54 protein-coding genes (2 of these 54 cut by a window edge) are annotated in these 57,377 nt (G+C 57.1%); 10 read left to right on the top strand and 44 right to left on the bottom strand.

The features are described 5' to 3' along the window. Positions 1 to 769 carry the 3' portion of a 4'-phosphopantetheinyl transferase family protein gene (locus tag HMPREF2609_RS05225; RefSeq protein WP_070535389.1) on the top strand. The gene continues 290 nt to the left of window position 1, outside the view, so only the last 769 of its 1,059 coding nucleotides appear in the window; its start codon lies off the left edge, out of view; it ends in the stop codon at positions 767 to 769. Here the strand turns inward: HMPREF2609_RS05225 and HMPREF2609_RS05220 are convergent. The 5 genes from HMPREF2609_RS05220 to HMPREF2609_RS05200 all read right to left on the bottom strand — a co-directional run bounded on the left by HMPREF2609_RS05220 (position 732) and on the right by HMPREF2609_RS05200 (position 5,838). Continuing rightward, positions 732 to 1,862, bottom strand: coding sequence for an isochorismate synthase (locus tag HMPREF2609_RS05220; protein ID WP_070535387.1), 1,131 nt, complete (start codon positions 1,860 to 1,862; stop codon positions 732 to 734). The genes HMPREF2609_RS05225 and HMPREF2609_RS05220 overlap by 38 nt on opposite strands. Positions 1,863 to 1,883: 21 nt before the next feature. Then, on the bottom strand, positions 1,884 to 2,651 hold the full coding sequence (locus tag HMPREF2609_RS05215; protein ID WP_070535385.1) for an SDR family oxidoreductase: 768 nt from the start codon (positions 2,649 to 2,651) through the stop codon (positions 1,884 to 1,886). Next, the gene (locus tag HMPREF2609_RS05210) at positions 2,648 to 3,346 is read right to left on the bottom strand and encodes an isochorismatase family protein (protein ID WP_070535383.1); all 699 of its coding nucleotides are present in this window, start codon (positions 3,344 to 3,346) and stop codon (positions 2,648 to 2,650) included. The genes HMPREF2609_RS05215 and HMPREF2609_RS05210 overlap by 4 nt, the downstream gene beginning before the upstream one ends. Before the next feature lie 210 nt (positions 3,347 to 3,556). Next, positions 3,557 to 4,963, bottom strand: a complete 1,407-nt coding sequence (locus HMPREF2609_RS05205) for an FAD-dependent oxidoreductase (RefSeq protein ID WP_070535381.1) — start codon at positions 4,961 to 4,963, stop codon at positions 3,557 to 3,559. Between the two features lie 245 nt (positions 4,964 to 5,208). Beyond that, positions 5,209 to 5,838, bottom strand: coding sequence for an NAD(P)-dependent oxidoreductase (locus HMPREF2609_RS05200; protein ID WP_070535379.1), 630 nt, complete (start codon positions 5,836 to 5,838; stop codon positions 5,209 to 5,211). A 112-nt stretch (positions 5,839 to 5,950) separates the two neighbouring features. Here HMPREF2609_RS05200 and HMPREF2609_RS05195 point away from each other — a divergent pair, with 112 nt between their 5' ends. The 3 genes from HMPREF2609_RS05195 to HMPREF2609_RS10915 all read left to right on the top strand — a co-directional run bounded on the left by HMPREF2609_RS05195 (position 5,951) and on the right by HMPREF2609_RS10915 (position 7,268). Then, a complete protein-coding gene (locus tag HMPREF2609_RS05195; protein WP_070535377.1) occupies positions 5,951 to 6,298 on the top strand; it encodes a winged helix-turn-helix transcriptional regulator in 348 nt (115 codons plus the stop codon). A 202-nt stretch (positions 6,299 to 6,500) separates the two neighbouring features. Continuing rightward, complete coding sequence (locus tag HMPREF2609_RS05190) at positions 6,501 to 7,031, top strand: mycothiol transferase (protein WP_070535376.1); 531 nt, start codon at positions 6,501 to 6,503, stop codon at positions 7,029 to 7,031. A 90-nt stretch (positions 7,032 to 7,121) separates the two neighbouring features. Beyond that, positions 7,122 to 7,268, top strand: a complete 147-nt coding sequence (locus tag HMPREF2609_RS10915; RefSeq protein WP_168162153.1) for a hypothetical protein — start codon at positions 7,122 to 7,124, stop codon at positions 7,266 to 7,268. On the opposite strand, the gene HMPREF2609_RS05185 is transcribed toward HMPREF2609_RS10915, so the two are convergent. Continuing rightward, complete coding sequence (locus HMPREF2609_RS05185; protein ID WP_070535374.1) at positions 7,259 to 9,367, bottom strand: lipase family protein; 2,109 nt, start codon at positions 9,365 to 9,367, stop codon at positions 7,259 to 7,261. The two genes, HMPREF2609_RS10915 and HMPREF2609_RS05185, sit on opposite strands and share 10 nt — an antisense overlap. A 9-nt stretch (positions 9,368 to 9,376) precedes the next feature. Further along, positions 9,377 to 9,790 (bottom strand): cupin domain-containing protein, encoded by a 414-nt coding sequence (locus tag HMPREF2609_RS05180; RefSeq protein WP_070535372.1) that lies wholly within the window; start codon positions 9,788 to 9,790, stop codon positions 9,377 to 9,379. 318 nt (positions 9,791 to 10,108) lie between these two features. Here HMPREF2609_RS05180 and HMPREF2609_RS05175 point away from each other — a divergent pair, with 318 nt between their 5' ends. Continuing rightward, a complete protein-coding gene (locus HMPREF2609_RS05175; protein WP_246825580.1) occupies positions 10,109 to 11,470 on the top strand; it encodes an MFS transporter in 1,362 nt (453 codons plus the stop codon). 175 nt (positions 11,471 to 11,645) lie between these two features. Here HMPREF2609_RS05175 and rlmC read toward each other — a convergent pair whose 3' ends face one another. The 5 genes from rlmC to HMPREF2609_RS05150 form a co-directional block, all read right to left on the bottom strand. After that, a complete protein-coding gene (gene rlmC / locus HMPREF2609_RS05170) occupies positions 11,646 to 12,776 on the bottom strand; it encodes a 23S rRNA (uracil(747)-C(5))-methyltransferase RlmC (protein ID WP_070535368.1) in 1,131 nt (376 codons plus the stop codon). Between the two features lie 194 nt (positions 12,777 to 12,970). Beyond that, positions 12,971 to 13,309, bottom strand: a complete 339-nt coding sequence (locus tag HMPREF2609_RS10910) for a hypothetical protein (protein ID WP_210391451.1) — start codon at positions 13,307 to 13,309, stop codon at positions 12,971 to 12,973. Positions 13,310 to 13,543: 234 nt separating this feature from the next. After that, positions 13,544 to 15,166, bottom strand: coding sequence for a chaperonin GroEL (gene groL, locus HMPREF2609_RS05160; RefSeq protein ID WP_048751751.1), 1,623 nt, complete (start codon positions 15,164 to 15,166; stop codon positions 13,544 to 13,546). 373 nt (positions 15,167 to 15,539) lie between these two features. Then, positions 15,540 to 16,091, bottom strand: a complete 552-nt coding sequence (locus tag HMPREF2609_RS05155) for a LytR C-terminal domain-containing protein (RefSeq protein WP_070535366.1) — start codon at positions 16,089 to 16,091, stop codon at positions 15,540 to 15,542. Between the two features lie 141 nt (positions 16,092 to 16,232). Next, a complete protein-coding gene (locus tag HMPREF2609_RS05150) occupies positions 16,233 to 16,625 on the bottom strand; it encodes a DUF3263 domain-containing protein (protein WP_070535365.1) in 393 nt (130 codons plus the stop codon). 101 nt (positions 16,626 to 16,726) lie between these two features. On the opposite strand from HMPREF2609_RS05150, the gene HMPREF2609_RS05145 reads away from it, so the two are divergent. Next, positions 16,727 to 17,401 (top strand): uracil-DNA glycosylase, encoded by a 675-nt coding sequence (locus HMPREF2609_RS05145; RefSeq protein ID WP_004005592.1) that lies wholly within the window; start codon positions 16,727 to 16,729, stop codon positions 17,399 to 17,401. 107 nt (positions 17,402 to 17,508) lie between these two features. Here the strand turns inward: HMPREF2609_RS05145 and HMPREF2609_RS05140 are convergent, their stop codons facing one another. The 9 genes from HMPREF2609_RS05140 to HMPREF2609_RS05100 form a co-directional block, all read right to left on the bottom strand. Next, positions 17,509 to 19,593, bottom strand: coding sequence for a threonine/serine exporter family protein (locus HMPREF2609_RS05140; protein WP_070535363.1), 2,085 nt, complete (start codon positions 19,591 to 19,593; stop codon positions 17,509 to 17,511). A gap of 71 nt (positions 19,594 to 19,664) precedes the next feature. After that, entirely contained in the window at positions 19,665 to 20,765 is a 1,101-nt protein-coding gene (locus HMPREF2609_RS05135; protein ID WP_048754154.1) for a lipid II:glycine glycyltransferase FemX, read from the bottom strand. A gap of 352 nt (positions 20,766 to 21,117) precedes the next feature. Continuing rightward, on the bottom strand, positions 21,118 to 21,396 hold the full coding sequence (locus tag HMPREF2609_RS05130; protein WP_013397859.1) for an HPr family phosphocarrier protein: 279 nt from the start codon (positions 21,394 to 21,396) through the stop codon (positions 21,118 to 21,120). A gap of 190 nt (positions 21,397 to 21,586) precedes the next feature. Then, the gene (gene ptsP, locus HMPREF2609_RS05125) at positions 21,587 to 23,281 is read right to left on the bottom strand and encodes a phosphoenolpyruvate--protein phosphotransferase (protein WP_070448843.1); all 1,695 of its coding nucleotides are present in this window, start codon (positions 23,279 to 23,281) and stop codon (positions 21,587 to 21,589) included. A gap of 41 nt (positions 23,282 to 23,322) precedes the next feature. Next, complete coding sequence (locus HMPREF2609_RS05120; protein ID WP_070535361.1) at positions 23,323 to 25,401, bottom strand: PTS fructose transporter subunit IIABC; 2,079 nt, start codon at positions 25,399 to 25,401, stop codon at positions 23,323 to 23,325. 139 nt (positions 25,402 to 25,540) lie between these two features. Next, positions 25,541 to 26,491: a 1-phosphofructokinase family hexose kinase gene (locus tag HMPREF2609_RS05115; protein WP_070535359.1), complete on the bottom strand. Its 951-nt coding sequence runs from the start codon at positions 26,489 to 26,491 to the stop codon at positions 25,541 to 25,543. Beyond that, complete coding sequence (locus tag HMPREF2609_RS05110) at positions 26,488 to 27,279, bottom strand: DeoR/GlpR family DNA-binding transcription regulator (RefSeq protein ID WP_013397862.1); 792 nt, start codon at positions 27,277 to 27,279, stop codon at positions 26,488 to 26,490. Before HMPREF2609_RS05110 ends, HMPREF2609_RS05115 begins: the two co-directional genes overlap by 4 nt. Before the next feature lie 393 nt (positions 27,280 to 27,672). Further along, positions 27,673 to 28,131, bottom strand: coding sequence for a VanZ family protein (locus HMPREF2609_RS05105; protein ID WP_246825579.1), 459 nt, complete (start codon positions 28,129 to 28,131; stop codon positions 27,673 to 27,675). After that, on the bottom strand, positions 28,121 to 29,386 hold the full coding sequence (locus HMPREF2609_RS05100) for a histidine phosphatase family protein (protein ID WP_070535568.1): 1,266 nt from the start codon (positions 29,384 to 29,386) through the stop codon (positions 28,121 to 28,123). The genes HMPREF2609_RS05105 and HMPREF2609_RS05100 overlap by 11 nt, the downstream gene beginning before the upstream one ends. Before the next feature lie 163 nt (positions 29,387 to 29,549). Here HMPREF2609_RS05100 and HMPREF2609_RS05095 point away from each other — a divergent pair, with 163 nt between their 5' ends. Next, complete coding sequence (locus HMPREF2609_RS05095) at positions 29,550 to 30,596, top strand: ABC transporter ATP-binding protein (protein ID WP_246825578.1); 1,047 nt, start codon at positions 29,550 to 29,552, stop codon at positions 30,594 to 30,596. A 2-nt stretch (positions 30,597 to 30,598) separates the two neighbouring features. Further along, positions 30,599 to 32,029 (top strand): FtsX-like permease family protein, encoded by a 1,431-nt coding sequence (locus HMPREF2609_RS05090; RefSeq protein WP_070535353.1) that lies wholly within the window; start codon positions 30,599 to 30,601, stop codon positions 32,027 to 32,029. A gap of 66 nt (positions 32,030 to 32,095) precedes the next feature. Here HMPREF2609_RS05090 and HMPREF2609_RS05085 read toward each other — a convergent pair whose 3' ends face one another. Continuing rightward, positions 32,096 to 32,515 (bottom strand): type II toxin-antitoxin system VapC family toxin, encoded by a 420-nt coding sequence (locus tag HMPREF2609_RS05085; protein ID WP_070535351.1) that lies wholly within the window; start codon positions 32,513 to 32,515, stop codon positions 32,096 to 32,098. Between the two features lie 3 nt (positions 32,516 to 32,518). Beyond that, a complete protein-coding gene (locus tag HMPREF2609_RS05080) occupies positions 32,519 to 32,824 on the bottom strand; it encodes a type II toxin-antitoxin system Phd/YefM family antitoxin (protein WP_037231293.1) in 306 nt (101 codons plus the stop codon). Between the two features lie 166 nt (positions 32,825 to 32,990). On the opposite strand from HMPREF2609_RS05080, the gene HMPREF2609_RS05075 reads away from it, so the two are divergent. Both HMPREF2609_RS05075 and HMPREF2609_RS05070 read left to right on the top strand, forming a co-directional pair. After that, the gene (locus HMPREF2609_RS05075; RefSeq protein ID WP_070535349.1) at positions 32,991 to 33,749 is read left to right on the top strand and encodes an HAD family hydrolase; all 759 of its coding nucleotides are present in this window, start codon (positions 32,991 to 32,993) and stop codon (positions 33,747 to 33,749) included. Position 33,750: 1 nt separating this feature from the next. Next, positions 33,751 to 34,590, top strand: a complete 840-nt coding sequence (locus HMPREF2609_RS05070; RefSeq protein WP_070535347.1) for a CopD family protein — start codon at positions 33,751 to 33,753, stop codon at positions 34,588 to 34,590. Between the two features lie 396 nt (positions 34,591 to 34,986). On the opposite strand, the gene HMPREF2609_RS05065 is transcribed toward HMPREF2609_RS05070, so the two are convergent. The 21 genes from HMPREF2609_RS05065 to HMPREF2609_RS04965 form a co-directional block, all read right to left on the bottom strand. After that, the gene (locus HMPREF2609_RS05065) at positions 34,987 to 35,694 is read right to left on the bottom strand and encodes a methionine ABC transporter permease (RefSeq protein ID WP_013397874.1); all 708 of its coding nucleotides are present in this window, start codon (positions 35,692 to 35,694) and stop codon (positions 34,987 to 34,989) included. Next, a complete protein-coding gene (locus HMPREF2609_RS05060; RefSeq protein WP_013397875.1) occupies positions 35,694 to 36,818 on the bottom strand; it encodes a methionine ABC transporter ATP-binding protein in 1,125 nt (374 codons plus the stop codon). Before HMPREF2609_RS05060 ends, HMPREF2609_RS05065 begins: the two co-directional genes overlap by 1 nt. Positions 36,819 to 37,007: 189 nt before the next feature. Beyond that, positions 37,008 to 37,871, bottom strand: a complete 864-nt coding sequence (locus HMPREF2609_RS05055) for a MetQ/NlpA family ABC transporter substrate-binding protein (protein WP_004005611.1) — start codon at positions 37,869 to 37,871, stop codon at positions 37,008 to 37,010. A gap of 255 nt (positions 37,872 to 38,126) precedes the next feature. Beyond that, positions 38,127 to 41,456, bottom strand: a complete 3,330-nt coding sequence (locus tag HMPREF2609_RS05050) for an Eco57I restriction-modification methylase domain-containing protein (protein WP_070535345.1) — start codon at positions 41,454 to 41,456, stop codon at positions 38,127 to 38,129. Positions 41,457 to 41,527: 71 nt separating this feature from the next. Next, complete coding sequence (locus HMPREF2609_RS05045; protein ID WP_141745261.1) at positions 41,528 to 42,259, bottom strand: 4'-phosphopantetheinyl transferase family protein; 732 nt, start codon at positions 42,257 to 42,259, stop codon at positions 41,528 to 41,530. A 119-nt stretch (positions 42,260 to 42,378) separates the two neighbouring features. Then, positions 42,379 to 43,188, bottom strand: a complete 810-nt coding sequence (locus HMPREF2609_RS05040; protein WP_004005614.1) for an enoyl-CoA hydratase/isomerase family protein — start codon at positions 43,186 to 43,188, stop codon at positions 42,379 to 42,381. Beyond that, positions 43,181 to 43,630 (bottom strand): MaoC/PaaZ C-terminal domain-containing protein, encoded by a 450-nt coding sequence (locus HMPREF2609_RS05035; RefSeq protein ID WP_070521891.1) that lies wholly within the window; start codon positions 43,628 to 43,630, stop codon positions 43,181 to 43,183. The genes HMPREF2609_RS05040 and HMPREF2609_RS05035 overlap by 8 nt, the downstream gene beginning before the upstream one ends. Further along, positions 43,627 to 44,280 (bottom strand): biotin/lipoyl-containing protein, encoded by a 654-nt coding sequence (locus HMPREF2609_RS05030; RefSeq protein ID WP_070535343.1) that lies wholly within the window; start codon positions 44,278 to 44,280, stop codon positions 43,627 to 43,629. Before HMPREF2609_RS05030 ends, HMPREF2609_RS05035 begins: the two co-directional genes overlap by 4 nt. 12 nt (positions 44,281 to 44,292) lie before the next feature. Then, entirely contained in the window at positions 44,293 to 45,372 is a 1,080-nt protein-coding gene (locus HMPREF2609_RS05025) for an alpha-ketoacid dehydrogenase subunit beta (RefSeq protein ID WP_210391450.1), read from the bottom strand. Then, entirely contained in the window at positions 45,369 to 46,418 is a 1,050-nt protein-coding gene (locus tag HMPREF2609_RS05020; protein ID WP_070535341.1) for a thiamine pyrophosphate-dependent enzyme, read from the bottom strand. The genes HMPREF2609_RS05025 and HMPREF2609_RS05020 overlap by 4 nt, the downstream gene beginning before the upstream one ends. A 125-nt stretch (positions 46,419 to 46,543) precedes the next feature. After that, the gene (locus HMPREF2609_RS05015) at positions 46,544 to 47,497 is read right to left on the bottom strand and encodes a 3-oxoacyl-ACP synthase III family protein (protein ID WP_004005617.1); all 954 of its coding nucleotides are present in this window, start codon (positions 47,495 to 47,497) and stop codon (positions 46,544 to 46,546) included. 18 nt (positions 47,498 to 47,515) lie between these two features. Continuing rightward, positions 47,516 to 48,697 carry an AfsA-related hotdog domain-containing protein gene (locus HMPREF2609_RS05010; protein ID WP_070535339.1) on the bottom strand — a complete coding sequence of 394 codons (1,182 nt, stop codon included), beginning with the start codon at positions 48,695 to 48,697 and terminating at the stop codon, positions 47,516 to 47,518. Beyond that, positions 48,694 to 49,935: a beta-ketoacyl-[acyl-carrier-protein] synthase family protein gene (locus HMPREF2609_RS05005; RefSeq protein WP_070535337.1), complete on the bottom strand. Its 1,242-nt coding sequence runs from the start codon at positions 49,933 to 49,935 to the stop codon at positions 48,694 to 48,696. The genes HMPREF2609_RS05010 and HMPREF2609_RS05005 overlap by 4 nt, the downstream gene beginning before the upstream one ends. After that, positions 49,932 to 50,189, bottom strand: coding sequence for an acyl carrier protein (locus HMPREF2609_RS05000; protein WP_004005620.1), 258 nt, complete (start codon positions 50,187 to 50,189; stop codon positions 49,932 to 49,934). Before HMPREF2609_RS05000 ends, HMPREF2609_RS05005 begins: the two co-directional genes overlap by 4 nt. Before the next feature lie 115 nt (positions 50,190 to 50,304). Further along, positions 50,305 to 51,069, bottom strand: a complete 765-nt coding sequence (locus HMPREF2609_RS04995) for an SDR family oxidoreductase (protein ID WP_070535335.1) — start codon at positions 51,067 to 51,069, stop codon at positions 50,305 to 50,307. A 127-nt stretch (positions 51,070 to 51,196) separates the two neighbouring features. Then, positions 51,197 to 51,697: an ester cyclase gene (locus tag HMPREF2609_RS04990; protein WP_070535333.1), complete on the bottom strand. Its 501-nt coding sequence runs from the start codon at positions 51,695 to 51,697 to the stop codon at positions 51,197 to 51,199. Between the two features lie 39 nt (positions 51,698 to 51,736). After that, the gene (locus HMPREF2609_RS04985) at positions 51,737 to 52,390 is read right to left on the bottom strand and encodes an HAD family hydrolase (protein ID WP_246825577.1); all 654 of its coding nucleotides are present in this window, start codon (positions 52,388 to 52,390) and stop codon (positions 51,737 to 51,739) included. Between the two features lie 15 nt (positions 52,391 to 52,405). After that, positions 52,406 to 53,380 (bottom strand): AfsA-related hotdog domain-containing protein, encoded by a 975-nt coding sequence (locus tag HMPREF2609_RS04980; RefSeq protein ID WP_070535329.1) that lies wholly within the window; start codon positions 53,378 to 53,380, stop codon positions 52,406 to 52,408. A gap of 542 nt (positions 53,381 to 53,922) precedes the next feature. Beyond that, the gene (locus HMPREF2609_RS04975) at positions 53,923 to 55,332 is read right to left on the bottom strand and encodes an MFS transporter (protein ID WP_070535326.1); all 1,410 of its coding nucleotides are present in this window, start codon (positions 55,330 to 55,332) and stop codon (positions 53,923 to 53,925) included. Positions 55,333 to 56,030: 698 nt separating this feature from the next. Beyond that, positions 56,031 to 56,498: a lysozyme gene (locus HMPREF2609_RS04970; protein WP_070535323.1), complete on the bottom strand. Its 468-nt coding sequence runs from the start codon at positions 56,496 to 56,498 to the stop codon at positions 56,031 to 56,033. Positions 56,499 to 56,644: 146 nt separating this feature from the next. Beyond that, positions 56,645 to 57,377, bottom strand: partial view of a long-chain-fatty-acid--CoA ligase gene (locus tag HMPREF2609_RS04965; RefSeq protein ID WP_246825576.1) — the 3' portion only. The gene runs 1,064 nt beyond the window's last position; only the last 733 of its 1,797 coding nucleotides appear in the window; its start codon lies beyond the right edge, outside the window; the stop codon is at positions 56,645 to 56,647.

The raw sequence follows: 57,377 nt of genomic DNA, 5'->3' as shown, positions 1-57,377 counted from the left end.
TAAACCGCACGGTAAGCCGCGCATTGCGGGCGTGAATTTCAATATGTCGCAGGTTCCCTCGCTGGCGGCGGGCGGTTTTTGTGCGCAGCAGCAGGTGGTTCTCGGCATTGATCTTGAGGCGGTTCAGGCCTCACTTTTTCCGGGTTTCGCACGGGTTGCGCTCACCATCGACGAACGTACCGCCTATGAGTCTCTGCCGCCAGGCCAGCAGCAGGCGGCGGGAGTTGCCATCTGGACCGCGAAGGAGGCGGTGCTCAAGGCAACCGGGCACGGGCTAAGCGTTTCACCGCAGACGGTGCAGATTGAGTGTGACGATGCGACTTTGGCGATGGTCAGCGCCCTGTGCGAACCGGCAAACCCGCTGGATGCGCCGGGCAGGCAGGATCGCCCCTGCGAGCATGAGCTTTCGGTGAGTCCGCGAGTGAGTGTGCGTGCCACGCTCACTCTGCCCAAAGATTCAGATACGTCGGCAGAAGAGACGTCGGCGGGCGGTGAGGAAGCCGGTAAGCATCAGACCCCGAAAACCCGCGACATATCGGACGAAAACGCCCGCGAGGGCGACGAGCGCTCGTTCTTTATCACCTGGTCGGTGCTGACGCTCAGCCCGGTAGCGCATCCAACGGCGGATACGGCGGGGCGGGCGGCGCATCCCGAACGGTTCCTGCTGGCGGTGGCAACCGAAGACACCGTTCCCGTGGTGGATGTGCACTCGGTCGCCACACCGCTGGATGTTAAGCGTCTGCTGGAACCGCCTGCGGCAGCGTATTAATGCCCAGTGCGCGCCCGAAACTGCCCAGTTTCGTGCCGGTTTCGGTGTGTTCCAGCACCGGGTCTGACTCAGCCACAATGCCCGCGCCCGCGTAGAGGATGGCGGTTTGCGCATCAACCTCAGCACAGCGCAGCACGAGCGCCCACTGGCCGCTTCCGTCCGCGTTCATATAGCCGATGAGCCCGCCGAAATAGTCGCGGCTAAACGGCTCAAGTTCGGCGATCATACGCCGCGCGGCCTCGGTGGGGGCACCGCAAATCGCGGGGGTCGGGTGAATGGCGCGTGCACCATCCAGGCAGGTCATACCCTGCTTGAGCACGCCCGAGATGGGGGTGCCCAAATGCCACAGCTGCGGGGTCTGCAGAAGCGAAGGCACCTCCGGAATAGTGAGCTGGCGGGTCATAGGTTCCAGCTGCGCCCGAATATCGGCGATAACGGTCGCATGCTCGCCACGGTCCTTACGCGAAGCCATAAGCCGCTGCCCAAGAGCCTCATCCTCGGCGCTTCCATGCTCGGCGATGCGCGGCGCACTGCCCGCCAACGGGTGCGTTTTGAAGGCGCTGCCCTCCCCGGTATCGGGTTCCGTGCTGAAAATCAGCTCCGGCGAGGCACCCATCAGATATGGATGCTCCAACCCGCGGTGACCCTGCGGCAGCTTAACGCTAAAAACAAACGTGTTGGGCTGCTGGGCGCGCAGGTTGTTATACACCCCGGCAAGGTCGAGGGCGCCCGGCGCATAATCGGCGCGCAGCAGGCGGGAAAGCACGACCTTATCCAGCTGATGCGCCTTCATACGCTCAACGGCGGTCGCCACCGCCTGCCGATACCCGGGGTTTTCGCGGCCCTCAATCTGCGTTGGTTCGGCGAGTGTAACCTCATGCTCGGGCACCGGAATGTCGTCGATCTGCAGGCGTGCGGGCACAAAGAGATGCGCGGGTGCGTTCGGATCGAAAGGAATCAGACCGACCACAGCGGTACCGGCGGATTCGGCGGCGGCGCGCGCATCCTCAAGGGTGACCTGGCGCAGGGAACCGGCGGTACGCATCACGCGGGTTCCGGTGGCAAACATAAAATCAGGAAGATTATTGCTCACTGATAACGCCTTTCGGGTCTGTTAGAAGGTTGCGCCGCCATCGGCAACAATATTTTGCATGGTGATATGCCGTGAGGCATCGCTGATGAGGAAGGCATTCACCGCCGCAATATCGGCGGGTTCGGCGATGCGCCCGAGCGGAATTCCCAAGCGGAAGGTCTCAGGGCTGCCCGCCACGGATAGGGCGCTGAGGTCTTCGCCATTCCAGGCGTCGGTCACCATCGGGGTGCGGGTGGTGCCGGGGCAGACCGTGTTCACGCGAATGCCGTGGCGCGCCAGCTGCAGCCCAAAGCTTGACGATACGCGCACCGCTGAGGCTTTCGAGGCACCGTAAGCACCAAACTCGGCGCGGGGCACGCGGGCGGCGTTGGAGGCGACCGTCACCAGCGAACGCGTATTCTCGGGCGATGTCTGCACCTGCTCAATCATAACGCGCGCGAACTCACGCAGGCACAGGAAAACGCCGTCAGCATTGACCGCATGCAGCCGTTTCCAATCTTCAAAAGAGGTGTCTAAGAGCGGTTTGCTGTGCACGATTCCCGCCGCCAAGACGGCGCCTTGGATAGGTTCATCCACTTCAGCGGCGGCACGTGCGAGCGCCCGCACCGATTCTTCGTCGCTCACGTTGACGGAGCGGTAGCGGAAGATGGCGTCGCCGTAGGCGGCGAATGATTCGTGCGGTTTTTCCGCCAGATCGGCGGCATACACCGAATAGTTATTCTTGATGAGTTCGTGCACGGTTGCCACGCCGATTCCGCCGTTTGCGCCGGTCACGATAACCCAGCTCATGCGCATACCTTTAGGAGTTCCGGTTCATCTGCTGTGACGAGGGCACCGGCGTTGATGTGCTTCAGCGCCTCGGCGGTGTTAAGCACGCGGGCGCATCGACCCGAGGCGTATTCGCAGGCCATGCGATGCTCTTCCGCTGTGAAGTCGGCGAGCGCATCCGCCACCATGAAGGGCTGAATATCGCGCATGAACGCTTCAAGGGCGGTGGTCAGGCAGCCGATATGTGCGTATATGCCGCCGATGATGAGCTGATCGCGCCCGAGGTCTTTGAGCTGCTCTTCGAGCGGGGAACGCACGAAGGCGGAGTAGCGCCATTTAGTGAGCACGGCATCGGCTTCGGTGGGGGCGATTTCGTCGAGAATTTGGGCGTTTTCGTCGTCCTGCAGGCCATCGCCCCAGAAGTCGGTCAGCAGGCGCCTGTCGGCGGGATTCTGGCGGGGTGGTTGGGCGGTGTAGTAGACCGGGATGTTCGCCGCATGTGCCGCATCTAGTAGGCGGCGAATATTGGCAATGGCAATATTAATTTGAGCGTCTGGGAGGGGTTGTCCGTCGCGTTCCAGCTCAAAGGCGCGCACGAAATAGCGCTGCATATCGTGCACGAGAAGCGCGGCACGCGCGGGATCGACCCGCCAGTTTACACGGTTTTGATGCTCCTGTTCACGGTACGAATAGGGGGCAATCTTGGGTAGCGCCATATGATCTTCTCCTGCCATTGGGTTACAACAGCTTAGGGGGTTCTTAATAGAACGTTTGTCTGTCTGCAAGTACTATATTAGGTCATCCTTAGCTAACAGATATAGACACCCCGTAACTAAATGAGCTTCCCAACCCGCCGCCGTATCGTGGACAGCACGGGTTGGGAAGCTCACAGGCACCCCAAAGTCTCCTGTTATTTCAAGGATAATTTAATTCACAGGCACCGCATTCGCCAAAACCTCATTCAGGCCTTCGGTAATCGACGGGTGAGTGTAAATTTCATCACGTAGCTGTGATGCCGTAATATTGTGGCGCATTGCCAACGCCACGAGGTTGATAACCTCCATAGACTCGACCACCAACAGCTGAGCGCCGAGAATCTGGTCAGTCTCGGCATCAATCACGAACTTCATGATGCCGCGCGGGTTCTCCAGGGTCTTTGCGCGCGGCATGGCGGCGATAGCAGCGACAGGCTTGGTGGCAACCTTGATGGTGTGACCGGCGGCGAGCGCATCACGCTCAGTCAGGCCGACGGACGAGAGCGGCGGGTTCATGTAGATGGTTGCGGCAACCGCCTGGCGATCCTTCGTGGAGCGAGAACCATCGCCAAGCAGCTGCGAGAGCACCACGCGGTAGTCATCCAGCGAAATGTAGGTGAACTGCGGGCCGCCGTTGACGTCACCGAGCGCAAAAATATTAGGTGCCGTGGTGCGCAGGTGCTCGTCGACAGCGATTGCGCCATGCTCGGTGGTTTCGATGCTCGTGTTCTCAAGCCCCAACCCCTCGGTGGCGGGTTTGCGCCCGGTTGCGACCATCACGTAATCCACCTCAAGGTTCTTGGAGGCGCCCTCAGAGTCCAGGTAGTTCACGGTCACGGAGTCGGCGTTATCGGTAACGGTCTCTACACGAACGCCCGCGTGAGCGGTAATGCCTTGGTCGGCGATAATCTCGCGTGCTGCCTGGGCGACATCGTCATCGTAACGCCCGAAAAGCGCGGGAGCGCCTTCAAGCAGGGTTACTTCGGTGCCATAGGAGGAGAAAATACCGGCGAACTCGACGCCGATAGGACCGCCGCCGATAATGCCCAGGCGCTTCGGGCGCGGGGTGATCTTCTGCAGCTCGGTAGAGGTGAGCACGCGCTTCGATTCGCGGGCGCCCGGGATGGGCGGGATAGTCGCCACGGCGCCGGTGTTGATGATAAAGCAGTCGGCGGTGACGACCAGTTTGTCCTCGCCCGCGGTGACCTCGACCTCGGTGTCTGAGAGGAACCGTGCGTGACCGTCAATGAGTTTGGCGGTGGCGTTCGATTCGAGAATTTCGCGGTTCTTCGCGCGCATGGCACCGGTGAGTTTGTCACGGAAAATCACGGCGCTCTCGTAGGCGGCGTTCGCAGCGTCGGCGTTGTGTTCGCCGCTGGCTCGGAATTCGTCAGCCCGGTGCACAAGCGCCTTGGTGGGCACGCACCCGATATTGATGCAGGTGCCGCCGTACATGTTTGAGGACTGCTCGATCAGGGCAACGTTCTTGCCGGTTTTCGCGTAGGCGCCAGCAAGGGTTTTGCCGCCCTTGCCGAAGCCGATAACGACCATATCGAAGTGAAGGCGCGCAGTAGTCATAGTGTTCTCCCGGTGAAGTTTGAGGTGTTTATAATTTGTGTCTGGTGTTCCGGTGAACTTCAACGGGCAGCGTGTGGCATTTATTCCTGGTTTTTGCAAGAAAACATTAAGTTTTTTGACGCTACGCTGGCGGGCCGTCTACCTTATCTTACGCAGCCTAAAAAGAGCCTTGATGTGAATAAAGCGTTGGAAATCCCGCTTTATTCACATCAAGGCTCTTTTACGCCCAGCAGCGGGGGCACAAGCTACCGCGACACTACGCTTACGCGCTCGCGCTGATGCTCCCCCGACTCAATAAGGTCAATCACGGCGACCGCAAAATCCGCATAGCTAATTTCGCTCTGCCCGGCAGCATTCATCGTTAGCACATCGCCTGCCAGCTGGTATTCGCCTGTGCGCTCACCCTCAGGATTAAACACCAGGGCCGGGCTCAGGTAGGTCCAGGCAACATCGTCGCGGATGCGCAGCGCATCATACGCCTGCGCCATCGCGGTTGCCAGCGGTTTGAATTCTTCGGGCATGGCGGGCGAGTCTACAAGCCGCTGATCCGTGGTCGAGTCGGTGTAGAGGCTACCGGCGCTGCCGATAACGAGCAGACGGGTTTGGGTGCCGCTGAGCGCATCCGCAAGGTGGATCAGGTGTTCTTTGTGCTGGTGCAGATTCTCGGGAGTCCACGCGCCGAAGGCGTCTACCACCGCATCGAACCCCGACAGGTCGTTGCGAGTGAGTGCGAAAACGTCCTTGATAAGTGTGTGCTGCGCCGGGGTGGGGTGTTCGGAACGCATGATAGCGGTAACTTCATGCCCGCGTTCGGTGGCTTCACGCACGACGAGAGTACCGGATTTACCGTTTGCACCGATGACTGCGATTTTCATGTTTCCTCCGCGATAAACGTTGTATTCTTAGGACGTATTCAACGCTACCGACGCGATAAACACCTGTGAAGACGGCACTTTAACGTGCCCCAGTTACCCCAAGGAAACTATTGTGACGGACCAGTATCTTTACCAAAACGCCGAATTGCCACAGTGCCCCGTCGAAATCACGCTGGAGGTTATTTCAACGCGCTGGGGTGCCCTTATTGTGCGTGATCTGCTCAACGGGCCCCTGCGGTATAAGGAGCTTCAGCGCTCGCTCGGCGATATTTCGCAGAAGGTGCTCACTGAAAATTTGCGCCAGCTTGAGGCTCGCGGAATCCTCACCCGCACCGTCTACGAGCAGGTGCCGCCGCGCGTGGAGTATAAGCTGACCGAGCTGGGGCAGAGCATGCGCACCCTGTTCGATGCGCTGTGGGCGTGGGGCGAGCACTACCAGGAGGCCGTCGCGCAGAGTTAGTTGTGAAAGAACGGCGGCGGCGGTGAGCGTTATTGCGCCGGTTAACTTTGTCGCGCCTCGGCTTTCTAGTTTGGGGTTTGTTTTGCATTCTGAGGTTATTTAAGGCGCTGAATGCGAAATAAACCCCACAATAGATGTGCCTCTGCCCCTTTGGAATCTAGACTGGTGGTAAACACTTTTACCCTCGTATGAAGGAGCTGTTATGGATGCCCGCGACGTTCTGCGCGAAGCCGCAAGCCGACCCGCAACTGAGGCGAAAGCCCTTATAAACACCCTGCCTGAGGGGGCGTTGAACGCGCACGCGGGTGGGCACACGAATTCGATCGCCTGGTTGCTGTGGCATGCGGGGCGGCAGATGGATGTGCAGCTCGCACAGCTGAGCGGTGAACCGCAGGTGTGGCATAGTCAGGGGTTCAATTCCCGCTTCAACCTGGGCGAACTGGGCGATACAGAGGGCTACGGGCATACCGCAGAGCAGGCGTGCGCCGTCGTGGTGGAGGATGCCGCGCTGCTGGTCGAGTATCTGAGCGCAACTGCTGCGGCGTTGAGCGAGTATATCGCCGGGTTGAGCGAGGCTGATTTGGATGACGTGATTGATACGTCGTGGACTCCGCACGTGACGCGCGGGGTGCGGCTGGTGAGTATGATCGACGATGCCGCCCAGCACGTGGGGCAGGCGGCGTATGCGGCGGGTATTCTCGCGGGCGGGGCTGGCTCGGGCGGGGAAGCGTAGTGGCAATCAGTACGGGTGGAGCCGATTGACATGACGGTGCGAGTGTCGAGCGGATCGCGGCGCTTAGGCGGCAGGAAAAAGGCTGAGTTAATGAGTTTTACTCAGGAGCACCTCTCCCCCGCTCAGCTTAAGGATGCGGCTCCTGTGTGCTTCTACAGACTCACCAGCTCGGGGCGGGCACTACTTGATACCCACCTCGAGGTAGTGGCTAAGCACCCGAAAAAGGGCTACGGGTAGCCAGAACCAACATTTACACTTTTTATCTTTTCAATTTTATACCACCCTATCCACGCGTATACTATAACTGTAAATAAGATTACGGAATATAGTAGCGATATATGCGGAAAGTATGGATATGAGCTTACAGTAACTAAAAGTATAGCAAGCCCCACAATTCCACCAAATACACCTTTTAGCGTTTCAAATGAGTATCCTAAAATAATACATAATCCAACAAAGAAATAAATTACACCCATAAAGAAAACATTAGCTAATCCAGGGTAGTCATTGCGGAATATTTGTAGATAAGTATGAGAGGTTATTATCAGAACAGCTGATATTACAGAGATCAGTCCACCTATAATGCGCCGAATTATAAAGGAAACAGGAGAGAACTGCTCTATATAGTTAGAATCTCCAGAAACATAGGATGAAAATTTATTGTCTGTCAACCCATACATCCCAAAATTTATCGATATTTTATTAAACCCTATAAAATATTCCAACACCTTTACAATAATCCACGATAAGGCCCTCATTGCAAGTATCAACAAAAGAAAGCATACCTTCCAAAACAATATAACCAATATACAGCTAATAACTGCTATATAGGAATTTCCATACAGCTTTGAATCATATACAAGTCCATATGACAGCAATACTGCTGCAAGTACAGCAGATGCACTAGACATATATTTCTGCCTAATTGTTAAAGTATATAAATATTTCTGCATCTTCTCATATTTATCTACCTCTTCTTCGCCATACAATCTTGAAATTAAAACTGAAGGCATGACAGAACTATCATTAAAATATTTGGTATGAACCGATAAAGGCCCCCCCAACAACCCAACTACTTTAGGCGTAAGATATGGCACACCCCAAGCAATTATAGGAGTTACTCTTCCTACTATATCTCGTGCAGAGCTATATTCTTCCCACGTGATATTTTCAGGTATTCTCTCAATATTTTTATACCAATATTTTTTGATTTTAGCGATAGGAATAAACAAAATTAAACTAAATATAATTACTGTAAATACATTTCCAGGATCTAATCTAAGCAAATAAACCTCTAAACCAATAAATATCATCCATAAACGTCCCACAAAATTGGGATCCCCAGATAAGATAAACCATCCTAAATTGTATATAAAATTATATATGTGCATGAAGATGTTTTCAAGAAAACTCCACACAAAAGCGAAATGGAAAAGAAAAATAAGTGCTATAACGATAAATATAAACCAGGAAACCAATAGGTTTTTAACACCCTGTGTCAAGGAAATGATATGTATAGCACCTAAACCACTGCCAACTCCAACAAAATGTTTTATTTTCTTCGGAGGGTTATAATTTTTAGCTATTAAATACTGATGAGTCAAGTAACCACCTTGAGAGTGTGCAACTATTGTTATATCCCGCACTGATCGAGGAAACTTTTTAACCCCTTTATCGATCTCTTTAATTATTCCTTCCTTTTCATTATTATCCAAAGATGCAGCATCTTGAACATCAGATACAGCCACTCGAACATCATTAGACAGGTTCCATTTACTTTTTTCTATAAATAAAATAAATCCTACAACTAGGATAAGTCCAAGAGGCATGCTTATCGTAAACAGACATCGAAAAATACTAAAGGTAAAAACTACTAGAGTCACTAATATTAAGAATCGTGCATAAAACCTATACACCATACCCAGTATAGATTTATTACTTAATGGGTTTTTTATAAATTTTTCATCACGGATATCAAAAAATAATAAAAGTGCAATTAGATGCATCCGAAATAAAACCCATAGAGTTTTATTCTTTAATTTTTTTCCATAATTTTTTGCCCAATGAACTTCACGGATATATAGGTTATCATATTTAGACTCGCTTCCTAAAGATACCTTAATTTCCTTTTTAGCTCCTGAGCGAATTTCTTCGTCTGTTCCGTATAAAAGATCACTTCCAGGATACCGTAAAGCTCTATCCCTTAAGGATCCACCAAATTTTTGTAAGGTCTTTCCTTCTTTTTGGTTACCAACCCCATGGATAACCAATATCCCTTGGTCATTACCTAGTTTCCGGGACAATTTCTTATTCCTAGTCTTCTTACGATTTCCCATTTTTTGCTCCTACTTATGTATTTCCGTATATACAGTGTCTTCTACAGGCTCCAGCCATTCTGCCGTACCTGCCGTGATAACAAGGTGGGAGAACCACGAGTCTGCCGTAGCGCCATGCCAGTGTTTCACGCCGTCTTTGGCGACCGCCACATCTCCAGCGCGGAGTTTGACAGGTGGCTTGCCTTCTTCCTGGTACCAGCCCTCCCCCGCCGTCGCTAGGATGATCTGGAACCCGCCATTATGCTTATGCCAGTTATTACGAACACCCGGCTCGAAGCTCACATTCGCCACGGTAACAGACACATCCGGATCATTCACCAGCGTATTCATGTAGCTGGTGCCGCTGAAATACTGGGCGAGTGCATCGTTCACACCGCCGAGCGGGAACACACCCTCGGTCACTTCAGTCTCGTATTGACTCATGGATTCCTCCGTTTGTCCTTGAAACATCGTTCAGGCATTAGATTACCCTTAATGTTTCCTTAAACCTAGGATTTTCGGAGAGAAACACCCAAAAATTTTGTTTGTGGCGCTTTATGACGCAAAACCCACAGCAACACGCCAGCACGCCGCTACCGCACTACCGCCTCATCCATCTCCGCCAGGTTGCGGGCAACCCCGATAACACCGCGAGCAGATAATATTTCGGCGAGAAGATAACGGACTGTTATCTGCTCGCGCGTCTTGTGTCTTGTTTCGCCTCGGTTACAGCGTTCTTCCCGTGATAGAATCCACAGTATTATGATACGCACCACAGACCCTTCGCCTGAGCGTCCTGAATCACCTGCGCCGCGCATCCCAACAAACACACCAGACTCGCCCGCAAATCCCACATCAGCAACGCCGCTGAACGCACGCGGTCAGCTCACGCTCCTGACCGCGCAGGTTTCTGATGCTCTTGCGTCCAGTATCCAAGCTATCGCCATGCCTCTGCTCACCTACGGCGCCACCGGCGACCTCGCCCACTCCGCTATCGTCATGGTCGTCGAGGCAGTCCCCGTCATCCTCTTCGCACCCTTCGCAGGCACAATCGCCGACAAATTCAACCGCAAAACCCTCACCGTCAGCTTCAGGCTCGCCAGCGCCGCCCTACTCATCGCATCCCCAGCCCTCTACGCCGCCGCAGGACTACCCGCCTTCCTCACCATCGCATTTCTCGTCTCAACCTTCGGCACCTTCTCATCCCCCGCAGCCTCCGCCGCCATGCCCTCCCTACTCGGCGACGACTACCAAAAATACATGGCACGCCGCGGCAGCCTCATCTTCCTCGCCCAAACCCTCGGCCCCACCATCGCAGCCGCCGTCGCATCCTTCACCACCCCAGCCCTCGCAGTCGGATTCGCAGGAACCCTCAACCTGCTCGCTGCCCTCACCGTCGCCACCATACGCAACTACGACCTCACCTACGCCGAACGCACCGCCACCGTGCAGGAACACCACACCGGCAGACTCCTGCGCGAAGGCGCCGCCTACACCGCACACAACCCCATCGTGCGCGGCATGCTCACCTTCTGGTTCCTCTCCATCGCCGCCGTACCCATCACCACCCTGCCCATGCTCGAATACCTCACCCGCGATCTCGGACACGCCTACACCGCCTTCGGAATCGCAACTTCCGTATACGCTGCCGGATGCGTCATCAGCTCCTGGCTTTCAGCCAAACTCGGCGTCGGCACAGGCACCGGGCGGGTGCGTATGACCAAACGCGGGTGGATGTGCATCTCAGGACTCGGCTACGGTGCCGTCTGCCTGAGCATGGGACTGCACCCTGCACTGTGGGCGGTACTCGTGCTCTGGTTCATCTGGGGCATGTTCTACGGACCCGAAGAAGTGCTCGGGCAAGTCCTCTTCGCAGACGCTATCGACGAACACATGCGCGGGCGCGTCTACAGCTTCATGGGTGTGGTTTTCTCCCTAGCGGGTATGATCGGGTACCTCATCACCGGATGGGCGGTGCCAGCGTTCGGTGCAATCAACACCATCGTTGCCGGAGGGTCACTCTTCGTTATCGCCACCGTATTCACGTTCATTCTCGGCCCGACCGCACGAGCCATTCGGGTGCAGGAAACGCGGGATGAGACAAAGAGCCGCGCGGGTGCATGATTTGCTCTGCGCATCGCTTTGGCGCATTATCGCCTCGCACCCACCACGCTGCGGACTGCCCCGACAGCACCGCGAGCAGATAGTATTTCGGCGAGAAGATAACAAACCGCTATCTTCTCGCCGAAATACTATCTGCTCGCGCCCTAGGGTTGGGTTATGTATATGCTCGGGAAGCCTACCCGCGCCTGAGCAACACCATGACCTCATAGTGGTTCGTATGCGGGAACATATCGAGCACGCGCGCGGCGATCGGCTTGTAAGAAGGCATGCGCGCCAGGTCAGCGGCAAGGGTTTTCGCGTTGCAGCTCGAATAAATCACGTGCTCAATCCCGGAGCCCTCAACCCAGGTGCACAGCCTCTCACCAATACCTCGCCGGGGCGGGTTCACCACCAGCATCTCGGGGGTTTCGCGGGCGTTCACGGCGAACTCGGTCGCATCCCCCGCAGCAAATTTCACGCCCTCAAGCCTCTGCTCGGCGACGGTGCGCTGGGCGCTGCGAATCGCCTCCGCACTGATCTCGATCCCGGTGACCTCACCGTGCATCACCTGCGCCGCGTGCAGGGTAAAACCGCCCACACCGCAATACAAATCCCAGAGCGTGCGCGGCTGAACCTGCCCCACCCACTCGCGACCCTGCGCATACATTGCCTGCGCAATCTGCGTGTTCGTCTGAAAGAAACTCTGCGGTCGCAGGTGCAAACTCATGCCGTTCACGCGCATCGGCAGGGTTTGCCGATCGGTCAGAATAATCTCTTCATCGCCCTCAATCAGCGCCACATGCTCGCGCAGCAGATTCACCGACAGCACCGCCAACTTCGGCAGACGCTCCTGCAGCCACCCCAGCTGGCGGCGAATAGGCACCAGCAGCTTCTTCGAGCGGAGCACAAACCGCACCATCAGCTCACCCGTCTCGGATGCGGTCACCAGAATATTCTTGAGCTCACCGCGCCGGGCCGGAATGTCATACGGGGTCAAATCGGCACGCTGAATGAGCTCATGCAGCACCGGAATAGCGCGCTCAATCGGCTCAATATAGAGCGGGCATTCGCTTAAATCGGTGGCACGCCCCGAACGATAATCCACGATGCCCAGGGACGGGTTCTGCGCCGAACCGCCCACCACCAGCTTCGCTTTATTCCGAAAATGCGCCTCGTCGCTGGCGACAGGTTCCAGCCAAGTCAGGTGAGGGTACGCCGCCAGAAGCCTGCGCGCATCGGTCTGTTTCGCCGCAAGCTGGGCGGGGTACGGGGTTTCGATGTTGGTGCAGGAGCGGCAAAGACTCTCACGGTAATAGGCGCATTCCATAGCCCCACCATTCTACCCCGTGGATAGGCGAGCACGAGTAACCCGCCGGGTGGCACTGCTGGCGCGCCGCCAGGTGTGCTCCTTCGCCCCTGCCCCATCGAAAAAAGAGCCTTTATGTGAATAAAACGGCGAAAACTACGCTTTATTCACATAAAGGCTCTTTTTAGCAAGCAGGGCTGGATCGGGCGGGAAGGCTACGGCTTCTTTGCCTTCTTCTGCTGGCCCGCTTTAAGCACCGACCTGTACGACCGTGCCGAGAGCACAGATGCTTCCGATAAAACCGATAACACGCTCATGTAGCTCAGGCACGAGGCAACGGACAGCGAAGAAAAAGCCGAGCCGATAGATCCGAACGAGAAAGCCGAGCCGATCGAAAACGCCGAATTTACGGAGCCAATGCTGCAGAATGAGTTCACCGACCCGATGCTCAGAAATGAATTTCGCGAGCCGATGCTCTTTGTGTTTTGGCCGGAACGGGCGGGGGTATCGGGGGCGTTGTTTTCGGAAGATTTGGAGGTGGTGTTAGGCATCATAAATCCAGCATACCGTGCGGCTCTCCCATCCCGAACGAATCACGGCGCACGTCGCGAGCAGGTAGTATTGTGCCGAAAAGGTAAGATTTTCCTACCTGCTCGAGCCAAAAACCACCTGCTCGCGACTCTGAAAAGCATAGGCAAAAGCTCTCCGGGGCGAATCCCGTACCCGGCATTGTGCCGGTCAGGAACCCGCCCCGGAGAGCTTCACCATACTCCCTCAGTCGGGAAACGTTACATCATGCCGCCCATCGGGTCAGCAGCCGGTGCCGCAGCAGATGCGGGCTCAGGCTTGTTTGCCACCACAGCCTCGGTGGTCAGGAACAGACCGGCGATCGATGCGGCGTTCTGCAGAGCGGAACGGGTCACCTTCACGGGGTCGTTAATACCCGCAGCCATGAGGTCTTCGTACTCGCCAGTTGCAGCGTTCAGGCCGGTACCCTCGGGCAGGGAACGAACCTTATCGACCACCACGCCGGGCTCAAGGCCAGCGTTCGTTGCGATCTGCTTCAGCGGCGCATCGATAGCCACGCGCACGATGTTTGCGCCGGTTGCCTCGTCACCCTTCAGGTCGAGCTTGTCGAAGACCTTCGCGCCCGCCTGAATCAGTGCCACGCCACCGCCGGGGACGATACCCTCTTCAACGGCTGCCTTTGCGTTGCGCACAGCATCCTCAATGCGGTGCTTGCGTTCCTTCAGCTCAACCTCGGTTGCCGCGCCAGCCTTGAGCACAGCCACACCACCGGCGAGCTTTGCCAGGCGCTCCTGCAGCTTCTCGCGGTCGTAGTCGGAATCGGAGTTTGCGATCTCAGCGCGAATCTGTGCCACGCGGCCATCAAGTGCGGCGGCGTCGCCAGCGCCCTCAATGATGGTGGTCTCGTCCTTGGTGACAACAACCTTGCGTGCCTTACCCAGCATCTCAAGGGTTGCGGTATCCAGAGACAGGCCAACCTCTTCAGTAATAACCTGACCGCCGGTGAGGATCGCAATATCAGCCATCATAGCCTTGCGACGGTCACCGAAACCGGGTGCCTTCACGGCAACGGACTTGATGGAGCCGCGCATCTTGTTCAGCACGAGCAGCGCCAGAGCCTCGCCCTCAACATCCTCGGCAATAATCAGCAGCGGCTTGCCGGACTGCATGACCTTCTCAAGAACGGGAACCAGATCCTTCACGTTCGAGATCTTCTGGTTGACCACCAGGATGTAGGGGTCTTCCAGCACGGCTTCCTGACGCTCGGGGTCGGTCACGAAGTAGCCGGAGAGGAAGCCCTTATCGAAGCGCATACCCTCGGTGAGTTCCAGGTGCAGGCCGAAGGTGTTGGATTCCTCAACGGTAATCACGCCTTCCTTGCCGACCTTCTCCATAGCCTGAGCGATCAGCTTACCGATCTCCTGATCGCCCGCAGAGATGGATGCGGTTGCCGCGATCTCTTCCTCAGTCTCAACCTCTTTCGCGGAGTCGAGCAGGGTCTTGGTGACCTCCTCAACAGCCTTCTCAATACCGCGCTTGAGGCTCAGCGGGTCAGCACCGGCAGCCACGTTGCGCAGGCCCTCACGCACGAGCGCCTGAGCCAGCACGGTTGCGGTGGTGGTACCGTCACCTGCGATATCGTCGGTCTTCTTGGCTACCTCTTTGACGAGTTCGGCGCCAATCTTTTCATAGGGGTCTTCAAGCTCGATCTCTTTGGCGATGGAAACACCGTCATTGGTGATCGTGGGTGCGCCCCACGACTTCTCAAGCACGACGTTGCGGCCACGGGGGCCAAGAGTTACCTTAACGGCATCGGCTAGAGTGTTCAGTCCGCGCTCTAGACCGCGACGAGCTTCTTCATCAAAAGCAATAAGTTTTGCCATGTGGCGATATCCCTCCTGGACGTTTCGAATGGAGCGCTCAGGTTTTCCGGTCTGCCGAAGCAGATTTTGATACCGGTTTTAGCACCTGAAGGCGCCGAGTGCTAAAAACAATTTTGGCACTTGGTGCGCCCGAGGGCAAACATTTTGAGCACCGAATTTAGCTTAATCGCCCTCAGCGCATTCTTAAGGCGCACGGAAAGCCGCAATGGGGTGAACGGGTACGGCTTCGCGTGCGAATGCATGGAGCCAAAGCACCAGTTTCGATAGCCGAGCGATGTTATATGCGAACGCATAGGGCTCATAGAACGTTCCCGAAACTAGCGGGGATGATAAACGGTACCGCAAATCGCGGTCTCAAGCCGATTGATGCCGTTTAGCTGTAGTCGGTGGCGAGCACCACCACAATATCGTTCTCGCCCAGAATCAAGGTGTCTGAGCTCTCCTGAACCGTCGTGATATTCAGGGTTTTCGCAATAGCTTCGGCCTGCGACTTCTTGGCCTCGTCCTTGTAGTAGACCGTGCTGGACTGCGGCGGGGTGCCCGACCAGTTCGCGGTTTCGGTAATCGTGTAACCTTCAAGCGCGGCGCTTGCCTTGGCCGCAGACCCGCCGGGCGCGGATGCGTTATAGACCGCCACGTTCGCATCCTTAGCCTGCTCGGATGCCGAGGCAGAGGGCGACGATGATTCCGAAGGCGAGGCGGGGGCACTGTAGCTCTTGGCGCGCGCGGCGGCCTCGGGCGAGCTGCTGCGCGGGTGGTTAATGTACATGGCGCCGCCGAGCACGAGCGCTAAAATACCGGCGACGACAACGGGAATAATGCCTTTGGGGCTCTTGGAAGGGTCGTCAATAACACCGCGGTATGTTCCACGGCGGGCGGTATTCTCGTCGATGTCGTCGAATTCATCGTGCGGGTATTGGCTCATGACTTCCCTAGGTTGAGTAATAGATGTACCGCTCTGCGCGGTGGAGCCCTGCCAAAGCTCTCTCTTACAGGGTACCGTATGGGGCTTTATCCGTCCTGTTCGGAACGGCGTGCGCTCATGCACACATCAGTGCGGCTGCCTTTAGCTGCGGTCGCGAACCTCGCGCAGGCGGTGCATCAGGATAGGTTCGGCGGCGATCACGCGCTGGCTATCGATCATCGTATTGAGCTTCTGGTAGTAGGCGATCGGGGTGAGCCCGAGCGCGGTAATCGCTTTCTCTTTGGTGCCCTGATACTTCCAGTACCGTTTTTCCAGGGCTATCATGGCACGCTCTAAATCGGTGAGGGCGGATTTGCGTGTGTTCTCGGTTTTTCCGCCGGTTTCGCGGGTTTCGGGAGCGTCGGGGGCAGAAGACGCAGGCTGTGTTGTAGGGTTGGGTCCGGGGCTATCGGCGGGGACTGCCGCTGCGGGTTCGGCGGCTTCGGAGCCGTTAGCAGGCGAAGGTTCGGGGGTTTCCGAAGAAGGTATCGGCATCTGGATTCCTGACGAACATAGGTGGTCTACATGAACACTTTAGAGTATGTTGGTTGAAGTCACCGTGTTATTAGAGTCAAATTTTCTCAGGGAGTATTTTCATGACGAACCCGCCGCTGACCGACATTATGAGCGAAGACTGGGCGCAGGCCCTCGCGCCCGTCGAAGATAAAATCCACGCCATGGGCGAGTTTTTACGCACCGAACACGCGGCGGGACACCGAACTTTTCCCACAGGTCAGAATATTTTCCGCGCATTCTCACGCCCCATGAACGAGGTCAAGGTGCTGATCGTGGGGCAAGACCCCTACCCCACCCCCGGAAACGCAATGGGGCTTTCGTTCTCGGTGCAGCGGGATATGCCCCTGCCGAAATCGCTCATCAATATTTACCGGGAACTTTCCGACGATTTGGGGATTGAGCCCGCACAGCACGGCGATCTGAGCTCGTGGTCCGATGAGGGCATTATGCTTATGAACCGTGTGCTCAGCGTGCGTGAAGGGGCGCCGGGGTCGCATCGCAATAAGGGGTGGGAAGAGGTGACTGAGTGCGCTATTCGGGCGCTGGCAGCACGCAATAAGCCCCTGGTCGGGCTGCTGTGGGGTGCGGATGCGCGGCGCACCGCCCCGATGCTGGAACCGTACCCGTGTGTGGAGTCTGCGCATCCGTCGCCGCTATCGGCGCATCGCGGGTTCTTCGGTTCACGCCCGTTCTCGCGGGTGAATACGCTGCTGGTAGAGCAGGGTGCGGAGCCGGTGGACTGGACGGTCAAGTAACGCGCATCCGCCCACTCATACCTACATACAAAGGCTCTTTATTCCAATGTGGAATAAAGAGCCTTTGTAGCATCCCGCATCAGGGGAATGTAAGAACCACGGATGCGCTACTCGGCGGCCTCCGCGGGCACATTGCGCGGAACCGCGAAACGCTGCAGCAGATACTGCATCAGGTAGTTGCCCAGCGTTACGCCCGCCGCCATCGCAATCACAATCGAAACCGCCGAAATCATGCTCTGGATGCCCCAAACCACATTCGTCTCAACCGTCAGCAGGTACATGCCGCGGAAGAACGACAGGCCCGGCAGCAGGAAGGTCAGCGCGGGAATCGAAAAAACCGCCTGCGGGGCATGCAGTCGGTACGCCACGTAGGTGCTCAGCATGCCAATTATGAGGGCGGCAAGCGCCGTATTCGCACGCCCAGAATCGACCCCCACCAGGTAGGTATACAGGTGATAGGTCACCAGGGCACTACAGGTAATGAGTACCAGCCACCCCAGCTTCACGAGCTTCGTGTGTAGGGTAATCGCAAACGTAACCGTCGCCGCCAGCATGAACACCGAGAACGTAAGCGGCGAAGGAAGATCAAACCGGGTCTGCTCAATATCCAGAATCGGGCCGCCAAACAGGCTAATCGCATTCACCGCCGAGGCGATGCCGATCACCAGACCCAAAAAGCTCATGCCCGTCGAAACGAATCTTCCCGCCGCGGTCACCGGGAAACCGTTAATCGCATCCTGAACCGCGCCCACCAGACGCGAGGTCGGCAGGAACATGATCAGCCCGGCGGCAACCACCAGAGGCGCCGAAATCGACTCCCCCGGACGGCGAATCATGGAATGATCCCCACCCAGCCAAATCGCTAGGAAGGTCAGCAGACCCGCGCTCGCCGCCATGCGGAAGAACGTGGGCATACCAATCTTATTGAGCCACTGAATCAGCAGGTACACGGGAATGAACACGATCGCCGCAGCAGTTGCGGTAGACCAGCTCGCCCCCAGAGCCGCCGTCAGCGTGGTTGCGCAGCCAATATTCGCCAGCCAAGTAATCAGCGGCGGATACGGTTTAGGATGGTTCGTAATCTCGCTCAGGCGAAGGTCGGCATCCTCCAAGGTCATGCCGCCCTCGGTAATATCGTGAATCAGCCCGTAGGTAGAAGCGAGCGCCTCATAATTCTCGGTAGAGGTGCGCACCACGCGCACGAGCGTATGGGTGAACCGGGAGTCGGCGCTCATGGTTCGCGAGCTGATCCGCGACTCCATGTAAATATCGGGGTCGGAGGTGTAGTTGATGGTCACCGACTGGTTGGTGATATTAACATCCACCGAATCGAGCCCATACGCCGAAGACACCGCGATAATCGCCGAGTCTACGTCCATCGCGTCCGCGCCATAGTAGAACATGGCCTCCGCCAGGCGCAGCGTGAAATTGAGGGTGTCGCGGGCGTATTCTTTCTCGCGGTACAGGGCCTCACGCCGGGCACGTTCTTCACGTTTGGCGCGCGGGGTGAACTGCCGCTGGGCGATGCGCGCCGCACCGCGCGGCGCCACGTGCGCCGCCGCCTGGCCGTCAGCACGCACGAAGGAACGCAGGGTGGTTCGCACGCCCCACCGCCCGCCCGTGCCACGCCCGGCGGGCATCGTCGTAGTGGGTACGGATACCGGGGGTGCGCTCGCCGTGGGCTCTACACCGCCGAACCGCTGTGCCGCATGCGAATTGGGCACCTGCGGAATCATGCCCGTCATGGGGACGGGCTGGGACTGGCGGTATTTAGCGACCTCCGTGACGATATTGCTGGAGGTCTGCGCGGGAGGCTCCTGCGGATGCGGTATCTCGGGCGGCACGCTCTGCACCGCCTGGATTACGGGTTCTTCGGGGATTTCCTCGTAGGGGATCTCCGGTTCATAGGGCATCTGCGGTGCCTCGTCGAGAGGCATACCGGATTCGTCCACGGGAAGAAGCTGGGTATCGTCCGTATCGGTTTCCACGCCGTGCGCCGCTGCAACCTCATAAAGCGCCTCGCGCGCCTGCTCGGCCTGCTCGACCTCCTTGCCACTGTGGGCAAGCGCCTCACGCAGCTTGGAGTCGTGCACTTCGGAGAGAGGCACGGCGAAGAAATATCCCGGGCGGCGAATACTCCTCGCGTTCTCATCGGCTGGGTTGTAGCTGTGCTCCTCGGGGTTCTTCGCCATAGTATCCCTTGATCGTGTTGCGTGCTGGTGCGCTGTGTGTACCGGTGAGTGGCGTGACGGTGCGGCGTTTCCTAGTAGAAGGAATAGTGGTGTTTCTTCACCCACAGGCGAAGCATCAGCCGCTCCACACCGGCGTTCCAGAGCTTATATTTGAGCTCTGAAATAGGCTGATCGTAAACGCCCACGAAGTCGGTCACGTTCTTCGTGAACGAAGTTTTGAACAGACCCAGACCGTAGTAAGGATGTTCTTTATTCTTGAGTTCGGCGGCGGGCGGGGTGCCGCAGAAGTCATAGGTGCTGATCCCGTGCTCCTTCATGAGGTCGGTAATCGCAGTCCACTGTACCAGATGAGAGTCGCCGTACTGTTTACGGCGCGGCTTAGAACCGCCGTCTTTATAGGTGCCCTTCGTACCGTAGTTAATCACGTAGGCACCCACGGAAGGTTTGCCGTCTTCATAGGTGAAGTAGAGCCTGCCCTGCCCGGCATTCTCGAAGGCCCTCCAGAAGTCGCGGTAATACTCGTAGGGGCGCAGCAGAAGCGAAACTTTGCCCTGCCCCACGGTATCCATAAGGGCATACATGGCGCGCATATTTTCGTCGGTGAGCTCAACCCGTTTGACCTCGCAGCCCTCACGGGTGGCGCGGCGTACAGCGTTACGTCCGCGCGAAGACAACGACTTAAGCACCTCTTCCTCGGTACCCTCGGTGGAGAGGATGGCGGTGTAGTCATTCGGCTGAATATCGGCGGTACGAACCAGCTCGGTGCCCGCAATGACCTGCTGGGCATGCTCATCCGCCACGATTTCAGGTTCGATCTTGACGGCAAAAACACCCAATTTCTGCTCGGTAATCAGGCGGCGGTTCGCCTGCAGCAGGGCGGGCAGCTCATCTGCATCGTGCACCGCCGGGCCTTTGATGAAGTACCAGAGTTTGCCCAGCAACGGAATATTCTTCTCGAACGCCAGGCTGTAGCTGGCGAAAGGCTGCTTCTCGCCATCACGATCGACGGTACCTTCATACACGATATAGCGGGGTTTCCACCCGTAGTCGGCTTTGACTTTTGCGAATGATGCGGACTGCAGCAGATTTCCGCCGTCCGGGTTGGCGATCACGTGGGTATCCCACTCCTGAATTTCTGCTGGGGTTGCAAAACGTGCCGTAATTTCGTGCAAGGGTCTCTATCTCTCGTGGGGTGGTGGGTGTTCCGAACGTTTATCGCCCGCGAACCTTGTGCGGTCTTTTTGATGCGCTCGCGGCGCACGCACGCCTTAAGTCTAACAAGAGGCGCGGCGATTGGTGCATCGGCGGGGTTCGCCTCGTCTAAAAAGAGCCTTGATGCGAATAAAGAGTTAAAACGCTGCTTTATTCGCATCAAGAGTCTTTTTATGCCCCTCCCGACCTAATCGGGCGGACCGGGGCAGAGGTAAGGAAACGGACCGGATGCGCGCCCGAGCCTTAAAGCAGGTATCCCGCCGCACGTGAAGCGACGGGATACCGGTAAGCTGGCGAGAGTCGCCGGAAGGATTACTCTGCGTCGTGGTCGGTTTCGAGAATCTTCTTCAGGGTCTCTAGAGCTTCGTCTGCGCCTTCACCTTCTGCTCGGAGCACCACACGGTCACCGTGCTTAGCACCCAAGGACATCAGGGATAGGATCGAAGCCGCATCCATTGCCTCGTCTGCGGGCTCGCCTTCGGCTGCAATGGTGACCTCAACGGGGAGGTCGCCAGCTGCCTCAGCAAAAATTGCTGCGGGACGTGCGTGCAGACCAACGCGGCTTGCAATGGTGGCAATAACCTCTGCCATGGTTTTTCTCCTTTGTGAAGGAATCGTCTGTTATCGACTCCATGTTTATCAAACGGGAGGATGCACCCCCTGTTTTCTTGCCTCAATTGTACAGTTTTACTCACCGCTTGGGGACCAATGCCTCACCCGATCTTGAAATAAACTTTCAACACCGGTTTAGCCTTATTCTCCACCGGGTTTGAGGCGTCTTCTAGAGGCCGAGCTCGTCCAGAATCGGCAGCTCAGCGCGAGCGGCAGCCTTCGCCTCGGCAGAGGAAATCTGTTCCAAAGCCTTGTTGGCAATATGGCGTGCCTGCTCCAGGGTCACCGACTTGAGCACCGCCGCAACCGCGGGGATTGCACCGGCGTTCATCGAGAGGGTATCAACCCCCAGACCGACCAGCACCACGGCCAGCGCCGGATCGGCGGCGGCCTCACCGCAGACGCTCACATACTTCTTCTCGCCGGCGTTCACCGAAGCTCGCTTAGCGCCCTTGACGGTCAGCTTAATCATCTTCAGCACCGCAGGCTGCCACGGGTTGTTCAAGTGAGCCAGATCGCCCAGCAGACGGTCGGCAGCCATCGTGTACTGGGTCAGGTCGTTGGTGCCGATCGACACAAAATCGACCTCACCCAAAATCGCTTCGGCGTTCACGGCTGCGGCGGGGGTTTCAACCATCACGCCGTGTACCGGCAGGCCGACCTCCTTGAGCATTTTCGCGAAATTGCGAGCCTCGGAGGTGGTCGAAATCATCGGTGCCATAACCCAAATATCGGCGTCGGAATCCTCGGACGCCTGCTTGATAGCCTCCAGCTGGCGGGTCAGCACGCCGGGTACGGTCCAGTCGGTGCGGAAACCGCGCACGCCCAGCGCCGGGTTTTCCTCGGGATTCACGTTCAGGAAGGGCAGGGGCTTATCGGCGCCCGCATCCAGGGTGCGAACCACGATGTGCTTACCAGGGAAGGCATCAAACACAGACTTGTAAGTTGCTGCCTGGGTTTCAATAGACGGCTCGGCGTCGTGCCCCAAGAAACCAAACTCGGTGCGCAGCAGACCCACACCTTCAGCGTTCAGGCTGGCTGCTTTCTCAGCGGATTTGCCGTCGCCCACGTTCGCGTAGAGTGGCACGCGGGTGCCGTCGGCGAGCACGCCTTTACCGTCGAAGTCGGCGATAGGTTTGCGGTTAGCGTATTTTTCGGCGGCTTCGCGGTCTTCATCGGTCGGCTCGGTATTGACGATACCCGCGTTCGAGTCCACATAGACCTCGGTGCCGTCTGGAATATCGGTGACCCCCTTTGCCGCCACGATCGCGGGAAGACCCAGGCCGCGCGCCAAAATCGCGGTATGCGCCTGCGGACCGCCGTCCGAAGTGATCAGGGCGATCACGTTCTTCGGGTCAAGGGTCGCGGTATCTGCGGGGGCAAGATCAACTGCGGCGAGCACGAAAGGCTCCTCCGCGAAGGGGATGCCCGGCGCCTGCTGACCGGTTAGTTCCGCCACAATACGGGCGCGCACATCGTGAATATCGGTGACGCGCTCAGCCATGTAACCGCCAAGGGCAGCCATCTGGTCGGCGAACGAGGTTGCTGCCTCCCAAATCGCGCGCTCAGGTGCCATCTGCTGAGTCTCAACCAGCTTCACGGCGCTCTTAATCAGGGCGCGGTCGGTCGCCATCTGCGAGGTCGATTTGAGCACGGCCTTGCCGTCACGACCCGCGTTTTCGGCGCGTGCGAGCAGGTCCTCTTTCACGCGAACCGACGCATCTTGAATACGCTGTCCGGCCTCTTCGGGGCTTTCACCGTCTAGGCGTAGACCGGCTTTAGGCTCTTGAATAGGCTCGGGCATCTGTAGCACGGGACCAATAACGCGTCCGGCATAAACACCGACGCCTTTATATGTAGTCATGAAGTTATATCCTTCGTGTTGGGTTCTCTACAGTGTAACGCTTATGCGGCGCTCTTCGCTGGGGTCTCGGTCGCAGTCTGCCGCGACTTCGCGCCAATCGACTTCAGTAGCACATAGGTGATGGCGGATACGACGGTACCGGCGACAACGGCGAGCAGGAACATCGGAACATTGTTGCTCAAACCAATAATCCAGATACCGCCGTGCGGTGCCGGGGATGCCACATGCGCATTCATCGAAATAGCACCGGCAATCGCGCCGCCTACGATGGAGGACGGGATCACGCGCGCCGGGTCTGCCGAGGCGAACGGAATAGCGCCCTCAGAGATGAAGGATGCGCCCAGCAGCCACGCGGCCTTGCCGTTTTCACGCTCGGGCTCGGTGAAGAGCTTGGGGCGCAGGGTGGTGGCAAGCGCCATAGCCAGCGGCGGAACCATGCCGGAGATAATAACGGCTGCCATGATTTCCTTGTTCACATCGGCACCCGAGGAAAGCCCGGCGGTTGCGAACAGGTACGCCGCCTTGTTGATGGGACCGCCCAGATCGGATGCCATCATGGCACCCAGAATCAGGCCGAGGACAAGAGCGGATGCGCCAGACATGGAGGTCAGCCAGTTCTGCAGGGATTCGAGAACCCACGCCAGCGGCGCGCCCAACAGCAGGTACATGATGCCGCCCGCAACGAGTGAGGTTATGAGCGGGGTAATGACCACGGGCATCATCGAACCGAGCCAGCGCGGCAGTTTGAGGGTGCCTAAACCGTAGGCAATCAGACCGGCGAGCAGACCGCCGACGATACCGCCGAGGAAGCCAGCCTTTACGGCAACCGCGACGGAACCGGCGATAAAGCCGGGCGCAATACCGGGGCGCTGCGCCAACCCGTAGGCGATAAAGGCGGCGAGCGCGGGAACCATCAGATCAAGACCGAACTTACCGATGGTCTGCAGAACCGCGCCCAGGTAGAGGGTCCAGTGGGTGTCTCCCAGGTTGTAGATTGTGGCGTTGGCGAGGATCTTTTCGGTATCGACATCGCCCAGGTTCGGCATGGTGATTGCTTCGAGAATGAAGCCCAGAGCCACGATAATGCCGCCGGCGGCGACGAACGGGATCATGTACGAAACACCGGTCATCACGGCCTTGTAGATGCGCGAGCCCCACGAACCTTCGGCAGCCGAGGAGGTGTCTTCTCCGCTGGATGCGGCGGCACTCACGCGCTTGCCGTTGGGGTTTTCGGCTTCGGCGAGGGCCTCCTCAATCATGGCCTGCGGTTCGTCAATGCCGCGCTTGACGGGGGCTTCCACATAGGGCTTACCGGCGAAGCGGCTGCGGTCGCGCACGTTCACGGAGACCGCGAAAATGACGGCGTCGGCTTCATCAATATCGGCTTGGGTGAGGGTTTCGTTCCCGGAGGACCCCTGAGTCTCCACCTTGAAGTCGTAGCCGAGGTCTTCCGCCGCGTATTTGAGGGCATCCGCCGCCATATAGGTGTGCGCGATGCCGGTGGGGCATGCGGTGACCGCCACGATTTTCTTGGTGGCTGGGTTCTCGGATGCAGTTGCTTCTGAGGAGTCGGTCTGTGCCGCTGCGGCTTGAGCGGATGCGCCTGCACCCGCCTTTTGCGCGTTCGATGCTGCCGAGTCGGCGGAGGCGGGAGCCTTCTTCGGGGCGCCGGTGCCGAGCGCATCGTTCACGAGGTCTACGATTTCTTCGGGGGTCTGTGCCTCACGCAGGGAGGCGGTGAAGCTCTTCTTCATCAGCGAACGCGCCAGCGTGGAGAGCAGTTTCAGGTGTTCCTGGTCGGCACCATCGGGGGCGGCGATGAAGAAGATCAGATCGGCCGCACCGTCTTTCGCGCCGAAGCTCACGCCGGGGTTGGGTCGTGCCATCGCGAGGGTGGGTTCGGTGACCGCCGCGCTTCGGCAGTGCGGAATGGCGATACCGCCGGGGATGCCGGTGTCGGTCTTGGACTCGCGGGCTTCTGCAGCGGCGTACAGCTGATCGTAGTCGGTGGCACGTGAGGCATTGACGACGGCGTGCGCGAGCTTGCTGATGACGTCGAATTTAGTCTCTCCCAGATTCTGGTCTAGGAGCACCAGCTCTGGGGTGATGAGCTCAGACATAATACCCTCCTCGGGGCGTATGATGCGGTGCGCCATGATGCCTATGCGGGCGTTTTCAGTACGCACTCAAGTGTCCGTAAATATGTTGTTTTTAGTGGTTGACCAGGCTATATGCTATATGCCTGATATGGAATATAAGCTAAATGGAAAGCTGCTTTAGGGTTACTTTCTCGGGGGTTGTCATGGCTGCCGAAGGCATTTGTGTTCCGGGTAAGGATGCTGCCGCCGAGCCATGCGCAACCGCCTGCACGAGGCATTGCTGCGGCGACTCTCCCCGCTCATAAGCAAAGAGGAAACCGGAGAGCGACGAATCCCCGGCGCCCACCGTGCTGCGCACCTTCACGGGTTCATGCTGTGCATGCCAGGCACCTTCGGCGGTCACGAGAACCGCGCCGGACCCGCCAAGTGTTGCCAGCACATAGGGAATGCCGTCATTCACCAAGGTTCGCGCGGTACGTGCAGTCAGCTCGGGGCTCGACTCCAGCTCTTCCCAATTCTCGGCGCCGGTCAGCTGTGCCAACTCCTCAGAATTCGGCTTAATCAACGTAGGCTTTATCTGCCCCGCAACGGTAGCGATCAGCGGCGCCTCAGAGGTATCGACGGCGATCTTGCCTTCATATCCGCTGGCGCGCAGCTTCGCACACAGCTCGGCATAATACGTTGCATCCAGTCCGCCAGGCAGCGAACCGGCGAGTACCACCCAATCTGCGTTTTCTGATTGGGCGATCACGAGCGCATCCAGGGCGTCGCGCAGCTCAGGGGTAAACTCGGTGCCGGGGGCGTTAAGCTTAGTAGTCGTGCCGTCCGGATCAACCACGGTGATATTCGAGCGGATAGGCTCACCCGTGGGCAGATTCGCAAACTGCACGCCGCTCGCCGCAAGGGCGGTCAGCACGGGGTCGGTAGCCTCTCCCGGAACCACCGCAACAGTAGGCACCTGAGAAGTATGTAAGGCACGCGAAATATTGACCCCTTTACCGCCGGGGTCTTGAACCGCGCCTACGGCACGCTGAACGGCGCCATGTGCCAGAGGGGAACCCAGTTCAATCGTGCGATCCAAACTAGGGTTAGCGGTGAGAGTCAGAATCATGCGATGAGCACCTCCACATGAGCGGCTTCAAGAGCCTGAGCAAGCGCACCATCGGGGGCGCGGTCGGTGATCATGGTATCGATATTCTCGAAGTCGGCGAAGCGCACGAGTGATTCCTGCCCGAACTTTGCCGAATCGCACAGAAGCACCACGCGGCGCGCCGATTTGCAGATCGCGGTCTTCACGATGGCCTCATTCATGCCGGGGGTGGAAACACCAAATTCGGCATCTATGCCGTTGGCACCAAGAAACGCAATGTCGGGACGTACCGTAGCGAAGTATTCGGCGGCACGAGCACCAATTGCCGCCCAGGTCATCTTACGCAGCTGACCGCCCACAAGTTCGAGGGTGACCCCCTCTGCCTCAGCGAGTTTGACTGCAATGTGCAGGGCATGGGTAATAATGATGCGGTCGCTGCCGGTCTTGAGGCTAAAGTTTTCTGACCCAATATAGTCCGCCAAAATCTCAATGGTCGAGCCGGCGTCAAGAACAATCGAACCCACATCAGAGTCACGCAGATACTCATAAGCCTTCGCAGCGATGCGGCGCTTCTCGGGAGTATTCATGCCCTGACGTGAGGCAATAGAGGACTCTAGGGAGGTAGACTGCTCAACGGTAACGGCGCCGCCATGCACGCGGCGCAGCTTACCCGCTTCTTCGAGGGCGGCAAGGTCTCGTCGCACAGTCTCCATGGTGACGTCATAGCGTCGAGCGAGATCAGCACCGTTAACGCGGCGTGCAGAAGATACCAGCTTCGCAATTTCGGCACGACGTTCTTCAGCAAACATATGCGCACATCACTTTCAAGGTATGGGTGTGGAGCGAACGAACCGTTCCACGCGAATTCTTAGGTCTGTGTATCATGGCGGAACGGCGAATGCGTATCACCACTCAAGACAACAGTCTTGCCCTTGATTTTATGTGGGTTTATGTGGGTGCGTCAAGATAACCCACGGATAAATCATCGATTTTTTGTGAATTTACCCTCGAAACCACACTTAAGGTCAAATAATCCACAACAGACACACACTGTTCACCCCACAACGCATCTAAACCCACACCGGATGCGCGGCTTCTAAACGTTCGGGTGCGAGTAGTTTTGATCTGCCTTGAATCACAAAGGTTTTCTAGTGCGTGGCGCGTTCAGGATGCGCGGGCATCCTCTTTGTACCGCCGTGTTCCTACTGCCGCCAGCGCATCCAGAGACTATGCACACCCCAGGCGGTCAGGGAACCAATAAACGCACCCGTCCCGTTCATGAGCACGTCTAGAGGGTCGCCGGTGCGTTCGGGCATGGCCGTTTGAATGAGTTCGATTCCGGCACTGACCGCCACCGCGCCCAGGGTGATCGCCCCTACCCTGTGCCACGGGCGGGTACGGCAGAACAGCAAAAGCATGAGCATAAACCCGCCGGGGGCAAACATGATGACATTCGAGAGCTGTTCGATGCTCGCATAGGTGATAAACCCGGGCAGCCACCCCTGTGCGTGACCGGCATCGATAAGCGAGGTCAGGCGAGAACCAGCCTCGTTATCGTCCACATGCTGCGGGGCAAACACGATTGTTGCAACGGCGGCGCAATACAGCGCAAAAAGAGCCCATCCGATTACCTGGAACACTCTGCCAGATCTACCAGACAAGACGACCCCGTTCATCGAACACCGTGTTCTCATCAAAGGCGAAAAGCCCTTTAAGATCGACCTCTAAAGGCTCGGCGTTCGGCACAGTCTGCGTATGCTCGTACCCCTGCGCCGCCGAAATAGCGCGGCGAATCAGGCTCCCGTGGCTCACCGCAATGATGCGCTCCCCAGGATACTGGCGCACAATCTCACGCAGAACACGCACGGCACGCACATACACATCGCGTTCGGTCTCTACCTGCGGATAGTAGCGGTCGGGGGCGCGCCGCTCGGGAACGGGAATATTCACGCCCTCGGCGGCACCATAATTACGTTCCACCAAGTCGGGGTAGGTTTCACTGACCGGAAGCCCGAAATCCTCGCCCACCAGCTGCGCGGTCTCATAAGCTCGCGAAAGCGGTGAAGAAATCACACGATCATAGCTCAAACCCAGACTGCGCAGCTTCGCCCCGGTTTCACGTGCCTGTGCGCGACCGGTGTCGTTCAGCGGAATATCGCTGATACCCTGCATGAGCTGGTTCTTATTCCATTCGGTCTGTCCGTGGCGAATCAGCGTGAGCGAACCGCCCGCCAGATTCTTAGGGAAAGGTTCGGCGTGCAGCTTAGGCTGGCGGCTCACCAGCACGTGGGCATCAATCGCATCGTCAAGATAGTCGATAGGAAGCTCGGTGAGCGAAGCATTCGGAGGAATAGGGAACATGCCGTCGATCGTCTCGTAGCCCTCATGCTCGCGGCCTTCCAGAAGCACGGTCATCGTCACCGCAATCAGCATGCCGTGAGTAGCCACCACAATGTTCTTGCCCTCATGCTCGCGGCGCACCCGGTTCAGGGCGGTCAGGGCGCGGCTCACCAGGGCCTCGCGCTCCTCAACCCCGTATTTATGCCCATCCGTGCGGGATGCCGCCACCAGCTCAGGGGTTGCAGCCTCACCCTCCAAATCACCGAATGAACGTTCTTCTAGCCCCGCGTATGCACCCAGATACGGCACCCCTAGTGCCTGGGCAACAATCTGCCCGCTCTCCGCCGCGCGTTCAAGCGGGGACGAAACCACACCGTCAATCTGCACGCCGCGCTGAGCCATCTCACGCAGCTGCGGCACGGCACCCCGAATCTGTTCACGCCCCGTATCGTTCAACGGAATATCGGTTCTGCCCTGAAACCGGTGATTTATATTCCAGTCGGTCTGCCCGTGCCGAAGCAGAAAAATCTTACCGGGCGTTTCAGCGTGTTCATGGTGGGTCTGTGCGTCAGTCATGGTCTTAAGTATGGCATCATCCTCACGATTTAGAGCCGTACCCCAGAACACGCCCCACTCATCCTTAGGGATGAAAACCCGCGAAAAACCCGGCATTATCGCCGCATTTTTTCACCCCGCAGACGGATAAAAACGCCCCGTCACCCTTGGAAAAATGGATGCTATGAATACTTCTTACACCTCATACGCACCCGTCATCTCGGTGCGCAACCTTACCAAATCCTACGGACAGCACACAGTACTGCGCGATATTTCGCTCGATATTTACCCCGGCGAATCCGTGGCCGTTATGGGACCCTCCGGTTCCGGAAAAACCACGCTTCTGCACGCGCTCTCCGGCATTATTCGCATAGACTCGGGCACCATTCAGGTGCTCGGCGGCGGACCCGAGATACCGGGCGGGCGCGTTGAACTCGGCGCCCTAAGCGAAAAACAGCGCACAAGCCTGCGCGCAAACTCCTTCGGATTCATCTTTCAGCAGGGACTTCTCATCCCTGAGCTCACCGCAGAAGAAAATGTCTCGCTCGCCGCCATGATCTCCGGGATGTCGCGCGAGCAGGCACGTACCGCATCCGCAAACCTGCTCGCCCGGCTGGGGCTAGGCGACATGTGCGAGAAACGCATCGGCGAACTTTCTGGCGGGCAGGCACAGCGCGTGGCAATTGCGCGTTCACAGATTACCGGTGCACCGATTACCTTTGCGGATGAACCCACCGGCGCGCTCGACAGCGTGACCGCCCAAGAGGTCATGGATCTTCTGCTCACACTCGTTCCGCAGCAGGGTAAAACCCTCGTGATCGTCACCCACGATCCGCAAGTTGCGGCGCAATGCTCCCGCACAATCCACCTGCACGACGGGCAGATTGTGCAGGATAACCGGCAGGATCCCACCGCGCCAGGTCAGCAGGGCGGGGATTCGGTACAGTATCGGGTGCCCGCACCGCCGAGCCAGCCGGTACCCCCTCAGGATGCGGCACCCGCTCCTTCCGCACAACCGGGCGTCTTCCAGCCTGGGAACCCCGCGGTAAACCCGCCCCAAACATACAACCGGGTTTCCGTACAAACCCAGCCGCCCGCGAACGTTCGCTACTCCCCCGCCCATACTCCGGGCACGGCGCACACCGCGGCCTCACGCAACCATGCACCAGCGCCGTATAAACCCGCCCGGCGTCTTTTCTCGATGCGCGGCCTCCTGGGGAAAGGCGCCTAAGAATGCAGACCTTCAAACTTCTCGCGCGCCGCACCCTGCCCACATCCCAGGCGATCCTTCCGGTGCTCGCGTTTGCCGCATCTGCGGCGCTCTTTCTGCTGATCGCCGGAGGTATTCACGCCTTCTACCTGTGGCTGGGCGGGGACGCCAGCACGGCCACCTCGGTCGAGTCGGGACCCGGCACCAAAAACACGGCGCACACGATGCAGCCGCTATACCTGATGCTCGCCTGGATTAGCGGGTTCCTGCTTCTCACCCCGCTCTTCACGCTCGGCGCATCCGCGGCACGGCTCAGCGCACGCCGCCGCGACGACCGCCTGACAACCCTGCGGCTGCTGGGTGCCTCCACCCGGCGGCTTACCCTCTACACCATGCTCGATTCCGTGATCTACGCTGCGGTTGGGTTCGTGCTCGGGTTTATCGTGTACCTGATTCTGGTGCTGCCCTTCGGGATGCTGCGCTTCCAGAACATCCCGCTGGGCCCCGAAAATATGCTGCTGCCCCTGCCCATCGTACTGGTCTGCGGGTTTGTGAGCCTGATCATCGCCGCAACCAGTTCGCTCTTTGGGCTCTCGAAGGTGGCCATCAGCCCGCTGGGGGTACGCACCCGGTCGGATAAGCCGTCTCTCGGTAAACGCGCCCTCATTCTGGGCTGTGTACTTCTGGTGATGGGCTTTGTCGGGGCGATTGCTTCCCAGGTCATTATGAATCTCGCCGCCGATTCGATGGACTCGAACGGGTTCGTGCTGGTACTGGTAATCACCATCATGTTTGGGCTGCCGATCCTGCTCACGATGCTCGCCGTAGACCTGATCGGCGGGTTCGTGGTGGGTCTGTACGCCCGCATTCGGGTTCGCACCGCCCGCACCCCCGCAACCCTGCTGGCATATCGCTCCATTTTGGAATCGCCGCGCGCCGCCTGGCGGCAGGTCTCCGGGGTTGCCATGACCACGTTTATTGCCGCTTTCGTGGGGCCGATTCTGGGCATGGTCAATTCCGCGCCGGGTGTGGAAGAAGGCTCGGCGGAGTCCTATCTTATTGGGGATATATTGCAGGGTCTGGTGCTGGTGCTGTTCCTCTCCTACCTGCTGGTGGCGCTTTCGGCGCTGCTAAACCAGTCCGCCGCTATCTATGAGCGCAGTTCATTGTATTCTTCTCTGCGGATGATGGGTACCGAAGCTGCGGTTTTGAAGCGTTCGAGGCGCATCGTAGTGTTTGGCCCACTGCTGCTGGTGAGCTGTATGTCTGCGGTGGTGGCACTGCCGCTATTCGTGCTGCTGCTTGGTTCGGCGCTCACCGAGACGGGGCTGCTGTACACCGCAGCACTGGTATTCGGCTCGATCGCGATGGGGCTGGGGCTGGTATTCGCAGCGTTGGCGGCAACCGGGCCCGTCATGGAACAGGTCAGCCGCAAACCGGTCTCGGCAGTGTAGCGTTTTCTTTTCCCGCGAGCAGGTAGGATTTTCCTACCTGCTCGCGGCATACACTAAGCGTTAAGACTAAAACTCGAACGGGTTGAGAATATCGAGGTCCATGCCCTGAAAATCTGCAACGTTACGAGTCACCAACATCAGGTGGTGTTCTCGGGCAGTGGCACCGATCAGCGCATCGTATTCTGATTTCTTATGCGGCACGTGGAGTTCAGCGCAGGTGAGAGCAACCTCTAAAGAAACCGGCAGGATGCGCCCCGCAAACTCCGGCGCAAGCTCATGAGAAAACCATTGCTGCAGAATCTGAGCCTGAGCCGCATCTTTACGGGCATGCCGCAGGATTCCTGCGCGAATCTCCATCATGCTAATCACGCTGATATACACGTCGTTCACGTCTACATGTTCTACCCAACGGCGCACCGAAGGATGCATTCTGCCCGAACGGTATTTACGCAGTTCGGAGATCACATTTGTATCGGCAAGGTACACGGATTAGTTCTCCTCGCTGCCGAAAAAGTCGCCGTCTTCTGCGAAGTCTACCTCGCGGTGAGGATTTGGGATGCTCGGTTCGCGATCAATATCAAAATCAATCTCGCCCGCCTCTGCCGACATGGTGGAAAGCGCATCCGCCAAGGAACGCCGAGGTTGCGGTTGGGCCAGTCGTTGATAGTCTTCAATACTCAAAATAACGTTGGTCGGTGTGCCGCGTTTGGTAATAAAGACGGGTTCTTCTGCGGCGAGGCGCAGGGCGGCACTGGCATTCTGATTAAATTCGCGTGCTGATACTGTAGTCGTCATAGTTTTCTCTCCCCAAAATCCAATTGTAGTAATGTTACTATATTTCAGAATACTGCGAGCAGGTAGGATTTTGCCGACAAGGTAGGATTTTCCTACCTGCTCGGACCAAAAACCACCTGCTCGCGGTATAGGTGGAATAGGAGGGCGGGTGTGAGAAGATGGAGACATGTTTGAACACACCGTGCCCGCATCCTGGTTCCCCCGCTGCGCAATCTTCGACTGCGACGGGGTTCTTCTCGATTCCGAGACCGCCTGGAACCGCGTGCAGCGCGAACTCTTCAACCGCTGGAACATCCCCTTCAGCGACGACCTCGAAGAGCAGCTGATCGGGCTTTCTGCGCATCAGGTTGCAGAAACGCTCGCCCGTCTCTCATACACCGGCGACCCTAACAACACCCAGGAATACGCCCAGCATCAGCACAATACGCTCACTGAACTTGCGCGCATCGAAGCAGATATTATCAACGCTGGTGTGGACCTCGTACCCGGTGCCCAAGAATTCCTCAGCTACCTGGGCGAGCATATGCCCGTGGCCGTCGCATCCAACTCCACGGCAGGCATTCTCGACACCAAAATGCACACCTACGGGTATGCCCCGCTCGTGCGCACCTGGGTTAGCTGCGACGACGTTCCCCACGGCAAACCCGCACCCGATATCTACCGGGAGGCGGCACGTCGCCTAGGCTTCGCCGGGCCGGATGCGCTCACGATCGAAGACTCACCGGCAGGCGCGCAGGCGGCACGAGACGCCGGAACTAAGGTTCTTATTTACGTACCCCACGGTGACTTTGCCGAGGCACCGCGCGGGTTTGGGCACTTCGACACGTTTACCGACCCGCAGCTTTGGCGCACGGCGCGCGACTGGGTGGCACGGCTGGAGGATTCGGCGGTGAAAGCATCCACAACCCTGATGGCGGAGAGCTAAAATGACACCTCAGAACCCGGGTAAAGATGCCCGCAACGAGCAGAATTTTGGCGACCGACCCGAGAACTCGCAGGGGCAGGACTCGGAGCGAAATCGGGCTGAACAGGCTCGCCCGAATCAGCATGAACAAACCCCACGCGGGCAGTATCAGAGCGGGCAGAGGCGCTACGGTTTGCGCTTTGAGAATATGAGCGCCGAAGAGCTCGAATACTACCGCCCGTTCTGGGAAGAAAAACCTGACCCGGATGCGGTTCCCCCCGAACTCATCGACCACCTGAAGGTGCGGGCGCGCCGCCGCCTAGTGAACGCCCTCAGCCTGATTGCCGTGGCGGTCGGGGTAACCCTCACGCTCTCGGGCATGCTCTCAGGTGCCCTGTACCTTTCATTTCCCGGTGCTTTCGCCTTCGGAGCAGGCATCTTCGGCTGGGTCGCGGTGCGTCGTCGCCTCTTCGCCTGGCTGCGTCTGCCCGGGGAGAGCGCGCTCAAACGCGGCGAACGAAGCCGCTGGTGGATACTGCCGCATGTGCTGGCGGCGGCGGGAACCGCATCCATTCTGGGGTGTTTCTCGGTGGTGCCGATTATTTACGCGCATGTGGACGATACGCTTAGGCGCAATCACATCGTCATGTGGGGCGAGATCGGCACGACCCTGCTGATTTTCGCGGCGCTCATATACGGCATGATGGCGCTCGGCGAATACACACAGCAGGACGACGACGAACGGGTGCTGCGCCCCACCGACTACGCCCAGCAGAAGGGCACATCCGGCGATGCACCGCAGATTCCGCGGTACCGTCCGGGGATGCTCAACCCCCGCAATAAAGACGATTCCTCGTCGTAGCGGATACCAAGCAGCCACACGAGGCAAGCCGGGCTCCCGCAGCGCTGCCTCAACCAGTGGGTGTCCTTTTACCGCGATATGGGAAAAGTGAGTGCCTACACCATCACCATGCTCCAGCTCAAACATTGCGCGTTCGCTGACGCTCACGACGCAAAACTCGCAACTCGCATGGGATGATGCGGGCTGCGCCAACAACATTCCACGGGCCGACAGTTCCCCGTTACCTCTGTGGCATTTTCGAGAAAAACCCGCTCACCCGGCACACGCGAGAAACACAAATAGGAACCAGGCTCGGGCTGCACTATCATTCACAAGCCCAAACATAACTCAAGGGGTTTCCCACGAAACACGATTGCTTCACGGGAAACCCCTTGAGTGTGCCTAATCCGGCGAGACTTAGCGGCGCAAAGCCTTCTTCGCCAGCATATTGCCAATGAGCTGCACGAGCTGCACCAGCACGATAATGACCGCAACCACAGCCCAGGTGATCTGATCCTGGAACCTCTGGTAGCCGTCCACGATAGCGACCTTACCCAGGCCGCCGCCGCCCACATACCCGGCCATGGCCGACATATCGACCACGCCGATCACAATGAAGGTGTAGCCCAGGATCAGCGGTCCGAGCGATTCAGGGATCATCACGGTGAAGAGAATCCGCAGCTTGGAGGCACCCATCGCGCGGGCAGCCTCAATCACACCCGGGTCGATCGAGACCATGTTCTGCTCCACAATGCGCGCAATAGCGAAGGATGCGCCGAAGGTCATTGCGAAGATCGCCGCGTTTATGCCTAGACGGGTCTGTACTACCGCGCTGGTGAGCGGACCTAAAGCCGCAATCAGAATAATGAACGGGATAGGCCGCACGATATTCACCAGAACGTTCAGCACCGTGTAAGCAAACCGGTTCTGGAAGATATTTCCGGTGCGCGTGGTGTACAGCAAGGCACCCATAATCAGACCGAGAAGACCGGCAATCACCATCGTTACAGAGACCATGTACAGGGTATCGAAGATGGCGGGAACCAGCTTATCGGGAATGAAGGTATCCCAATTCACCGACCGGGTTGATGCCGCTAACGGCAGAGTAGTCACAAGTGCAGACATTAGCGCACCTCCTGTACGCGGGTTACGGTCTTCAGCTCGGCAACCGCGGCATCAATACTCGTCACATCGCCAAGAAGTTCGAGGGTGAGGGTTCCGTAGGCTTTCCCCTGCAAGGTCTCAATGCCACCATGCACAATATTGAAGCGCACGTTCCGCGAACCCAGGTACGCCAGGATTTTGCCGAGTTCCTGGTTGCCTTCCACGATCTCGACGTTCACCAGGTAGCCCTTGTGGTTCTTGCGCAGCGCGGCAGCCGCATCGCCGGTGGGGCTCTGCTTGACGGTAGTCGCCACGAATCGTTGCGCAACCTCGGTCTGCGGATTCGAGAAAACCTCGTAAACGCTGCCGGTTTCGACCACGCGGCCTTCTTCCATGACCGCCACACGATCGGCGATCGAGGAAACAACATCCATTTCGTGGGTAATCACGATGACCGTAATCCCAAGCTCACGATTGACCTCTTTGAGCAGCTCAAGCACCTCATGCGTGGTTTCCGGGTCAAGGGCGCTGGTTGCCTCATCCGCCAACAGCAGGGAAGGCTTCGTAGCGAGCGCACGGGCAATACCCACACGCTGTTTCTGCCCACCGGAAAGCTGGCTTGGATAGTATTTCGCGCGGTCTGCCAAGCCCACGAATTCGAGCATCTCCTGCACGCGTTTGGTGCGTTCTCCTTTGCTCCACCCGGCGACCTTGAGCGGGAACTCCACGTTTTGGGCTACGGTGCGTGAGTTCATGAGGTTGAACTGCTGGAAGATCATGCCGATATTGGTACGGACTTTTTGCAGCTCAAGGTCACGTTTACCGGAAATCTCGAAGCCGTCCACGGTCAGGGTGCCGCTGGTGGTGCTCTCCAGCCCGTTGATCAGGCGCACCAGGGTGGATTTGCCCGCGCCCGAGTAGCCGATAATCGCGAAGATCTCGCCCTTCTTGACGGTGAGGGAAACGTTTTTGACGGCGGCAACTTCTTTCTTGCCCTTGCCGAAAATTTTGGAGACGTTATCGATCGTGACCATGGGCTCGGCGCCGGTGTCCGCTGCGCCGGGGCTGATGAGGGTGTTAGTGCCCTTCGGTGTGGTGGCGCCGGGCTCTGGGTTCTTTGCCCACGGGGCTGCCTGTTCGCTCACTGTACGCTCTCTTTGCTCTCGTGTGATTTAGGGCTGGGGCAAAATACGCCGGATGCTCTCGTGCTCGGCGGCGCGCATCCGCATGTATTCACCCCAGGAACGGCAAAGGCGGTAAGCCGGTTTTCGCCTGGTTTTCAGGGAAATGCCGGGTTACCGCATTTACCGTGTGCATTCATGCACGTGTCTGTTTTACTTGCGAAGCGCCGATTCTTCTTTCTGCAGCGCCTGCTTCAGTTCATCCTGGGAGAGGTTGACCTCAACCGCAGTGTTCTTGGAGTCTTCCTTCACGGCATCCTGCACGGGCTGGGTGTGGAAGATTTCGACGACCTTCTTGTAGGTTTCGTCGTCTACCTTATCCTTCTGCGCCACGAACAGGTTCACGTAGCGGCGGGCGTCGGGGTTGTTGGGGTCATCCTGCGCGAGGGCGTCCGAGGGGTTCAGTCCCGCATCCGCCAAGAAGGTGTTATTGATGACGGAGGCGTCCACGGAGTCCAGGGAGACCACGGTCTGCGATGCATCCACGGGGGTAACCTTGACCTTGGACTTCTCGGTGTCAATATCGTCGTGGGTGGGGCTGTGCACGTCAGACTTGAGGGTTACCAGGTTCTGAGCCTTCAGCAGCAGAATGGCGCGTGCCTCGTTCACGGGGTCGTTCGGGACGGCAATGGTACCGTCCTGGGGAATTTCGTCTACCTTCTTGTGCTTCTGCGAGAAGAGAGCCATGGGGTAAATATTGGTTGAACCGACGATCTGCAGATCTTTACCCGAGTTCACGTTGTAGCTCGCCAGGTATGCGATGTGCTGGAAGCGGTTCAGGTCGGTATCGCCCGATTCCACGGAGGGGTTGGGCTGGTTGTAGTCGGTAAATTCCTGGTATTCGATGTCGATACCCTGCTTGGCGGCTTCTTCCTTGAGCACGTCGTTAGCTTTCTCGGTGCCGACCACGCCGATGGTGACCTTCTTGTTGTTACCGTTACCGTTCGAGGAGGAACCGCAGGCGGCGAGGCTGAAGACGAGAGGTACAACTGCCAGTGCAGCAACAAATTTTTTCACGGCTATGAAACTTTCTGTTGTTTGGGTTTACGATGCGCCACCACGTGCACGGTTTAACTCCTGTGCGGGTGGTTCCCGGGTTTCCGGGGGTTTTTACCCATTAGAGCATGCCCCCGGCTGTGGATGGTAGTTATTTGACCCCACTGTGACACACTCCGTCAAGCTCGTCATATTTCGTAACATTTCAACCAGTAAAGTTAACATCCCTGAACTATAGATATGTACCTATATCACTTCGGTAACGGATGGATCAAGCTATGGTAAATACATACGCAGCACAATGGTATCTAGATTAGATTCATGCAATGAAATATCATCGCCTTGGCTCGCTAAGGCATGAATCTCTTCAGACAACCTAGCCACCTGCTGGTGAATCTCGTTAGTCGAATCATATCGAGGAATCATTATATTCTTTAGCACATCGATCCCTCGATTTAATCCTACACCATATGTGTCTATAATGTCTCGTACACTTGGAGAATTTAAAATACCAGATAGATAGTATGCTTCTAACATAGACTCTGTACTTACCATCAGAATTTTAGAGTCAACTACTACAGGCTTATCCTGACCACCAAATATTGATAAATCACTCATAGGCAAAGTACTGTAGGGCCCAATAGCAACAGCAGATGAACTAGCAGCCTGTTCTTTCCAAATAACTTTATAGGCTGAAAAGGTGTACTCTCCTACATTATCCAAACGGTACCAAGGATGAATCTTAGGATCATAGAACTTTCCATTTTGCCTTCGGCTTGCATCAAGCTCTTCCCGATAATATTCTAACCATTTATAGGTTTCAGTAGCATTCCTGGCCAGATCTATCTCACTCATACCATAAGGAGTTTCGGGAGTATGAGGAACTAACATAAATTCATTAGATATTACTTTCCAACGCCGAATGTTCCTTCCACCCAACATAGGATATACATAAGTGTCCTCAATAATTCCAGGGTGTTCGCCACGATTTTTAATATCTTTACGGCGCTGCCTAGACATATCATTTACAATACGAACAAAATTATCTCCCAAAGGTTCTGGTTTTTTAAGAATATAAACTCCCTTTGCACCAGCAGGTTCTATCCCTTTACGCCCACGATAGCAAGGTTTCTCACCATGCAACAAGATATTATCAACTATTTCAATCTGCTCATTCGACAATGTCGCCCAAGAAGATTGAATATCCGATGAATCAATAGGCCTCGCTACTTTTTGGGTATTGTAAATCTTTCCTAAGACATTATCCCAAGTATCATGGGCTCCAAATATCTCCTTTTTAGCTTTATAATCCCATTCATACCACATATTCATGGGATAAGTATTTTGGACACCTTTTTCTAAAAGCATCCCTATAGTACGAGCTGTATGCTTGGGCTTAAATATTTGCAAAGTATTATAGTCATCAACTAAAGATACCTTAATGGGAATATCTTGATTATTACGCGTTATCTTAAACTTCCTAAACCCGTGCCCGCCTTTTGTAGACTTTACAAAAGCCCAAGGTAGTAAGAAATATAATTTACCACCATTAGCTAAATATTGATCCAACGCAACATAAGTAACCGCCATTCCAAAATCATCGTGCGTAGTTTTTTTATCATATGCGTTTTTTTCAAAAATTCCATAACTTTTCCAAACCTCTAAAGTTCCGCGTCGATATGTGCTGCTCATTGACTTCCAAGATATCCAGGGCGGGTTACCAACAACGTAGTCAAATTTATTTTTAAGCAATACAGGAGCAAAACTATTCTTAAGAATCTTTCCCCAAAATGAATCTCGAGCGCTCCTATGGAGTAGCGTAAGATCTTCATACATTGTCTTAACAGCCTCTTTTTGGGTTTCAGTCAAATTAAATTTATCTAAAACCATAATAGAAAATATCGCATATCCTCGACTATTAGCTATAGACTCAGTAACCCCGTCCAAAAACTCACTAGCTTCACTGAATGTATCAAATTTCGGAATTTCAAAATCCCCTACGGAAGTGCTAGCAACAACCAATTCACTTTTCTGTTCGCTATATACAACAGGGGATAGAACGGAATCTGCTATATAAATTGGAATAGTAATATTCAAGTCTTTCGCCAATATTTCCTCATCAATAGAAGAAAAAAGCGTCAAAATATAGTTAGCTTTTGCAGATATCGCAGATATTGGGTTGAGGTCGAACCCTACTATATTATTAACTATATTTTTAATATCTTCTGTCCCAATATTATATTCCTTCTTTGAAACAACCCGTTTTAGTGCCTGAATAAGAAAAGCTCCTGACCCACAAGTTGGATCAATAAGCCTAGCTTCTATATCACCCGTATATCCCACACGATCGAGAGCATGTTCAACAATCCAATCCGGCGAGAAATACTCCCCAAGCAAGTGCCTCACTTTATCAGGTATTAACGACATATATATTTCTTGTAAAATATCCTGAACCGTTTCTGGTTTTAACTTAAAGGTTGCCAAATCCAACTTATTTATATTCTCTTGAACATTATTAATTACATCTTGCATCATGATTTGATGTTCTTTACTAAAAATATCCCCACCTATATATGTAAACCACTCATAATAATGAATTTCAAAAAAGTTATTTATTTTTTTAGAATTATAAGTTTCATTACCTTCAAATATTTCAATTATATCGCTCCATTTTAAATTAAATCCAATATCTATAGTTGGATCTGAAACTATTTTTATAAAACTATTGATAAGCAGCTTAAGAACTAGATTAAAATAAGTTTGTGTCGAGAATAGAAATAATTTATAGTCTACAGTATTATCGATATTATATAACTCTCGAATTGCATCAGATGTGGCATTAAATTCCGTCTCCTGAGATACATCACCAAACATAACTCCGAAACTTCTATCCCACTCATTGAACAAAGTCATAATTCGAGTTGGAGATTTATCATGATTATATTTATTATAATTATCCAAAATTATACTATATATATTCTTTATAGCATTAGAAACATAAATTTTTTCGGGACCAAACAAGCTAACAAGGTTATTTTTGCTCATTTTTAATTTATTCATTGCGTTAAAAAGTGATATTATTTCCTTTATACCTTCACGCAGATTATAAACTTTATGCACAAATTTATAGGGAAGCTTCCTAAATGAACTTTGAGAAGATTCAAACCTTGTCCTAGTTAAATCAATGTCTTGCAAATCGCCTGATTTCATAAACCTAGAGATGATCCACTGTTTACCATCAAATCCAACTCCAAATGTATCAAGAATTGAATCATCTACATCGTTATTTTCTATAGAATTTATAATATACTGGTACAATCCACTATCATTAATTTTAGATTTTCGTCCATATAATGCTTCATTTATACCCGTATTTTTTGAGAAATAATTATATTTTTTATATTCGATAACAATATTTCCTACAGTTGCATCTGCCCTGCCTCCTTTTTTAAAATTATGCTCAGACAGAAATTTAACGTGAGGTGCATATATCTTACGTATTGGTTCGATTATGCTACTGTATGTATGTATTTTTATATCATCTTCATTAGCAAAAGTTTGATTTTTAAATGAATCTAGAATACTGTCGATATTTATATCTTGCACGTAGCACTCCCCTAAAATCTTCACTGCACAGCAATACTATTGTAACCTCAAATTTCAAAATAGAATAATCTTTATATTATTATGCTATCCGAACGTACGTTGTTAAGCGGCTGGTAAAACACGACGGCAGTCGCCACAAATCCGCCCGCGATAGCCCAACCGCCGTGCAGAACCGGAGCATCCGGCATAGTCGGGATGCGCGCCGTGAAGGTGCCGCGCGCATCCTCTCCCCTGCGCCCCGCCCCAGATTCGACGTCGCAGGCTACGGAAATATCGCTCACGTCAAATCCGCGAAAGCCCAGGGGGTACCAGGTTTTGAGCGCCGCCTCTTTCGCAGAAAACAGCACCTTCGAGTAGGCCCCAAAGGCAAACCGCCGTTCTTCGTCACGCACAATAAGCTCTTGCACGGCGGCAGAGAGCGGTACCGCAGGTTCAACATCGATCCCGACGCCCGCATAGCGCTTTGCCGAGCCAACCGCCGCCGCACGATACCCGGCGCAGTGGGTCATACTCCCCACAACCCCGGCAGGCCAGGCGGGCGAGCCATCGGCGCGCGGCACGAACACCGGCTCAGTCGGCGGTTCGGTGAGCTCAGGCTCCCGCAGGTACAGCCGTTGTAGCGCCAACCGGGCGCAGGAACGCGCCGTAGTCGCCTCGCGCACGCGCTTGAGGACGGCGTTGGCGAAATACTCCCGTTCAGCATCGCGAAGGTGCCCGAAATCGCCGGTGGTTTCTGCCACGCATATCTCCGGCGGGAGCAGGCTTCGCACCAGCGATTCGCCCGTGTTCTCGGCGGTGCTCATATGCTCAAGCCCCACGAATTTTCGGTGCCGCCCGAGCTCTCGGCGCCCTTCATATCGTCAAACGCTGCATTCACGCGGTTCACCATACCATCACCGCCGCATCCGCTGAGGTATTGTGCCTAGTCAAAGGACGGAATTTCGCCCCGTTGCATGGCGTGCACCGCATTGCGGAAATCTTCGGTAAGCACACCGCGGGCGAAAAACTCGTGCTCGGCATGCATATGTTCCTCAAGCTCCACAACATAGCGCGCAGCCAGCATAGACTTGGCGGCGCGCACCGTATGAGAGGCCGAACCGGCAATCTGCTCCGCGAGCTGTTCGGCGCATGCATTCAGCTCACCCGGCTCTGACACCCGATGCACCAGCGAAAGCTCCTGCGCACGCGCGGCACGCAGAACAGGCTGGGTGTATAACAGTTCGGTGGCGGCGCTGAACCCGGCGTAGCGCGGTAAGAACCAGCTCATCCCGCCGTCCGTGGATGCCCCGATCATGCCGTAGGCAATATTGAGTTTGGTGCGTGGTTCGGCAACACGCAGATCGCATGCGAGCGCCAAGGACATGCCCGCCCCCGCCGCCTGCCCGTTAATGGCGGCGATAAAGGGGATAGGCGCGGCAACAATCCCAAGAATAATGTCTTCGAGCAGGCGCGCGAGGTCGCGGCTGTACGCTAAGGATTCTTCTTTTTCGCGCGACATACCTTCGGCGAAGTCGTCGTAGCTGCCGCCTAAGCTAAAGTCCTGCCCAGCTCCGGTGAGCACGGCGGCTTTGAGCGTATCGTCCTCGTGCAGCCGGTTGAGCACCTCGCGCAGCTCGGTCGCCAGGTGGCGGCTGAGGGTGTTGCGGTTTTCGGGCTGATTCAGGGTCACATACGCGATGCTGCCGCGGCGTTCGAGGAGTACGGCGGGGTTATCTGCGGTGTTGTTAGTCATGAAGTACCATCCGAACTGTGGCTGTTGTGGCGGGTTTGCTCTGGCCTTTAACATGAACGGCAACACGAATTTCGGCGAGGGTGGCATCCCCAAAATCTTCGGCGCTCACGATTGATGCGCTGCCGCATACCTGCGAGTCCACCGGCACGGCGCTGCGGAACCTGGCGGCACTCACCCCGGCGTTCACAAGCATAGAGGTACCCTCTGCGGGGAGCAGCTGCCCGGCGAAGGTGATGGCGAGGCTCAGCAGATACGCCCCGTGCACGATGGTGCCGCCGAAGGGGGTGTGCGCCGCGCGGTACGGGTCTGTGTGAATCCACTGGGTGTCGCCGGTGAGATCGCCGAAGCGGTTGATGTTCTGCTGGCTGATGCGCATCCAGGGGGTCTCGCCCAGGGGTTCGCCGATGCGCGCGCTCAGGTCGGCGGTGCGTTCCGCAGTCATGATGCGCCTCCGGCGGCGTGATCGGCGGCGGTTTGTACGTCTTCGGGGGTGATAGCGCCGCCTGCGCCGGTTCCGGTGACGGTTTTCAGATCGACTCCGAGGGAGCGGGCGAGCCTGCGCACGGCGGGCGAAACTTTGGCACCCGAACGGGCCTTACCGCCTTGAGTTTTGGCGGATTTTGGCGGCAGCGCGGTACCGGTGCCGCCGGGTTTGATGGGCATTTTGCCCCTGCCCACCAGGTGTTTGCTCTCTCCCGCGCCGGATTTGGCGGGGAGCTTATCGGCTGAATCCTTCGCGGGGGCTTCTGCACCAGCCATGGGCGCCTGGGTCTGCGGGGTGGGGGTGCGCAGCTCGATGAGGGGCGCATCCACGTCGACAACCTGACCGACCGGTTCGAGCAGACGCACCACGACGCCCGCGACCGGCGAGGGGATTTCGACCGTGGATTTAGCGGTTTCGACCACCACGAGCACCTGATCCAGCTCAACCCGCTGGCCTTCGCTGATGAGCCACTCGATAATCTCGCCCGAGCGAAGCCCCTCCCCCAAATCCGGTAGGTAAAAGGTGAAGGGGTAGCCGGAAGCGTCGGAACCCTCGGGCGGTAAGGGTTCGGGGCTCGGGGCGGATGAAGCGTGCGGTGTATCAGTCATGGCGTGTTTCTCCTAGTCGTTCTCGGCGTAGAGGGTTGCGATAGCGCCCAGAATCTTCTCTTCGTTTGGCAAATACAGGTGTTCCAGCCCGGGTGGCGGATAGGGCACGTCCAGGCCGGTCACACGCTCTACGGGGCGTTCTAAGTAATCGAAACAGCGTGAGGTAATGCGCGCCACCACCTCGGCGCCGAATCCGCCGGTCTGCGGGGCCTCGTGTACCATGACGGCGCGGCCGGTGCGCATCACGCTTTCGCATACGGTGTGTTCGTCGAACGGGGTGAGGGTGCGCAGATCGATCACCTCAACGCTGTACCCGTATTCGGCGGCGGTTTCGGCGGCGGCAAGCGCCATCGGTACCGTCGGCCCGTAGCTGATAAGGGTTACGTCCTCGCCGGGGCGGCAAATTCGTGCCTGCCCAATCGGCAGAGGGTTCGCCGAGGTATCAAGGTCACCCTCTTCCCAGTACAGACGCTTGGGTTCGTAGAAAATCACCGGGTCGTCGCTGCGAATCGCCTGGCGCAGCATATGGTAGGCATCCGAAGGGTTGGAGGGGGTGTACACGTGCAGCCCGGGAGTATGCGCGGCGTACCCCTCCGAACTGTCGCTGTGATGCTCCACGGCACCCACCCCGCCGCCGTAGGGCATGCGCACCACCACGGGCATGGAGAGGTCGCCGCGCGTGCGGTTGCGCATTTTCGCCAGATTGCTCACCATCTGTTCAAAGGCGGGGTAGCCGAAAGCGTCAAACTGCATTTCGATCACGGGGCGGAACCCGTACATTGCCATGCCGATCGCAGCCCCCATAATTCCCGCCTCAGAAATAGGGGTGTCGAAGCAGCGTTCCTCACCGAACCGTTCGGTCAGCCCGTCGGTCACACGGAAAACACCGCCGAGGGTGCCTACGTCCACGCCGAACATCACCACGCGGTCGTTATGCTGCATTTCGTGGCCCAAGGCCAGGTTGAGGGCGCCCACCATTGAGGTTCGCTGCACCGCATCCGAGCGGGATTGGGTCGATTTCGGCGCCTGAGGTGCGGTGTCAGATGCGGTCTTCGCGTCGCGTACCTGAGTATCTGCTGCCTGCTGGCTCATGCGTTTTCTCCATTCTGCGCGGCGTGCTGTTGTGCGTACTCCTCGGCGACGGCGCTCAGGGTTGCCGGCGGGTTCACATACACGTGGGCGAAAAGATCCTGTGGGTCGGGCATCTGCAGCTGCATCATGCTGGTGCGAGCCTCGGAGGCGATCTTTTCTGCGGCTAAGATCGCGTTTTCGATATGGGTCTTCGCGTTCGGCAGGCGCTGGTACATCTGATGCTGAATGCGGGTGAGCGGGTCACGCCCGCGCCACTGCTCAACTTCTTCACGGCTGCGGTACCGATCGGGGTTGTCGGAGGTCGTATGCGGCCCCATGCGGTAGGTCATCGCCTCAATCAGGGTGGGGCCGCCACCGGCGCGGGCGCGCTCGACGGCTTCGTGCAGGCGGGGGTACACCTGCTCAAAGTCGTTGCCGTCAACCCGGTAGGCAGGCATGCCGTACCCTTCACCCTTCGCGGCGATACTTGCCGCGCGCATCTGCCGGGATACGGGGGTTGAGATAGCGTACCCGTTATTCTGCACGAGGAAGACGACGGGTGCCTCGAAGACGGCGGCGAGGTTAAGCGCCTCATGAAAGTCGCCTTCGCTTGTGGAGCCATCGCCGCACATCGCGAGGGCTACCGTGGAATCACCGGCAAATTTTGCCGCCATCGCCAGCCCGACCGCGTGGGCGGTATGCGTGGCGAGCGGGGTTGCCTCCGGGGCGGTATGCGTTTTCGTGGGGGCATACCCGCAGTGCGAAGACCCGTGGAAGGGCGAGAGGACTTCGGCAAGGTCAATACCCCGGCTCATGACGGCGACCGAATCGCGGTAGGTGGGGAAAAGCCAGTCGGCGGGTTCTAAGGCGAGGGCGGCGGCTACCTGGCATGCCTCCTGCCCCAGGGATGAGGGGTACGCCCCCATATATCCCTGTTTGGCGAGGTTGCTCGCCTGCTGATTAAAGTGCCTGCCCGCGATTATGGCGGCGTGAGCGGTGATGAGCAGGTCATCGCTCACACCGTTCTGCACCTGCTGCGGCGGGCATTGTAGTGTGCTGTTGGGCATGTTAACGCCTATCTGTCAGTCCCCTCATAAAAGCTCTTTTTATGAGGGGTGTGGGTGGCATAAGAGTGAAATACGGTGACGGATTCTAGCTGCACGCAACCGGGATGCGCCCTGGCCGCCAGCGCTCAGGCGGTGGTTTTGAATCCGATTACGCCCGCGCCCCAGGTGAATCCCGCCCCGAAGGCGGTCAGCGCCAGCAAGTCTCCCGGTTTCACGTGCCCCTCCTGTTGCCCGACGGCTAGGGTAATCGGGATGGAGGCGGCAGAGGTGTTCCCGTACCGGTCGATATATGAGAGCACTTTGGAGGAATCCCAGCGCAGCCGCCGTGCAACCGCCGCCATAATCCTTCCGTTGGCCTGGTGGCAGACCAGCTGGTCGATCCTCTCCGGGTCGATACCGCACGAGTCGAGTACGTAGGTGATTTCCTCGGACATCGCATCCACCGCCGCCATATAGACCTCGGCACCGTCCATCACCACCTGCTGCGTGGAGTCAGAAATATACAGCGCCTGCGCCTGGCTGCCATCGGAACCGAACGAACACATATAGGGGTATTCGTCCTCGCTCACCTCGGGGGCCGCCTGTACGATAGCGGCACCGGCACCGTCGGCGAAGAGTACCGCCGTGCCCGCATCCTCGGGGTTGGTCAGGCGTGACATTGCATCGGCACCGATGACGAGCGCCCGGTCGATACTGCCCTGCTCGATTTTTGAGGCGGCGTAGTCGAGGGCGTACAGGAACCCGGAACATGCGGCGTTCAGATCGACCGCGCCCACCTGCGGGGCGCCTAAACCTGCGGCAACGACGGGCGCGAGCCCCGGCGAAACCTGGTCGGCGGTTGTGGTTGCGGCAAGCACAAAGTCGATTTCTTCGGCGCTTATACCGGCATCCGCAAGCGCCTTCTCGCTCGCTTCAAGCGCCAGCTCGGCGAGAGTCTGCTCCTGGCGCAGGTGGTGGCGCTGGCGCACTCCAGTGCGACTGGCAATCCATTCGTCGTCCACGCCGAGCGCGGCGAATTCGCTGTTTGGAATGGGGTCATTGGGCACGGCGGCGCCAACGCCCGAAATTGTCACACTCATGGTGCCTTTCTTGAATTTCTACATAAAGGTGAATCGGCTGCGTGCCTTAACGGCGCCGCCCTGATTCACGGTGATCTCTGTCTGATAGGTATCGCGGTGTTTCTCGCACCACAGCAGGTTGAGGGTTGGAATCTCGGTGAGCTCCACGAACTCGAAAAACTCGTGGGTTTCTTCCGCCACACGCAGGTTCGCGGGGTCTGCCCCAGTACGATGCGCGAGCGCCGCCACCGCGAACTGCCGGGCTGCGCTTGCCATCATGAGCCCCGGATAGTGGTCCAGCGGGCGGTCGAAATGCCGTGGCGGGGCTGTGGGCACGATGCGGCATTGGGCTAGTACGGGGGCTCCCGGCGGGTTCTGAGGGGACCGTTCCGAGGTTTTCTCCCGCGGCTCTTCCACCTGTTCTTGGGCGGTTTCGGTACCGTGAGCCGTATCGTTATGGCGCACGTTTCCGATCAAAACCTGGGATGCGTCGCTCACCCCGCACAGACTCGCGGGGGCAGCCTGCACGTGCCCGTACGGCGTTCCCCACACGCGCACAGCCTTCGGGGGTTCGGCGGATGCGCCACCGGCGACAGTCGCAGCCTGGATTTCTGCGGTGTCCCCGAGTTCACCGCGCAGTTCCTCGAAGGTATCGGCGGTGAGGAAGAGCGCCGCGCCGTCGCTTTCGGCCAGGCAGGTATCGCCCACCCAGAGAGTGATCGCCCCGCTGATCGCATAGCACGGCTGCCCGCGCCTGCGGCGGATGGTACTCACGGGAACGTGCAGGCTCAGCTCGATCGGCTCGTCTACGCCGGTTGTGTCGGGGCCGCGAACGTCGCCGCCCAGAACATGCGGGGTGAACCTCAGCCCTGCGCCGCGAAGCACGAAATGGTCGGCGGATTTCACGCCGAGCGCCTCGCGCCCGAGCGCCTCGATCCCCTGGCGGTGCAGGTCTTGCAGGTATTCCACGTCGGTCACGCTCAGCTTGAGTGGCCCACTCACATCGGGGGCGATGCGCGTATCGTACCGCAGGAACACGCGGTATTCCCCGCCATTCTCCGGGTCTTCGGCGGCGGGGTTTCCCGCTTGCGTGAGATCCGCATCGGCTGCCGTGCTGGAGGCAGGGTGGTAGGCGCATTCGAGAAACGCCGCGTATCGCGGGTCTGCGGATGCACGTCCCGCCGCCAGTGGCGCATCCTCGGGAGACTGCCGGGTACTCATGCGCGTATCGCCAGGGTCACGTTGTGCCCGCCGAAGCCCAGGGAGTTTGAGAGTCCCAGCCTTTTAGGCGTGCCGTCGGCCGCGCTGAACGTGCCGGGCGCTAAATCCTGCGGTTCGCCGCTGATGCGCACCCATCCCAGTCGCTTATCCAGGTTTTTCAACCCCAGGGTGGGCGGTGCCTGCCCGTGCCGAAGCGCCTGAAGCGTGGCGATGGTCTCGACGGCGCCCGCAGCCCCGAAGAGGTGCCCGATTGCCGATTTCGTGGAGGAAACCGGGATGTCCTCAAGGGCATCCCCGAGCGCCTGCCGCAGCACGTTCACTTCGGTCGTATCGTTCAGCTCGGTTCCGGTGCCGTGGGCGTTCACGTACGATACCTGTTCGGGGGTTGCCCCCGCGGTTTCAAGCGCGCGGTTGAGGGCGTAGGCCGCATACATGCCGTCCGGGTTCGGCGCCGTAATGTGGTGGGCATCCGAGGAGAGCCCGTACCCTGCGATTTCGCCCAGTATCTCGGCACCTCGGGCGCGGGCGTTCTCGGCTGATTCGAGCACGAGAATACCGGCACCCTCCCCCAGGTTGAAGCCGTTGCGCTCCTCATCGAAGGGGGTCGAATTCCCGTCGGGCGAGATCGCCCCGGCGGCGTTGAAGATAGCGCGGGTGAACCGGGTGGTCCCCGCCTCTGCGCCGCCGACGACGGCTGCATCCGCCTCGCCCAGCAGAATACTGCGCACACCGGCGATAATCGCCTGTGCCCCCGAGGAGCACGCCGTGACGATTGCGGTTGTTTCGCCGTGCAGCCCGTGGCGCATGGAAATATGCGCGGGCGCGGCGTTCGCCATCATCATGGGCACGGTCAGCGGCGAGACTTCTTCGGCGCCCTCGGTGTGCATCACTAAATGCTGCGTTTCGAGGGTGTCCAGCCCGCCGATAGCGGTGCCGATATAGCAGGTGATGCGCCGCGCATCGCACGGCAGTCCGCCGCCCCAGCCCGCCTGCGCGATAGCCTCATCGGCCGCCGCCACGGCAAGCTGGGTGTACCGGTCCATGCGGCGCATCTCGCGGCGACTGAGCGGGTTCTTCACGTCAAAGTCGAGGCATCGCCCAACCTTGCCGCCCAGCCCGTTCTCGTTTTCGTCGTTCAGCCCGCTCAAGCCCGCCACGGCACGCTCATGCAGCGTCTCGGCGCCAACACCCAGCGGGGTGACGGCACCGATTCCCGTGATGACTACTCTCGTACTCACTTCTCCTGTGCCTTTTCACGAATAATATCTACGGCATCCTGCAGGGTGGCGGCGTTTTCAAAATCCTTGGGCTTGACGGGAATCATCAGCTGCTTCTTGACCGCCTGGGTGAGCTCAACAACATCCAGGGAGTCGAGCCCCATCGAATCGATTTTGGCGTCGAGTTTGACGGTGCTGGCGGGCACGCCCATGTCGATCACCTGCTGGGTCACGAACTCTTCCAGGGATGCGGTGTTAACGGGGGTCTCAGTCATGGTTCTCTCCTGATCGGATTATCTGGTGTTTTCTGTGGTTGGTTATCTTTTGTTCACGGCGGATACCCGTGAACTTATCCGGCAAACGGCGAGCTTGCTCGGGGCGAGCGCGAACCTAGTTCAGCGAAAACGCCTGAGCACTCAGCCCACCATCTACCGCAATGCTCTGCCCGGTAATGTAGTCGGCGCGGTCGCTGGCGAGGAACGCCACGCACTCGGCAATATCGCGTGCCTGCGCGGGGCGAGCCATCGGCACGGCGCGCTGCACCGACTGGGTGAAGGTTTCAACCTCTTCGGTCATTGAGGTCTCAACGAGTCCGGGGCATACCGCGTTCACGGTCACCCCACGTCGCGCCACCTCGATAGCAATCGCGCGGGTTATTCCCAAAATTCCGCTTTTCGCGGCGGAATAGCTGCCGGTTCCGGCGATTGTCCTCCCGGCGAGAATCGAGGAAATATTGATGATTCGCCCAAAACGTGCGCGAATCATCGGCCCCAACGCCCGCCGAGAGGTACGAAAAACCGAGCTTAAGTTTGTCGAAATCGCCGCATCCCATTCGTCGTCGCTGAGCCCCGCAACCAGCCCGTCGGAACGAATTCCGGCGTTATTGACCAGCACGGTGACCTGCCCTAACGAGTCTTCGAGCGCATCAAAGGCGTCATCAACTGAGGTGGTGCTGGTGACGTCAATTTTGATGGGCATCGCTGACACGCCGCACTCGCGGATGCGCCCGGCAACCTCTTCGGCGCGCTCGATTCCGGTGGCGTAGCCGACGGCTATATTCCATCCGTCCTGCGCCAGTCTGAGCGCGATTTGTGCGCCAATATCTCCCGACGCTCCGGTGACGAGGGCGCATCCTGGGCGCTTCTGGTGTGTCATCTGACTCCTTAAAAGGTTTGGTTCTTATGCTGCGGCGGGTTCACGGCGTATCGCGTGCCGTGGTAGTTCGCCGCGCGGTGCTCAATAGCGTTACGTGGGATGCGTGAATGCGTGTTTCGCCCGTGTTTTAGGCGAAGACGGCTTGCCCGGCATCTGCGGGGGTGGGGTACTCGGAGTTGAGAACACCGATCTGGCGCAGCAGGCCGAGCTCATCGCGCCCGCCCCAGTGCTCGATTGCCTTGCCGTCTTCAACACGGAATAGGTGCAGGTGGTGAATCTCGAAGGGCTTACCGGTGGCGGGAATACCCATGAACTCGCCGGTGTGAACGCCGCTGAACTTGATCACCATGGTGTAGTGCTGACCGTCCGCGCTTGCCACGATCTTCTGGGGCTTCCACGAGGCATCGGAGAACGCCTGGTTCATGTATTTTGCGGTTGCCAGGTACCCTTCGGGGCCACCGCCAACGCCTTCGCTCGCCTCATGATCGACGAAGTCGGGGTGAATGTACTTGCGGGCGGTTTCGATATCCATGTTCGTGAAAATCTCAGCCACGCCGAGGGCAACGGTGCGCAGGTCTTCGGGCATCTGCGCCATCATGTCTTCGATAATATTTCCCCACTTACCCATGGGTTTTCCTTTCGTTGGGTGACCTTCCGGTCACGGGGTTTAAACTGTTTCCTCTGCCGGTGAGAGCAGGGGGTGCAGCTGTTTCACGCACTCTTCGGTTGTGGTGAATTCGATGGCATCCCACCCGGCTGCACGGGCGCCTTCGCAGTTACGCGCAAGGTCGTCAATGAGGATGCACTGCGCCGGGTTCACCCCGGCAAGTTCTGCGGCGTAGTCGTAGATACCGCGCTGCGGTTTGCGGTATCCGACCTCGAAGGAGAGCACAATATCGTCGAAAAGACCGGGTTCGTTGAGCATGGCGCGCCAGTGGTTATCCCAGGTGGGCACCATATTTGAGATCAGCCCTACCTTCACACCGTGCGCCTTGATCTCGTGCAGGTACGCCACCCAGGATGCGTTGGGCTCGCGGTCGCGGAACCAGTCGTCGGCGAGGGTATCGAGCTGGAATGCCCCGCCTACCTGTTCGGAAATTTCGCTCAGCCACTCTTTTTCGCTCATCAGGGGCGTATCGACGAGTTCCAGCGGGTCGGTGAGGTTGTGGTTGCGGGCGACCGCCTCAAATCCCGCGCGCAGCTGGGACTCGGTGAGCCCGTATTTCTGGCAGAAGACGCGCATCGTGTGGCTGACCGGCGGGGTGAGTACTCCGCCGAAGTCCGTCCACACATATTTCGTGGTGTTGTAGTCGGGCGACATAAAGGTCCTTGTCATCTAGCTTTTGAGCGCGAAATCCGCGATCTGCCGGTTATCTTGTTCAACCACGAATTCCCCGGGCGCGGTTGCACGGATCTGCACGGGTGAATCGAGTTCTGCGAACGCCAGGAAGTTCCCGCGTATTGAGGAAATTTCGGGGGCGCGCTCGCTATCCGGGCGGGTTGCCAGGTAGAGCTGCCGTGCCGCCTCGGTCAAAATTTGCATGGTGATGTGGTCGTAGGCGTGGTCGAAAAGCGCCTTATTCGCCACGTTCGGGGTCACCTGCGCACTCGGGGCTTCGGCAGTGTTCAGCTGCGAGATCACCACGTTGAGGGGATTGCGCCTGCCCACACGCTCGGGGGCGATGGGATCCTGCACGTCTGTGAAGGTCAGCTCGTGCAGGTTCGCGGTCGTGGGCGGTGGGGTGCCGCGGTATTCGCTGCGCAGAATCTGCAGCTGGTTTTTGGTGAGGATGCGCCCGCCGCTGAAGTGCTCGGCGATCACCCGGTTGCCCATGATGAGCTGCTGGTAGCACCGACCGGAACGCGGGGCACCGCGCCGAATGGAGGTCCAGTCGAAGTAGTTGCGAATCAGCAGGTTGGTGTCTTCGGGGTTTAGCGCGGCGATTTCGTGCGGATAAATCGTGAGCCCAAACTCGTTGGAGATCAGGGTGTTTCCGACGTCTACACCGACTTCGTGGGCGCTGGCGATTGTCGCCTGCCGCGCAATTTCGAGCAGCAGGAGCGCATCGGGGGTTCCTTCGGCATCGTTGTAGATGCTGTCGTGAAAGAAGCTGTGCGATGAGGGCAGCTGCGCCGCCACAAGCACATGCTGCGTGCTCTGCCGGCGAATATCCGTGAGGAAAACTTCGGAAACCGCTGCACGGTGTACCTTATGACGATCGACGGTACGGTCATAGTGCAGATCTTCTATATCCGGGTCTATCGTGATAGTTTCGTCGAGCTCTGGTGCCGACTCGTATATGAGGGTCATATGCCCTCCTCCTTTGGCTGTGGTTGGTGTATGTTGCACGTGGTTATGGGGTCCCGCGGGGCTTACTGCGTGCGGGTAAGTAAGCTCCTTGGGTGTGCGTTATCGGTGTTGTTATGCCCTGCCGCTGGATACGGGCAATATGGTGAAGATTCTCAATATCAAAAAGACATAAGTATGGTCACTCTGGTGTGAAGGTGTGATGATCCCTTGATATTCCTGCGGATTCACGATGGATGCGGGTTGCGAAAGACCGAAAGCGCAGCGGCTTGTCTATCCCGGCGTATACCTGGGAGTACGCCGCTGCCCGTGAGGTTGGGTCAGCGAGGATCTGAATGTCGGAAGGCTTCGAGTGCTCAGGCAGCGCACCGTATCGTGCGTTATCTGGCGTCTGTTATGAATTCTGCTGATTTCGTCGGTGTTCATAGCGTTCATTCCTTTTTCATCCCTACCGTGTGGGTAGGAGATACCATCGGAACGTTTCGGAAGTTTGAGTTAGGTTCTGATGGTTGTCTGTGGTTGGTTGAAAAATATGTGCAGCTGGCCTAGGGCAACTTAGCTGCGGGTTCTGGCGCGACCGCTCGTTCAACGGCGGGTGCGCCAGTTTTGGGAAGCACGGTGAAGACGGCAACAGCACCCAAAAGCCCGACTGCCGCACCTACCCAGCACGCAGCGGCTACGCCTCGGGGCGATTGTGCCGTTGCGGTGGCGATTCCGATACTTCCCATCAGCGCGATACCCAGGGCGCCGCCGAGCTGCATAGCAACATCGGCAACCGCCGAGCCCGCGCCGGTTTGTTTCTTGGGGGTCGATTCCATGATCGAGTTCACGGAGGCCGGGGCGCCAAAACCCACACCCAGACCGAACGTGAAGAGCGCTACCACAACCTGCCCGCTCTTGGGCGAGGGGCTGATAGCCAGAAGCACCATGCCGAGGGCGACCATGAGAGGGCCGGTAGCTGAGACGGGACCCAGCCCAAACTTTTCGACGAGTTTGGGCGAGATCGGTGCCACGAGAACCGCCGAACACATGGCGAGCATATGCAGACCGGATGTAAAAGGGTCAAGCCCTAGAACGAACTGCAAATGCTGAGTCATGATGAACAGCCCGCCGAAGACCCCAAAAAATACCGAAGAGATCGTCAGCAGCGGCCCGCCGAACCGGCGGTTACGGAAGACCTCATGGCTGAGCATGGGCGATGCGCTGCGGCGCTCCCACACGATGAAGATGAGGCTCAGCACCACACCCGCAATCAGCAGGGTCAGCGTCAAGCTTGAGGTCCAGCCTGCTTCCGGGGCGGCGATAATGCCGTACACCAGCAGAGCAGGTCCGAAAATCGAAAGGATCAGCCCGAAGAAGTCCAGGCGGGAAGAGTGCTTTTTTGAGGATTCCGGGGCGAGCATCAGGCATGCTAAGAATGCCACGGCAATAATAGGCACGTTGACCAAGAAAATGGATCCCCACGAAAAACTTTTGAGCAGCAATCCGCCCACAATGGGACCGAGCGGAATACCCAGCGAGGACATTCCCACCCAAATTCCGAGAGCTTTAGCACGTTCATGGTCTGGAAAAATATCACGAATAAGTGCTAGGGTCGAAGGCATAATAAATGCTGATCCGAGACCCATAATTACTCGTGAAAAAATAAGTACTTCTGCATTAATAGAGAAAGCCGCAAGTATTGAACCAAGCAGCAAAATAAACATACCGGCTAGAAAACTTAGTTTATGTCCGATTCTGTCGGCAAGACCGCCAAAGAAAAGTAGTGGTGCGGCAAATGCAAGTGAATAGGCTGCAACAACCCATTGCAATTGTTCGCCCGTTGCCTGTAGTCCAGTCTCCATAGACGGTATGGCAACCGCGACAATGAGCGAGTCCAGCCCGGTCACAACCAACGCTAGGCACATAAACCCGAGGATGGCCCAGCGCTTGGGGTGGGGTGTGGTCACACTCATTTTTTAGTCCTTGAAGTGGTTGGAAGACATAGATATATGTAACAGTGATGTTTCAAGTATACATTTCAAATTTGGTCTGTCAATTGTTTATTTTCTCTATTTACGCATCAATTATTCACATATATTTATTTCCGCCTAAGAAACAAAATTAGTGTCTCCGTAAATTATTAAAAGAATTACTAGAATGAATGTTTAGCTTTTATGTTTTCCTTGTAAATACTTTCATCAAAAATTCCCTATGATTATCATATATACCTCTCGTGCCGTGTTGAGCGCATAGCATAATCCCAGCCTGGTCATCGCGGCATGACCGTCGTTTCGGGCGAAAGCTAGTGAATCTTGAGAAACCCCTTGTGTGGGATGCGTTACGCCCCAAAATTTGTGTACCCGCACGCGGACGGGTTGGTTTCACCAAAATTTTTGGTGAAACCAACCCGTCCGCGTGTCGTATCGAATTCTGAGGAGGCTCAGCTCGCAAAGCCGAGCCGATATGCAACAAAGACGTAGCCCTTAATTACAGCCTAGTAACTCAGCTCTCCGGAAATCTCGTAGTCTTGTAGAGCGTATCCGTTAGACCAGCTCACGCACCCCCAGTCACTGAGTAGCTATTCAGAGCCTTCACCGATTCGGAAGCTTTAGAGCTTCTCCCCCAAGAACCCGTCATGGTAGCCAACCCTGACGTCGCGCCGCACTGATTCTTATGCTTGGGGAAGCGAAGAAACATACATAGCCCTTTCCTGCTCCCTGCGCTTATACAGCCCCGGGATGAAATTTCCGCCAGCGTGCGAATATTGCAGCAGAGCATCTGCGGCGGCCTGATAATTTCCCTGGTTCGTGAGTTCGAGAACGTCACTCGACTTAAAGGTACCCGCGCCCAGATTGAAGGTGAATGACACGAGCGCGTCGTATTGCTTCTGAGTAATTTCACGAGTAACAGCAGAATTCACAACGGCTTCGGTAGGTTTCAAATCTGCGCGAAGGATCTTTTCCCCTTCTTCTTCGGTGATATGCTGCCCCTCATGGATGGGGTATTCCTCAATACTGGGCGCATAGATCGAATGCCCGTAACCAATCGTGAGAACACCCGCCACGTCGTAGTAGGCGTCACTCCTGAACCCTTCTTTCTCTTTCAAGAAGGCAATTCCTTCAGGTGATATCTGATGCATTGGTATCAACTCCTCTGAAGAATAATTACGATTCCATTAAGAGGTTCCGGTCCCCACCGTAACTAAGGATTCAGAGTCACACAAGAGGTATAAAAGACAGCTTTCTGCCTTGACGCTCGAACTCGCAGTTGTGCCAGAGCGTGTTTTTAGTCAAGCTCCCCGCTGGCGATTAACTGTTCACGTACCTTGCGGCGCAGAATCTTGCCGAGCATCGACCGGGGCAGATCGTCCACCGCCACAATCTTGCGCGGCACCTTATAGCGGGTCACGCGCGCATAGCAGTGCTCGCGCAGTGCATGTTCATCAACCGCGTGCCCTTCGGCAGGAATCACGGCGGCGACCACCATCTCTCCCCCGCTGGCCTGCGGGATGCCCACGACCGCCGCATCCGCCACGGAATCGTGCTGTTTCAGGGCGGTTTCCACTTCGGTGGGTGAAACGTTGAACCCGCCGGTAATGATGACTTCCTTAATACGATCCACGATCTGGATGAAGTAGTCTTCGTCCAGGCGCACAATATCGCCGGTGCGCAGCCAGCCGTCAGCCGTAATGGTTTTCTGCGTGTCTTCTTCGCGTTTCCAGTACCCGGCGAAACACTGCGGGCCGTGAACCCACAGCTCGCCCTCTTCGCCGAGCGGCACATCCTGAAGAGTTTCGGGGTCTACCACGCGAATGTCGGTTGAGGGGAAGGGAATGCCGATTGACCCGGCGCGGCGCGTATCGTTGAGCGGGTTGCATGAGACGAGCGGCGCGCACTCGGTCAGCCCGTACCCCTCAACCATGTACCCGCCGGATGCATCCTCCCACTCTGCCACCAGCTCGGGCGGCAGGTTCATGGCGCCCGAAACCGCATAGCGAACGCCCTGCAGCGATATGCCC

It is taken from the genome of Rothia sp. HMSC058E10 (genome assembly GCF_001809415.1).
In the GTDB taxonomy this organism is placed as follows: Bacteria; Actinomycetota; Actinomycetes; order Actinomycetales; family Micrococcaceae; genus Rothia; species Rothia dentocariosa.
Note: the sequence above shows the minus strand (reverse complement) of the source record. Positions and strands in the feature narration are given on the sequence as shown.

Coding starts and splice junctions, on each gene's coding strand:
- HMPREF2609_RS05215 (WP_070535385.1), bottom strand. CDS start 2,651: ATGAGCTGGGTTATCGTGACCGGCGCAAACGGCGGAATCGGCGTGGCA.
- HMPREF2609_RS05210 (WP_070535383.1), bottom strand. CDS start 3,346: ATGGCGCTACCCAAGATTGCCCCCTATTCGTACCGTGAACAGGAGCAT.
- HMPREF2609_RS05205 (WP_070535381.1), bottom strand. CDS start 4,963: ATGACTACTGCGCGCCTTCACTTCGATATGGTCGTTATCGGCTTCGGC.
- HMPREF2609_RS05200 (WP_070535379.1), bottom strand. CDS start 5,838: ATGAAAATCGCAGTCATCGGTGCAAACGGTAAATCCGGTACTCTCGTC.
- HMPREF2609_RS05190 (WP_070535376.1), top strand. CDS start 6,501: ATGGATGCCCGCGACGTTCTGCGCGAAGCCGCAAGCCGACCCGCAACT.
- HMPREF2609_RS10915 (WP_168162153.1), top strand. CDS start 7,122: ATGAGTTTTACTCAGGAGCACCTCTCCCCCGCTCAGCTTAAGGATGCG.
- HMPREF2609_RS05185 (WP_070535374.1), bottom strand. CDS start 9,367: ATGGGAAATCGTAAGAAGACTAGGAATAAGAAATTGTCCCGGAAACTA.
- HMPREF2609_RS05180 (WP_070535372.1), bottom strand. CDS start 9,790: ATGAGTCAATACGAGACTGAAGTGACCGAGGGTGTGTTCCCGCTCGGC.
- HMPREF2609_RS05175 (WP_246825580.1), top strand. CDS start 10,109: ATGATACGCACCACAGACCCTTCGCCTGAGCGTCCTGAATCACCTGCG.
- rlmC (WP_070535368.1), bottom strand. CDS start 12,776: ATGGAATGCGCCTATTACCGTGAGAGTCTTTGCCGCTCCTGCACCAAC.
- HMPREF2609_RS10910 (WP_210391451.1), bottom strand. CDS start 13,309: ATGATGCCTAACACCACCTCCAAATCTTCCGAAAACAACGCCCCCGAT.
- groL (WP_048751751.1), bottom strand. CDS start 15,166: ATGGCAAAACTTATTGCTTTTGATGAAGAAGCTCGTCGCGGTCTAGAG.
- HMPREF2609_RS05155 (WP_070535366.1), bottom strand. CDS start 16,091: ATGAGCCAATACCCGCACGATGAATTCGACGACATCGACGAGAATACC.
- HMPREF2609_RS05150 (WP_070535365.1), bottom strand. CDS start 16,625: ATGCCGATACCTTCTTCGGAAACCCCCGAACCTTCGCCTGCTAACGGC.
- HMPREF2609_RS05145 (WP_004005592.1), top strand. CDS start 16,727: ATGACGAACCCGCCGCTGACCGACATTATGAGCGAAGACTGGGCGCAG.
- HMPREF2609_RS05140 (WP_070535363.1), bottom strand. CDS start 19,593: ATGGCGAAGAACCCCGAGGAGCACAGCTACAACCCAGCCGATGAGAAC.
- HMPREF2609_RS05130 (WP_013397859.1), bottom strand. CDS start 21,396: ATGGCAGAGGTTATTGCCACCATTGCAAGCCGCGTTGGTCTGCACGCA.
- ptsP (WP_070448843.1), bottom strand. CDS start 23,281: ATGACTACATATAAAGGCGTCGGTGTTTATGCCGGACGCGTTATTGGT.
- HMPREF2609_RS05120 (WP_070535361.1), bottom strand. CDS start 25,401: ATGTCTGAGCTCATCACCCCAGAGCTGGTGCTCCTAGACCAGAATCTG.
- HMPREF2609_RS05115 (WP_070535359.1), bottom strand. CDS start 26,491: ATGATTCTGACTCTCACCGCTAACCCTAGTTTGGATCGCACGATTGAA.
- HMPREF2609_RS05110 (WP_013397862.1), bottom strand. CDS start 27,279: ATGTTTGCTGAAGAACGTCGTGCCGAAATTGCGAAGCTGGTATCTTCT.
- HMPREF2609_RS05100 (WP_070535568.1), bottom strand. CDS start 29,386: ATGACTGACGCACAGACCCACCATGAACACGCTGAAACGCCCGGTAAG.
- HMPREF2609_RS05095 (WP_246825578.1), top strand. CDS start 29,550: ATGAATACTTCTTACACCTCATACGCACCCGTCATCTCGGTGCGCAAC.
- HMPREF2609_RS05090 (WP_070535353.1), top strand. CDS start 30,599: ATGCAGACCTTCAAACTTCTCGCGCGCCGCACCCTGCCCACATCCCAG.
- HMPREF2609_RS05080 (WP_037231293.1), bottom strand. CDS start 32,824: ATGACGACTACAGTATCAGCACGCGAATTTAATCAGAATGCCAGTGCC.
- HMPREF2609_RS05075 (WP_070535349.1), top strand. CDS start 32,991: ATGTTTGAACACACCGTGCCCGCATCCTGGTTCCCCCGCTGCGCAATC.
- HMPREF2609_RS05070 (WP_070535347.1), top strand. CDS start 33,751: ATGACACCTCAGAACCCGGGTAAAGATGCCCGCAACGAGCAGAATTTT.
- HMPREF2609_RS05065 (WP_013397874.1), bottom strand. CDS start 35,694: ATGTCTGCACTTGTGACTACTCTGCCGTTAGCGGCATCAACCCGGTCG.
- HMPREF2609_RS05045 (WP_141745261.1), bottom strand. CDS start 42,259: ATGAGCACCGCCGAGAACACGGGCGAATCGCTGGTGCGAAGCCTGCTC.
- HMPREF2609_RS05040 (WP_004005614.1), bottom strand. CDS start 43,188: ATGACTAACAACACCGCAGATAACCCCGCCGTACTCCTCGAACGCCGC.
- HMPREF2609_RS05035 (WP_070521891.1), bottom strand. CDS start 43,630: ATGACTGCGGAACGCACCGCCGACCTGAGCGCGCGCATCGGCGAACCC.
- HMPREF2609_RS05030 (WP_070535343.1), bottom strand. CDS start 44,280: ATGACTGATACACCGCACGCTTCATCCGCCCCGAGCCCCGAACCCTTA.
- HMPREF2609_RS05025 (WP_210391450.1), bottom strand. CDS start 45,372: ATGAGCCAGCAGGCAGCAGATACTCAGGTACGCGACGCGAAGACCGCA.
- HMPREF2609_RS05020 (WP_070535341.1), bottom strand. CDS start 46,418: ATGCCCAACAGCACACTACAATGCCCGCCGCAGCAGGTGCAGAACGGT.
- HMPREF2609_RS05015 (WP_004005617.1), bottom strand. CDS start 47,497: ATGAGTGTGACAATTTCGGGCGTTGGCGCCGCCGTGCCCAATGACCCC.
- HMPREF2609_RS05010 (WP_070535339.1), bottom strand. CDS start 48,697: ATGAGTACCCGGCAGTCTCCCGAGGATGCGCCACTGGCGGCGGGACGT.
- HMPREF2609_RS05000 (WP_004005620.1), bottom strand. CDS start 50,189: ATGACTGAGACCCCCGTTAACACCGCATCCCTGGAAGAGTTCGTGACC.
- HMPREF2609_RS04995 (WP_070535335.1), bottom strand. CDS start 51,069: ATGACACACCAGAAGCGCCCAGGATGCGCCCTCGTCACCGGAGCGTCG.
- HMPREF2609_RS04990 (WP_070535333.1), bottom strand. CDS start 51,697: ATGGGTAAGTGGGGAAATATTATCGAAGACATGATGGCGCAGATGCCC.
- HMPREF2609_RS04985 (WP_246825577.1), bottom strand. CDS start 52,390: ATGTCGCCCGACTACAACACCACGAAATATGTGTGGACGGACTTCGGC.
- HMPREF2609_RS04980 (WP_070535329.1), bottom strand. CDS start 53,380: ATGACCCTCATATACGAGTCGGCACCAGAGCTCGACGAAACTATCACG.
- HMPREF2609_RS04975 (WP_070535326.1), bottom strand. CDS start 55,332: ATGAGTGTGACCACACCCCACCCCAAGCGCTGGGCCATCCTCGGGTTT.
- HMPREF2609_RS04970 (WP_070535323.1), bottom strand. CDS start 56,498: ATGCATCAGATATCACCTGAAGGAATTGCCTTCTTGAAAGAGAAAGAA.